This is a genomic window from Streptomyces sp. NPDC046900, from assembly GCF_040644975.1.
GTDB lineage: Bacteria > Actinomycetota > Actinomycetes > Streptomycetales > Streptomycetaceae > Streptomyces.
In genome coordinates this window covers 345,253-395,708 of the sequence record NZ_JBEYXD010000001.1, presented here as the reverse complement: position 1 = coordinate 395,708, position 50,456 = coordinate 345,253, and the positions used below count along the sequence as shown (strand labels likewise).

50 protein-coding genes and 4 pseudogenes (1 of these 54 running past the window's edge) are annotated in these 50,456 nt (G+C 71.4%); 27 read left to right on the top strand and 27 right to left on the bottom strand.

Features of this window, described 5'->3' with window-relative positions:
• Both ABZ904_RS01855 and ABZ904_RS01850 read right to left on the bottom strand, forming a co-directional pair.
• A pseudogene (locus ABZ904_RS01855) lies at window positions 1–282 on the bottom strand (hypothetical protein); the annotation flags it as partial.
• A gap of 140 nt (window positions 283–422) precedes the next feature.
• Window positions 423–1,946: a DUF4331 domain-containing protein gene (locus ABZ904_RS01850; protein ID WP_360994263.1), complete on the bottom strand. Its 1,524-nt coding sequence runs from the start codon at window positions 1,944–1,946 to the stop codon at window positions 423–425.
• Window positions 1,947–2,152: 206 nt separating this feature from the next.
• Between ABZ904_RS01850 and ABZ904_RS01845 the strand changes: the two genes are divergently transcribed.
• The 3 genes from ABZ904_RS01845 to ABZ904_RS01835 all read left to right on the top strand — a co-directional run bounded on the left by ABZ904_RS01845 (window position 2,153) and on the right by ABZ904_RS01835 (window position 3,901).
• Window positions 2,153–2,695: a sigma-70 family RNA polymerase sigma factor gene (locus tag ABZ904_RS01845; protein WP_359391765.1), complete on the top strand. Its 543-nt coding sequence runs from the start codon at window positions 2,153–2,155 to the stop codon at window positions 2,693–2,695.
• A complete protein-coding gene (locus ABZ904_RS01840; protein ID WP_360994266.1) occupies window positions 2,692–3,516 on the top strand; it encodes an anti-sigma factor in 825 nt (274 codons plus the stop codon). The genes ABZ904_RS01845 and ABZ904_RS01840 overlap by 4 nt, the downstream gene beginning before the upstream one ends.
• 115 nt (window positions 3,517–3,631) lie before the next feature.
• A complete protein-coding gene (locus ABZ904_RS01835; RefSeq protein ID WP_359391703.1) occupies window positions 3,632–3,901 on the top strand; it encodes a hypothetical protein in 270 nt (89 codons plus the stop codon).
• A gap of 54 nt (window positions 3,902–3,955) precedes the next feature.
• Here the strand turns inward: ABZ904_RS01835 and ABZ904_RS01830 are convergent, their stop codons facing one another.
• From ABZ904_RS01830 to ABZ904_RS01820, 3 genes are read right to left on the bottom strand one after another with little or no spacing between them, the layout of a single operon-like run.
• A complete protein-coding gene (locus tag ABZ904_RS01830) occupies window positions 3,956–5,164 on the bottom strand; it encodes a CaiB/BaiF CoA-transferase family protein (protein ID WP_359391704.1) in 1,209 nt (402 codons plus the stop codon).
• A 32-nt stretch (window positions 5,165–5,196) separates the two neighbouring features.
• A complete protein-coding gene (locus ABZ904_RS01825; RefSeq protein ID WP_359391705.1) occupies window positions 5,197–6,000 on the bottom strand; it encodes an ABC transporter permease in 804 nt (267 codons plus the stop codon).
• A complete protein-coding gene (locus tag ABZ904_RS01820; protein WP_359391706.1) occupies window positions 5,997–6,953 on the bottom strand; it encodes an ATP-binding cassette domain-containing protein in 957 nt (318 codons plus the stop codon). Before ABZ904_RS01820 ends, ABZ904_RS01825 begins: the two co-directional genes overlap by 4 nt.
• Window positions 6,954–7,016: 63 nt before the next feature.
• On the opposite strand from ABZ904_RS01820, the gene ABZ904_RS01815 reads away from it, so the two are divergent.
• A complete protein-coding gene (locus ABZ904_RS01815) occupies window positions 7,017–7,730 on the top strand; it encodes a TetR/AcrR family transcriptional regulator (protein ID WP_359391707.1) in 714 nt (237 codons plus the stop codon).
• Here ABZ904_RS01815 and ABZ904_RS01810 read toward each other — a convergent pair.
• The 3 genes from ABZ904_RS01810 to hmgA are packed head-to-tail and all read right to left on the bottom strand — an operon-like array spanning window position 7,727 to window position 11,031.
• On the bottom strand, window positions 7,727–8,902 hold the full coding sequence (locus ABZ904_RS01810; RefSeq protein ID WP_360994272.1) for a type ISP restriction/modification enzyme: 1,176 nt from the start codon (window positions 8,900–8,902) through the stop codon (window positions 7,727–7,729). The two genes, ABZ904_RS01815 and ABZ904_RS01810, sit on opposite strands and share 4 nt — an antisense overlap.
• A gap of 12 nt (window positions 8,903–8,914) precedes the next feature.
• Window positions 8,915–9,664, bottom strand: a complete 750-nt coding sequence (locus tag ABZ904_RS01805; protein WP_360994275.1) for a GntR family transcriptional regulator — start codon at window positions 9,662–9,664, stop codon at window positions 8,915–8,917.
• Window positions 9,665–9,690: 26 nt separating this feature from the next.
• Window positions 9,691–11,031 carry a homogentisate 1,2-dioxygenase gene (gene hmgA / locus ABZ904_RS01800; RefSeq protein ID WP_359391710.1) on the bottom strand — a complete coding sequence of 447 codons (1,341 nt, stop codon included), beginning with the start codon at window positions 11,029–11,031 and terminating at the stop codon, window positions 9,691–9,693.
• 200 nt (window positions 11,032–11,231) lie between these two features.
• On the opposite strand from hmgA, the gene ABZ904_RS01795 reads away from it, so the two are divergent.
• The 5 genes from ABZ904_RS01795 to ABZ904_RS01775 all read left to right on the top strand — a co-directional run bounded on the left by ABZ904_RS01795 (window position 11,232) and on the right by ABZ904_RS01775 (window position 17,603).
• Complete coding sequence (locus ABZ904_RS01795) at window positions 11,232–11,813, top strand: hypothetical protein (RefSeq protein WP_360994279.1); 582 nt, start codon at window positions 11,232–11,234, stop codon at window positions 11,811–11,813.
• A gap of 132 nt (window positions 11,814–11,945) precedes the next feature.
• The gene (locus tag ABZ904_RS01790) at window positions 11,946–12,566 is read left to right on the top strand and encodes a TetR/AcrR family transcriptional regulator (RefSeq protein WP_359391712.1); all 621 of its coding nucleotides are present in this window, start codon (window positions 11,946–11,948) and stop codon (window positions 12,564–12,566) included.
• 125 nt (window positions 12,567–12,691) lie between these two features.
• Entirely contained in the window at window positions 12,692–14,932 is a 2,241-nt protein-coding gene (locus ABZ904_RS01785; RefSeq protein ID WP_359391713.1) for a molybdopterin oxidoreductase family protein, read from the top strand.
• A gap of 185 nt (window positions 14,933–15,117) precedes the next feature.
• Window positions 15,118–16,515 (top strand): aldehyde dehydrogenase family protein, encoded by a 1,398-nt coding sequence (locus ABZ904_RS01780; protein WP_360994287.1) that lies wholly within the window; start codon window positions 15,118–15,120, stop codon window positions 16,513–16,515.
• A 5-nt stretch (window positions 16,516–16,520) separates the two neighbouring features.
• Entirely contained in the window at window positions 16,521–17,603 is a 1,083-nt protein-coding gene (locus ABZ904_RS01775; RefSeq protein WP_360994290.1) for a Zn-dependent alcohol dehydrogenase, read from the top strand.
• A 298-nt stretch (window positions 17,604–17,901) separates the two neighbouring features.
• On the opposite strand, the pseudogene ABZ904_RS01770 reads toward ABZ904_RS01775, so the two are convergent.
• From ABZ904_RS01770 to ABZ904_RS01760, 3 genes and pseudogenes are all read right to left on the bottom strand, one after another.
• Window positions 17,902–18,833, bottom strand: a pseudogene (locus tag ABZ904_RS01770) (DMT family transporter).
• Window positions 18,834–18,898: 65 nt separating this feature from the next.
• On the bottom strand, window positions 18,899–19,615 hold the full coding sequence (locus ABZ904_RS01765) for a winged helix-turn-helix domain-containing protein (protein ID WP_359391716.1): 717 nt from the start codon (window positions 19,613–19,615) through the stop codon (window positions 18,899–18,901).
• A 55-nt stretch (window positions 19,616–19,670) separates the two neighbouring features.
• Window positions 19,671–20,312 (bottom strand): TetR/AcrR family transcriptional regulator, encoded by a 642-nt coding sequence (locus ABZ904_RS01760; protein ID WP_361820517.1) that lies wholly within the window; start codon window positions 20,310–20,312, stop codon window positions 19,671–19,673.
• 94 nt (window positions 20,313–20,406) lie between these two features.
• Between ABZ904_RS01760 and ABZ904_RS01755 the strand changes: the two genes are divergently transcribed.
• The 3 genes from ABZ904_RS01755 to ABZ904_RS01745 all read left to right on the top strand — a co-directional run bounded on the left by ABZ904_RS01755 (window position 20,407) and on the right by ABZ904_RS01745 (window position 22,602).
• Entirely contained in the window at window positions 20,407–21,558 is a 1,152-nt protein-coding gene (locus ABZ904_RS01755) for an acyl-CoA dehydrogenase family protein (protein WP_360994296.1), read from the top strand.
• A gap of 60 nt (window positions 21,559–21,618) precedes the next feature.
• Entirely contained in the window at window positions 21,619–21,864 is a 246-nt protein-coding gene (locus ABZ904_RS01750; protein ID WP_360994299.1) for a YiaA/YiaB family inner membrane protein, read from the top strand.
• A gap of 90 nt (window positions 21,865–21,954) precedes the next feature.
• Window positions 21,955–22,602 (top strand): TetR/AcrR family transcriptional regulator, encoded by a 648-nt coding sequence (locus ABZ904_RS01745; RefSeq protein ID WP_359391720.1) that lies wholly within the window; start codon window positions 21,955–21,957, stop codon window positions 22,600–22,602.
• Here ABZ904_RS01745 and ABZ904_RS01740 read toward each other — a convergent pair.
• Entirely contained in the window at window positions 22,593–23,054 is a 462-nt protein-coding gene (locus ABZ904_RS01740) for a MaoC family dehydratase (protein WP_359391721.1), read from the bottom strand. The genes ABZ904_RS01745 and ABZ904_RS01740 overlap by 10 nt on opposite strands.
• A 116-nt stretch (window positions 23,055–23,170) precedes the next feature.
• Here ABZ904_RS01740 and soxR point away from each other — a divergent pair, with 116 nt between their 5' ends.
• Window positions 23,171–23,683, top strand: coding sequence for a redox-sensitive transcriptional activator SoxR (gene soxR, locus ABZ904_RS01735; protein ID WP_360994303.1), 513 nt, complete (start codon window positions 23,171–23,173; stop codon window positions 23,681–23,683).
• Between the two features lie 152 nt (window positions 23,684–23,835).
• On the opposite strand, the gene ABZ904_RS01730 is transcribed toward soxR, so the two are convergent.
• Window positions 23,836–24,438 carry a hypothetical protein gene (locus tag ABZ904_RS01730; protein WP_360994306.1) on the bottom strand — a complete coding sequence of 201 codons (603 nt, stop codon included), beginning with the start codon at window positions 24,436–24,438 and terminating at the stop codon, window positions 23,836–23,838.
• Window positions 24,439–24,453: 15 nt separating this feature from the next.
• Window positions 24,454–24,714, bottom strand: coding sequence for a hypothetical protein (locus ABZ904_RS01725; protein WP_360994309.1), 261 nt, complete (start codon window positions 24,712–24,714; stop codon window positions 24,454–24,456).
• On the opposite strand from ABZ904_RS01725, the gene ABZ904_RS01720 reads away from it, so the two are divergent.
• On the top strand, window positions 24,713–27,493 hold the full coding sequence (locus ABZ904_RS01720; protein ID WP_361820513.1) for a penicillin acylase family protein: 2,781 nt from the start codon (window positions 24,713–24,715) through the stop codon (window positions 27,491–27,493). The genes ABZ904_RS01725 and ABZ904_RS01720 overlap by 2 nt on opposite strands.
• Before the next feature lie 23 nt (window positions 27,494–27,516).
• On the opposite strand, the gene ABZ904_RS01715 is transcribed toward ABZ904_RS01720, so the two are convergent.
• Entirely contained in the window at window positions 27,517–28,881 is a 1,365-nt protein-coding gene (locus ABZ904_RS01715; protein ID WP_360994315.1) for a serine-threonine protein kinase, read from the bottom strand.
• 81 nt (window positions 28,882–28,962) lie between these two features.
• Window positions 28,963–30,198, bottom strand: coding sequence for a DUF1343 domain-containing protein (locus ABZ904_RS01710; RefSeq protein WP_359391726.1), 1,236 nt, complete (start codon window positions 30,196–30,198; stop codon window positions 28,963–28,965).
• A gap of 244 nt (window positions 30,199–30,442) precedes the next feature.
• Between ABZ904_RS01710 and ABZ904_RS01705 the strand changes: the two genes are divergently transcribed.
• The 3 genes from ABZ904_RS01705 to ABZ904_RS01695 are packed head-to-tail and all read left to right on the top strand — an operon-like array spanning window position 30,443 to window position 33,482.
• Window positions 30,443–31,207: an SDR family oxidoreductase gene (locus ABZ904_RS01705; protein WP_360994318.1), complete on the top strand. Its 765-nt coding sequence runs from the start codon at window positions 30,443–30,445 to the stop codon at window positions 31,205–31,207.
• Window positions 31,204–32,862, top strand: a complete 1,659-nt coding sequence (locus ABZ904_RS01700; protein ID WP_360994321.1) for an AMP-binding protein — start codon at window positions 31,204–31,206, stop codon at window positions 32,860–32,862. Before ABZ904_RS01705 ends, ABZ904_RS01700 begins: the two co-directional genes overlap by 4 nt.
• A gap of 26 nt (window positions 32,863–32,888) precedes the next feature.
• Window positions 32,889–33,482: a TetR/AcrR family transcriptional regulator gene (locus ABZ904_RS01695; RefSeq protein ID WP_359391729.1), complete on the top strand. Its 594-nt coding sequence runs from the start codon at window positions 32,889–32,891 to the stop codon at window positions 33,480–33,482.
• A gap of 58 nt (window positions 33,483–33,540) precedes the next feature.
• Here the strand turns inward: ABZ904_RS01695 and ABZ904_RS01690 are convergent, their stop codons facing one another.
• The 7 genes from ABZ904_RS01690 to ABZ904_RS01660 all read right to left on the bottom strand — a co-directional run bounded on the left by ABZ904_RS01690 (window position 33,541) and on the right by ABZ904_RS01660 (window position 38,726).
• Window positions 33,541–34,755, bottom strand: a complete 1,215-nt coding sequence (locus ABZ904_RS01690) for an acyl-CoA dehydrogenase family protein (RefSeq protein ID WP_359391730.1) — start codon at window positions 34,753–34,755, stop codon at window positions 33,541–33,543.
• 7 nt (window positions 34,756–34,762) lie between these two features.
• Window positions 34,763–35,785 (bottom strand): phosphotransferase family protein, encoded by a 1,023-nt coding sequence (locus ABZ904_RS01685; RefSeq protein ID WP_359391731.1) that lies wholly within the window; start codon window positions 35,783–35,785, stop codon window positions 34,763–34,765.
• 269 nt (window positions 35,786–36,054) lie between these two features.
• Window positions 36,055–36,354 carry a hypothetical protein gene (locus ABZ904_RS01680; protein WP_359391732.1) on the bottom strand — a complete coding sequence of 100 codons (300 nt, stop codon included), beginning with the start codon at window positions 36,352–36,354 and terminating at the stop codon, window positions 36,055–36,057.
• Window positions 36,355–36,460: 106 nt separating this feature from the next.
• Complete coding sequence (locus ABZ904_RS01675) at window positions 36,461–36,784, bottom strand: DUF202 domain-containing protein (protein WP_359391733.1); 324 nt, start codon at window positions 36,782–36,784, stop codon at window positions 36,461–36,463.
• On the bottom strand, window positions 36,781–37,173 hold the full coding sequence (locus ABZ904_RS01670) for a DUF202 domain-containing protein (protein ID WP_359391734.1): 393 nt from the start codon (window positions 37,171–37,173) through the stop codon (window positions 36,781–36,783). Before ABZ904_RS01670 ends, ABZ904_RS01675 begins: the two co-directional genes overlap by 4 nt.
• 68 nt (window positions 37,174–37,241) lie before the next feature.
• Window positions 37,242–37,760, bottom strand: coding sequence for an NUDIX domain-containing protein (locus ABZ904_RS01665; protein ID WP_360994327.1), 519 nt, complete (start codon window positions 37,758–37,760; stop codon window positions 37,242–37,244).
• A 72-nt stretch (window positions 37,761–37,832) separates the two neighbouring features.
• A complete protein-coding gene (locus ABZ904_RS01660) occupies window positions 37,833–38,726 on the bottom strand; it encodes a DMT family transporter (RefSeq protein ID WP_361820506.1) in 894 nt (297 codons plus the stop codon).
• Window positions 38,727–38,967: 241 nt separating this feature from the next.
• Between ABZ904_RS01660 and ABZ904_RS01655 the strand changes: the two genes are divergently transcribed.
• The 7 genes and pseudogenes from ABZ904_RS01655 to ABZ904_RS01625 all read left to right on the top strand — a co-directional run bounded on the left by ABZ904_RS01655 (window position 38,968) and on the right by ABZ904_RS01625 (window position 45,489).
• Window positions 38,968–40,623, top strand: coding sequence for an FAD-binding dehydrogenase (locus tag ABZ904_RS01655; RefSeq protein ID WP_361820503.1), 1,656 nt, complete (start codon window positions 38,968–38,970; stop codon window positions 40,621–40,623).
• A gap of 17 nt (window positions 40,624–40,640) precedes the next feature.
• Window positions 40,641–40,823 (top strand): annotated as a pseudogene (locus ABZ904_RS01650) (FAD-binding protein); the annotation flags it as partial.
• Between the two features lie 252 nt (window positions 40,824–41,075).
• A complete protein-coding gene (locus tag ABZ904_RS01645; RefSeq protein ID WP_360994333.1) occupies window positions 41,076–42,035 on the top strand; it encodes a hypothetical protein in 960 nt (319 codons plus the stop codon).
• A 103-nt stretch (window positions 42,036–42,138) separates the two neighbouring features.
• On the top strand, window positions 42,139–43,686 hold the full coding sequence (locus ABZ904_RS01640; protein ID WP_361820500.1) for an APC family permease: 1,548 nt from the start codon (window positions 42,139–42,141) through the stop codon (window positions 43,684–43,686).
• A 105-nt stretch (window positions 43,687–43,791) separates the two neighbouring features.
• On the top strand, window positions 43,792–44,559 hold the full coding sequence (locus tag ABZ904_RS01635) for a molybdopterin-dependent oxidoreductase (protein WP_359391740.1): 768 nt from the start codon (window positions 43,792–43,794) through the stop codon (window positions 44,557–44,559).
• Window positions 44,543–45,166 (top strand): cytochrome b/b6 domain-containing protein, encoded by a 624-nt coding sequence (locus ABZ904_RS01630; protein ID WP_359391741.1) that lies wholly within the window; start codon window positions 44,543–44,545, stop codon window positions 45,164–45,166. The genes ABZ904_RS01635 and ABZ904_RS01630 overlap by 17 nt, the downstream gene beginning before the upstream one ends.
• A 143-nt stretch (window positions 45,167–45,309) precedes the next feature.
• Window positions 45,310–45,489, top strand: a complete 180-nt coding sequence (locus ABZ904_RS01625; RefSeq protein WP_359391742.1) for a hypothetical protein — start codon at window positions 45,310–45,312, stop codon at window positions 45,487–45,489.
• Window positions 45,490–45,545: 56 nt separating this feature from the next.
• Here the strand turns inward: ABZ904_RS01625 and ABZ904_RS01620 are convergent.
• The 3 genes and pseudogenes from ABZ904_RS01620 to ABZ904_RS01610 form a co-directional block, all read right to left on the bottom strand.
• Window positions 45,546–45,776: pseudogene (locus ABZ904_RS01620) on the bottom strand (SDR family NAD(P)-dependent oxidoreductase); the annotation flags it as partial.
• A 34-nt stretch (window positions 45,777–45,810) separates the two neighbouring features.
• Entirely contained in the window at window positions 45,811–47,208 is a 1,398-nt protein-coding gene (locus tag ABZ904_RS01615) for a gluconate:H+ symporter (protein WP_359391743.1), read from the bottom strand.
• A 117-nt stretch (window positions 47,209–47,325) separates the two neighbouring features.
• Window positions 47,326–47,850, bottom strand: coding sequence for a gluconokinase (locus ABZ904_RS01610; protein ID WP_359391744.1), 525 nt, complete (start codon window positions 47,848–47,850; stop codon window positions 47,326–47,328).
• Window positions 47,851–47,977: 127 nt separating this feature from the next.
• On the opposite strand from ABZ904_RS01610, the gene ABZ904_RS01605 reads away from it, so the two are divergent.
• A complete protein-coding gene (locus ABZ904_RS01605) occupies window positions 47,978–48,679 on the top strand; it encodes a FadR/GntR family transcriptional regulator (protein ID WP_359391745.1) in 702 nt (233 codons plus the stop codon).
• A 19-nt stretch (window positions 48,680–48,698) separates the two neighbouring features.
• Here the strand turns inward: ABZ904_RS01605 and ABZ904_RS01600 are convergent, their stop codons facing one another.
• Complete coding sequence (locus ABZ904_RS01600) at window positions 48,699–49,070, bottom strand: YchJ family metal-binding protein (protein ID WP_359391746.1); 372 nt, start codon at window positions 49,068–49,070, stop codon at window positions 48,699–48,701.
• 135 nt (window positions 49,071–49,205) lie between these two features.
• On the opposite strand from ABZ904_RS01600, the gene ABZ904_RS01595 reads away from it, so the two are divergent.
• The gene (locus tag ABZ904_RS01595) at window positions 49,206–49,517 is read left to right on the top strand and encodes a dsRBD fold-containing protein (RefSeq protein ID WP_360994343.1); all 312 of its coding nucleotides are present in this window, start codon (window positions 49,206–49,208) and stop codon (window positions 49,515–49,517) included.
• A gap of 12 nt (window positions 49,518–49,529) precedes the next feature.
• On the top strand, window positions 49,530–50,456 hold the 5' portion of the coding sequence (locus ABZ904_RS01590) for a phosphoribosyltransferase family protein (protein ID WP_359391748.1). Its footprint extends 375 nt past the window's final position; 927 of the gene's 1,302 nt are visible here — the first part of the coding sequence; the start codon lies at window positions 49,530–49,532; its stop codon lies beyond the right edge, outside the window.

The following is a 50,456-nucleotide window of genomic DNA, read 5'->3' as shown; positions in this document are numbered from 1 at the left end:
GGCCGTTGGGCCGGCGTCCTGTCTGATCGCCTTGGGGCTGGGGGCGGATCGGGCGGAGGTCGTGGGTCGAGTGCGTGTGCCGGTCGGCTCCGGGGCGGGGGCCGTTGCGCCAGGTCCCTGGCCGGTCGTCTCCGGGGTCGTGGCCGGGCCGGCCGTCCCGGTGCCCGTGATGCTTCCCTTGGGCCCGGTCTCCGCCGCGCGGAGCGTCGGCCCTGTCGGCTCGGCCTGCGGCCGGTCGCCGTGCCCGCTCTCCGGCGCGCTGTCGTTCGTACGCGGGGACATGCCCTCTCCTCAGTCTTCCGGGCGGAAACGGTCGTTGTCGCGGATGGGGTAGCGCGGCCCGCGCCGTGGGGGATGTGAGGGGTACGGGCCGCGCCGTTCGAGGGGACGGGGACCGGAGGGCCGCCCGTCGGACGGGCGGCTCAGTACGCCCGGTAGCGGGTGCGCCGGCGCCACCACATCACGGCGGTGCCGATCAGCAGCACGCCCGCCACACCCGCCGCCGCGGAGCTCGCGATCAGCGCGGTGTCCGGGCCGCTGGAGCCGGTCGCCAACAGCCCGTCACCCAGCTGGTTGCGCACGCTGTTGCCGGTGCCCTTCGCCAGGGGACCGCGCGAACCCGAGGTCGGCTCGGCCAGATACGGGAAGGAGTGCCCGAACTTCTTGTCGTTCGCGTCGACCGCGTCGCCCAGGTCGTTCTTGGCGCCGACCAGTTCGCCCTCCACCACCTGGAGCGCCTCGTCGATCACGTCGTCGGTGAGCCTGCGCCCGTTGGGGAAGCCGGCGTTGTCGCCGTCGAGCACACCGAGCCGCTTCGGGCTCGCGGCGGGCTTGATCGAGGTGTTGAGCCGCAACTCCTCGGCCGCTCGGACGTACGGCGGCTGGTTGAGGCCCTTGACGCCCTTCAGGAAGACGTCCACCAGGTCGTTGCGCGGCTCGGCCGGCGCCTTGATCTTGTAGTTCGCCTCGATGAGCTTCGGCAGCTCCGGGTTGGTCACGTTCTTCAGGAACTGCCCGTCGTTCCAGGGCGCGGACGCGTTGAACTTGTCCTTGTCCTTCTGCGGGTTGACGACCTCGTTGACGAGCGGGTTGCCGAGCCGCGAGACCTGCGTCCAGTCGCCGTGCGCGTCCTTGCGCTGGACCGTCGACCAGATGCCGACGATCGGCTGCTTCGCCGACTCGCGGATGTAGTCGTTCGGCACCTGCAGCGCCAGGGAGTTGACGTTGTAGCCCTTGAGCGTGTCGTTGCCGACCTCGGAGAGGTTCCCGCCGTACAGCAGGTCGAAGACGCGGAGGTCCGCGAAGAACGGGTCGTCCGCCTGCCCGGCGAACGTCGTCGCGCCGCTGGTGAGTTTGTGCACGGCCTGGTCGCGCAGCGTGCCGTAGTCCGGCATCGACGCCTTGCCCACGTCGGACGGCGCGACCGGCACATCGTCCGCGATCTTGGTGCGTGAGACCAGCTTCTGGTTGTGCAGCTTGAGCAGGTCGATGTCGTAGGTCTGGGTGACGTTCAGGTCGGGGTCGTCCAGGCCGGTGACCGGACCGGTGTTGTACAGGAAGGTGTTCTTGTTCTTCGTACGGGTCTTGAACGTGTAGCGGAAGAGCAGTTCGCCTTGGGCGTCACCGTTGTTGTCGATGTGGATGTCGTACTGGGCGTCGTCCGCGAAGGTGTAGAAGTTGGGTCCGCCCGCCGGCTCCTCGAACGGGACGAAGTTCGCGACGATGGTCGTCGTGTCCGGCTTGTCGGGGCTCACGAACGCGTACAGATCCGTGTTGTCGTACTTCGGTTGCCCCGAGATCAGCGGGGCCTCCCGGTGGGAGGAGGCGGAGGCCGCCCCCGGTTCCAGCGCGGTCACGCCGGCGGCTGCGAGCCCCCCGGCGGCCAGCGCACCACAGATGAGGGTCGCGACGCTCCTGCGCCCCGCGCTCCTGGAGATAGGTGTCATGCCGTCCGTCCTCAGTGCCAACTTGCCTGACGCACCGGGATTCGGAGCTGCCGCCGAGGCGGATTGGTCGATCCTGAAGAATCTTTTCGTGCCTGCTCGACCCGCGTTTTCCCCCTGCTGATCCGTATCCCATCCGAAGGCGTGAGCGCAGCGAATGTCACAGTGGAGTGAGCATGCCGGGCACGGCGGCGGTGAGGGGGGTACGGGTGGAGGCGGACGAGCTTCTGGTGCTGGTGGCCGGAGGTGACCAGAAGGCGTTCGAGGACCTGTACGGACTGGTGTCGGGGCCGGTGTTCGGCCTGGTGCGCCGGGTCGTACGGGACCCGGCGCAGTCGGAGGAGGTGGCCCAGGAGGTGCTGCTCGAACTGTGGCGCTCCGCCCCGCGGTTCGACCCCGGCCGGGGCAGCGCCCTGTCGTGGATACTCACCCTCGCGCACCGCCGCGCCGTCGACCGGGTGCGCAGCGCCCGCGCGGCCGGTGAACGCGAGCAGCGCGAGGCCCGGCGCGCCCACCATCCGGCCTTCGACCAGGTCGCCGAGGAGGTGGAGGCGGGCCTGGAGCGCGAGTGGGTGCGCCGCTGCCTGGACCGGCTCACCGCCCTGCAACGCCAGTCGGTGACGCTCGCCTACTACGACGGTTACACCTACCGTGAAGTGGCCGAGCGGCTCTCGCTGCCGCTCGGCACGGTCAAGACGCGGATGCGCGACGGACTCACCCGGCTGCGCGAGTGCCTGGGAGGAGTCGCATGAGCATCCTCGGCCGACTGTTCGCACGCGAGGACCTGCATTCCCTGGCGGCCCCCTACGCCCTGGACGCTCTCGAACCCGCGGAGCGCGTGAGGTTCGAGAAGCACCTCCAGGGCTGCGAGCGCTGCGCCGCCGAGGTGCGGTCCCTGTCCGAGGACGCCGTCCGCCTCGCCTGGTCGACGGCGGCCCTGGCCCCACCCGGACTGCGCGACCGTGTCCTCACCGCCGTGCGGAACACCCCCCAGGACCCCTCGCCGGTGGCGGACGTGCCCCGTGCCCGCGCGCCGCATCTGCCGCCGCACGTCTGGGGGACCGCGCCGCCGCCCGCACGCATCCGTGCGCCCCGGCTGCGCCCCCTGTTCGCCCCGCTCGCCACCGCGACGGCCGCGGCGGCCCTCGTCGTCGCCGCGCTCTTCGCCGTCCAGGCCACCCAGACGCAGCACAAACTCGACGCGGAGCGCGCCCAGGCGCGTGAGATCGCCCACGTTCTCGCCGCTCCTGACGCCCGTGCGACCAGCGACCGGGACGCCCAGGGCCGAGGGATCGGAGTGATTGCTTCCGCGTCCGAGGGGCGCGCCGTCGTCACCCTGCGCGGACTCGGTGCACCGCCCGGCGGGCGTGTGCATCAACTGTGGCTGATGCGCCCCCATGAGCAACCACGCTCCCTGGGGCTGTTCGACGGCGACACGCCCTTGGTCGCGAGCGGTCTGAACAGGTCGGCGACGTCACTCGCCGTCACCGTCGAGCCCGACGGAGGCTCACCGCAGCCCACCAGCCAGCCAATTGTCCAACTCGCCCTGCAATCCATCGGATTCGGACAGTAGTCGTCAACCCCCTTATGGGGAAGGTGAATCCTGTGACCGCGATACACGAGTGCCACCTGGGAGCGATAGGGTTACTCTGCCCGGGCCGGGTGGACTCGTACGGGTGGGGAGTGACATGGATCAGATAACAGTGCGCAGCAGGGCGAGGGTCCCTGCCATCACGTGCGGGAGCAGCGCGACCAGTTCGCGCCTCGACCGTCATCTCTCGGTGCTGGCCGGCCCCGCCGTCCCGCAGCGTGAGACGGCCGAGGCCACCTCGCTGATGCGCGAACTGACCTCGCGTGAGCCTGCGCAGGACCGTACCGGCAGGGGTGCGCGGGTGAGCAAGGTCTCGCTGTTCGCGCCGCTGCGCCGGCTGCGTCGTTCGCTCTTCGGCGGGCGCTGAGCACCGGCGTCCCGTACGGCGCCCGCGACGCGGGCGCCCGGCAAGGGCCCGCGCTCAGGCGGCCACACCGTCCCGGCACAGTGCTGCGATCTCGTCGTCCGTCATCCCCACGGCACGCAGCAGGGCCTCGGTGTGCTCCCCGAGCGCGGGCACATTCCCCATTCGTGCCTCGTTCCCGCCCGGCAGCGTGATCGGTGGCAGCAGTGCTTTCAGCGGCCCGACCGGCGTCCCCACCTCCCGCCACCGCTCCCGGGCCGCCAGCTGCGGATGGTCCGCGACGTCCCACAGGTCCCTGAGGCGTGCGCACGCGATGCCGGCGGACTCCAGCCGGGCCACGGCCTCGTCCGCCCCGAGCGGGGCCAGCGCCTTGCCGACCAGCGCGTCCGTGGCCTCCCTGTGGGCGACCCGCGCCGCGTTCGTCGCGTACGCGGGATCTGTCCCGAGCTCCGGCCGCTCGAGGACCTGCTCGGCCAGCCGCCGCCACTCCCGGTCGTTCTGCACGGACAGCAGCACCCGCCCGCCGTCCGCCGTGGGATAGGCGTCGTACGGGGCGATGACGGCGTGCGCCAGCCCCGTGCGCGCCGGGGGAGTGCCGCCGTGCATCGCATGGTGCAGTGGATGTCCCATCCACTCGGCGAGCGCCTCCAGCATGGAGATCTCCACCGGCCCGCCGCGCCCGGTCGTGCCCCGGCGGACGAGCGCCGCGAGGATCCCCGAGAACGCGTACATGGCGGCCGCGATGTCGGCCGCCGGGATGCCTGCCTTGACCGGCTGCTCCGGTGTGCCGGTGACCGACACCAGACCGGCCTCGCACTGGACGAGCATGTCGTACGCACGCTTGTCCGCGTACGGCCCCGACGCCCCGTAGCCCGAGATGTCCACGGCGACCAGCCGCGGGTGTGCCGCGCACAGGGTGGCCGCGTCCAGGCCGAGCCGGGCCGCGGCCCCGTGGGCGAGGTTCTGCACGAAGACGTCCGCGCCCGCGATCAGCCTCCGTACCGCGGCAAGGCCCCGCGGATCCTTCAGATCCAGGGCGATCGACTCCTTGCCGCGGTTGCACCACACGAAGTGCGAGGCGAGCCCCCGGGCGGCGGTGTCGTAGTCGCGTGCGAAGTCGCCTCCGTCGACCCGCTCGACCTTGATCACCCGGGCACCCAGATCGGCGAGCTGCCGGGTGGCGAAGGGCGCGGCCACGGCCTGTTCGACGGCGACGACGGTGATGCCCTCCAGGGGCAGCGGAAGTGGATCCATGCCGGGGATCATGTCCCGTGACCGCCGCCTTTGTCAGCAGGCGGTCAGCGCTCCTGACGTGTGTACCGGCGGACAGCCAGCGGCCAGAAGACCGCGGTCAGCACCGCGCACCAGGCAAGGGACCCGGCCACCGGGTGGGCCACCGGCCAGGCGCTTCCGTCCGGGACGGCCGCGACGTGGGCACCTGCCTGCCCACCGGAGAACAGCTCCCGCAGGGCGGTGGTCACCGCGCTGATCGGGTTCCACTCGGCGAGCGTGCGCAGCCAGCCGGGCAGGTTCCCGGTGGGGATGTAGGCGTTGGACAGCAGCGGCAGCACGAAGGTGACGCCGCCGAGCTGCCCGGCGGCCTCCTCGCTCCGGCTGAGCAGCCCCAGGTGGATCCCGATCCAGGTGCACGCGAACCGGAACAGCAGCAACAGGCCGACGGCACCCAGCGCCTGGGGCACGGATCCCTCGATCCGCCAGCCCACCGCGAGGCCGACCAGGAGCAACGGGACCGTCCCCGCGGCGGTGACCAAGAGGTCGGCCACCGCCTGGCCGAGCGGTACGGCCGCCCGGCTGATCGGCAGCGTTCGGAAGCGGTCCATCACGCCGCGGTGCGAGTCCTGGGCGGCCTGGAACATGCCGGTCATGATGCCGCCCGCCGCCGTGGCCGCCAGCAGCCCCGGCACCAGGAAGCTGCGGTACTCCCGGCCGGGCATCGCGACCGCGCTGCCGAACACGTACCCGAAGAACAGCAGCATGGTGATCGGCATGGTCTGAGTGAGGATCGCGAGCCCCGGATTGTTGCGGATCCGCCGGAGCTGACGGCCGAGCAGCGCCGTGCCGTCGTACGCCCATGTCGTCATGCCGCGAGCTCCTCACTGTTCGCAGAGGCGCTGGTCAGGCGCAGGAAGACCTCGTCGAGGGTCGGGGGGCGCAGGCTCGCGTCGAGCAAGGGCACGCCGGCCGCGTCCAGTTCGCGTACGAGGCGGGGAAGGGTGAGCGTGGGGTCGGTGGTGACCGCGCCGACGGCGTTTCGGTCGTGATCGAAGGTCGGTTCGGCGCCGGTGAGCCGGTCGAGCACGCCGGCCGCCTTCACCAACGCGTCCGCCTGGGCGACGACGACCTCCGCGTGCGAGCCGATGAGCGCCTTGAGGTGGGACGGCGATCCCGTGTGGGCGACCCGGCCCCGGTCGACGACGGCGATGTCGTCGGCGAGCCGGTCGGCTTCCTCCAGGTACTGCGTGGTCAGCAGCACCGTGGTGCCCTGCTGTTTGAGGGCGTGCACGGCCTCCCAGATCCGGTTGCGGCTCGCCGGGTCGAGCCCGGTGGTGGGCTCGTCCAGGAACAGCACCTCGGGTCGGCGGATCAGGCTCGCCGCGAGGTCCAGACGGCGCCGCATGCCGCCCGAGTAGATGGACACGGGCCGGTCCGCGGCCTCGGCCAGACCGAAGCGGTCCAGAAGCTCACCCGCGCGTCCCGCCGGGTCCCGGACCCTGTGCAGCCGTGCGAACAGCCGCAGGTTCTGGCGCCCGGTCAGGTCGCCGTCGACCGATGCGTACTGCCCGGTGACACCGATCCCGCGGCGCACGGCCTCGGGCTCGCGCACCAGATCGTGGCCCGCGATCCGCGCCGAGCCGGCGTCCGGCCGCAGCAGCGTGGTGAGCAGCCGTACGGCCGTGGTCTTGCCCGCGCCGTTCGGCCCGAGCAGCCCGCAGACCGTGCCCCGAGCCACCGCCAGATCCAGTCCCCGGACGGCATGGACGGTCCCGAACCGCTTCTCCAGACCCTCACTAAGTACAGCGTACGTAGTAGTCATGGCAGGACCATAGCGCACTACGTACGGTGTACGTAACTAGGATGGGAGCCGAGGTGATGAGCGATGGCGGGCCGAGCGGCCGAACCCGAAGTGATCTGGTCGCGTCCCGAGCGTGCGGGCCGGGGGCCGAGACCGGCCTACCGCCGAGCCGACATCGCGGCGGCCGCGGTGCGGATCGCCGACGCCGGGGGGCTGGACGCGGTCTCGATGCGGCATGTGGCGGCCGAGCTGGGCTGCGGCACCATGTCGCTGTACAACTACGTTCCCCGCAAGGAGGATCTGTACGAGCTGATGGTCGACGCCGTCAGCGGTGAACACGAACTGTGGGAGCCCTCCGGTGACTGGCGTGCCGACATGCTCCGGGTCGCCCACCAGACCCGCGACCTCATGCGCCGCCACCCCTGGCTGCCGCGCCTGATGTCGGGGATCTACGGTTTCAGTCCGAACGTCCTGCGCTACGTCGAGCACTGCCTGGCCTGCCTCGACCCGCTGGAGGCGCCCGCCGGCACGAAGATGGAGCTCATCGCGATGCTCAACAGCGTGGTGACCATGTACGTCGCCAACGAACTGGCCACTGCTGAGCGTGCCCGGTCCCTGCCCTGGTCGGAGGAGCAGGAGAACGCGGCGCGGACGGCCTACCTCGGGAGCCGGATCGCCACGGGCGCCTACCCGCGAATCGCCGCCGCCTTCTCCGAGGCGCCGGGCCCGGTCGATCTGGAGGCGGCCTTCGAGCGCTCACTCGGTCGGATGCTGGAGGGGTTCGCGCCCAAGGGCTAGATCAGCGCGAACTGACCCTCGGGGCCTTCCTCGTGGTGGTCGAGCACCGAGGCCGGGCGCCGTGCCGCCGCTGTCACCGGCAGTACCCCCGCCGTGCGGAGTTCGGCTGCCGTGAGGGCGGCGGTCACCTCCAACTCCGCCCACTGCGGACGCAGTTCCGCGAGGAGCGCCAGGACCGTGATCAGCTCCAGGAGCTCCGACGTCCAGGTCTGGGGCCACGTCGCCGGGCGGATCGCCTCCAGGGTGCCGGGTACGGCCCCCGCGGTCCTCGCGGTGAACCACTGCTCCAGGACGCGGACTCCGCTCACCTCGAAGTCCCAGGCCTCCGGGGGCAGCGGGGAGATGCGGCCCTCGTCGAGATGGAGGGTCTCCTCGTCACGGTCGTAGTGGAGCGCGAGGGGGCGTGCGGGCAGCGGTGCCCGGACGTAGGGGCGGCGCCCGCCGGGGAGTTTGGGGCGTTCGCCGTCGCGCCGCATCAGCCAGAGCATGCGGTGGCCCAGTTCGACGCCGTGGGTCCAGAGCGCGGGGTCCTCGGTGAGCGGGACGGTCAGGCCGTCGGGCCCCGGGCGTACCGCCGCCATGCTCCAGGCGAGGACGTCGACGGGCGCGGGGGACAGGCCCAGCCGGGCGGTCAGATGCCCCAGCAGGCCCGGCGCCAGATTGGGTTCGGCACCGCCGGGGCGGCGGTAGAGCGGGCGGATGCGTCCGGCGCGCAGTACGGGAAGCAGCGAGGAGGCCAGCAGCAGCGGGCCGGGGGAGTCGGGCGCCGGGGCCGTCTCCACCGTGAAGACCTGCTGCTCGTCCGCGACGCGCCACAACTCCGGCCGCGCCACGTCGATCAGCCGGTGGTCGGGGATCAGCCACTGCTCGTCGAACGGGGCGCACAGCACGCGTACCGGCTCCGGGCAGGGGCCCGAGGCGCGCACCAGCTTCTCCGTGCCGCCGGAGCGGCCCGGAAGCTGTCCGACAGCGGAGTACAGCGTGCGTGAGCGTGTCGGCTCGAACAGCGTCTCCCGGTCGGGCCCTTCGGCCTTCGTGAAGGCGTCCCAGCGTGCCTTGAGCGAGGCCGCGTCGGGTGCCGCAGGCCAGGCGCGGCCCGGCCGCAGGGGTGCGACGGACCACGGCATGAGGTCCGCGAGCAGCGGAGCGTCGTCGTGCGTCACGCTGGGCATCGTACGACGTGCTCAGGTGGCCTCGAGGGTGACCGTGAAGGAGAAGCGGTCGCCCCGGTAGTGGATCACCGCCACATCGAGCGGCCGTCCCCCGGCGTCGTACGTGACGCCCGTGTAGTGCAGGATCGGGCTGAGCAGCGGCACTTCGAGCAGCCGGGCCGTCTCCGGGTCGGCCAGCCGTGCCTCCACGGTGTCCGTGATGCGACTGATGTCCGCGCCGACCACGTCCCGCAGCACCTTGGTCATCGGCCACCGCACCAGGTCCGCGTGGTCGATGCGCTCGGCCAGTTCGGGGCGGACGTAGTTGCGGGCGTGGTTGGTCGGCTCACCGCTCTTCTCGTCGCTGCGCAGCCGGTGGTACGTCGCCACCTCGGCGAGATCCGGGAAGTGCTCGGCGAGTTCCGCGGGCACCGGCTTTCTGCCGTGGTCCAGCAGCTCGGTCGTCATACCGGACTGCTGGGCCACGATCGCGTCCACCGAGCCCAGCAGCCGCACCGGGGCACCCCGTTGCGCGCTCGGCTCGATGAACGTGCCGCGTCGGCGGTGGCGGGTGATCAGCCCCTCGACCTCCAGCTCCTTGAGCGCCTGGCGCATGGTCAGCACGCTCACCCCGTAGTGCCCCGCCAACTGCTCCTCGGTGGGCAGGCGCAGCGGATCCTGCGCCGAGCGGCCGAGTATCGAGGCGCGCAACGACTGCGACACCTGGTACCAGAGCGGCAGCTTGCGGTTCAGGACGATCGAATCCGGGGCGAAGGAGGTCACGGGCTATCCGTACCGGTCGTCGGCGCTCAGTGCAACGGGCGGAAGTGGCGCTGGAGGCCCTGCCACACCCCGTCGTAGCCGCGCTGCAGGTGTTCGGCGTGTGCTGCGTGCGGCGTCAGGGTCAGCGGCCAGCGGGTCTCGAACATGAACGCCAGCCCGTCGTCGATCTTCTGGGGCGCCAGCTCGGCCGCACTGGCCCGGTCGAACGTCTCCCGGTCGGGGCCGTGCGCCGACATCATGTTGTGCAGCGAGCCACCACCCGGCACGAAGCCCTCCGCCTTGGCGTCGTAGGCACCTTCGACGAGGCCCATGTACTCGCTCATCACGTTCCGGTGGAAGTACGGCGGCCGGAAGGTGTCCTCGCCCACCAGCCAGCGCGGCGCGAAGACCACGAAGTCGACACCCGCGAGTCCCGGGGTGTCGCTCGGCGAGGTGAGCACCGTGAAGATCGACGGATCCGGGTGGTCGTAGCTGATGGTGCCGATCACATTGAAACGCCGAAGGTCATAGACGTACGGCACATGATTCCCGTGCCAGGCGACGACGTCGAGCGGCGAGTGGTCGTACGTCGCCGTCCAGAGGTTGCCGCAGAACTTGTTCACGACCTCGACGGGACCCTCGACGTCCTCGTACGCGGCGACCGGCGCCCGGAAGTCCCGGGCGTTCGCCAGCCCGTTGGCGCCGATCGGGCCGAGATCGGGGAGGCGGAAGGGGGCGCCGTAGTTCTCGCAGACGTAACCGCGTACGGCCGGGCTCTGCCCGCCGTCGGGCGCGACGTCCAGCAGTTCCACGCGGAAGCGGACACCGCGCGGGACGAGTGCCACCTCCGCGGGTTCCACGCGGAGCATGCCGAACTCCGTGTGCAGCAGCAGGCCGCCACGCTCCGGGACGATCAGCAGCTCGCCGTCCGCATTGCTGAAGACACGGTCCATGGAGGCGTTGGCGTGGTACAGGTGCACGGCCATGCCGGTGCGCTGGGTGGCGTCGCCGTTGCCGCCCAGGGTCCACAGCCCCTGAAGGAAGTCGGTCCCGGCCGGGGGTTCGGGCAGCGGATTCCAGCGCAGCCGGTTGGGGTCGGGCACCGTCTCGGTGAAGGGGGCCGACCGGATCGCGCCGTTGTCGGTGCGGGTGAAGGTGGGGTGGGCGGCCGAAGGGCGGATGCGATACAGCCACGAGCGCCGGTTGTGGGCCCTCGGCTCGGTGAACGCGGTACCGCTCAGCTGCTCCGCGTACAGCCCCAGTGGCGCGCGCTGCGGCGAGTTGTGGCCCTCGGGCAGCGCACCCGGGAGCGCCTCCGAGCTGTGCTCGTTGCCGAAACCGGAGAGATAGGTCAGTCCCTCCGCGATCTTCCTCGCGTCCCCGTTCATCACGGCTCCCTTGTCGCTGATTCCTATGTATCACCGTAGGATTCGGGTCCGTGGTACGCAAGAGGGAGTTGAGGTCGGCCCCCCGGCCTTGCGGTCTCCAGAGCGGCCCTTCTCCAGCCCCGGACCGGCGGCGCGGAAAGCCGGGAGAACCAGCCTTGAGGGGGATCCGGCCGTCCTGCGCGTGCAATACGCTCCCGGCCATGTCGTGGACGCGCGGAGTGCTCGCCGCGCTCGCGGTGGGCGCCCTGCTCGGCGGTTCGGCCGGCTGCGGCTCCGGCGACGCGCACGAGCGGAAGGGCGAGGTGGCGGCCTCGCCGGTGGGCAAGGTGCTGGACGGCACGGACGAGGAAGGGCGGCACTACCGTGAAGTCGACATGAAGGACGCACCGCAGATCGCGCTCGAGGTGCAGCCGGACTCCGGTGACGACTGGGACGTGCGGCTGACCGTCCGCAACTTCCGCTTCTCGCCCGTCGATGCGCACCCGGTGGCGGTGGCCGGGCACGGCGTCGCGCGGCTCTACCTGGACGGCCACCCGCTCACCCGGCTGCGGTCTCCTGACTACCACCTCAGCGGCGCACTGGTCCCGCGCGGTACGCATCACGTCACGGCCCGCCTGTACGCGGACGACCAGACCGTGTGGGCGGTGCACGGAAAGCCCGTGGAGAGCACCGCGGACATCACGGCGTCGGAAGCCGTATCGGGTACGAGCCCGGACGGCAACGCGGGTACGAACCCGGACGGCAAGGCGGGTACGAGCCCGGACGGCAAGGCGGGAACGTGAGGAGCGGGGAGTCAGGTTGGAGTGGCGGGCCCGAAGGACCCGAGGTGAGCGCCGCGGGAAGTCGATGAGTGCTCCGGCCATCGTTTTCCGTACTGACGGGCGAGGTTCACCGGCCCTCGGCGGAAAGGCATTATGAAGCCCGTGCCCCAAGCGAGATCGCTGCGCCGCGCGCCCGTCCAGCGCCGTAGCGCCGAACGACTGACCAGGATCCTCGACGCCTGTGCCGACCTTCTCGACGAGGTCGGCTACGACGACCTGAGCACCCGTGCCGTGGCCCTGCGCGCCGGCGTGCCCATCGGCTCCGTGTACCGATTCTTCGGCAACAAGCGGGCGATGGCCGACGCCCTCGCGGAGCGCAACCTGGAGCGCTACACCGAGCGCGTCACCCGCCGCCTCGCGGCCTCGGGGGACGAGGGCGGCTGGCGCGGGGCGATGGACGCGGTGCTGGACGAGTACCTGGACATGAAGCGCACGGCGCCCGGCTTCTCCCTCGTCGACTTCGGCAACCAGATACCGGTCGGCGCCCGCTACGGCGAGCCCAATCACCGTGTCGCCGACCGTCTGACGGACCTGCTGTCGGCCTACCTCGACCGCGAACCGGACGAGGACCTGCGCCGCACGTTCCTGATAGCCGTGGAGACCGCCGACACCTTGGTCCACCTGGCGTTCCGGATGTCCCCCGAGGGCGACGACAGAATCATCGAGGAGACGCGGGGACTGCTGCGGGCCTATCTGGAGAAGGCGCTCGACTAGCCCGCCCCTGCGTGCCGCGCACGAGTGGGACGTGTGCCCGCCGGCCCCTCCCCTCCGTTCATACCGGTCGGTATGCTCGGCTCCGTTCGTGCGCCACCGCTGCCGCCGTCCCTCCGGGAGGACCCGTGTCCCGAACCGCCCTGCGTATCTGTCCCCTGTGCGAGGCCACCTGCGGGCTGACGCTGACCATCGAGGGCACCCGTGTCACCGGTGCCCGCGGAGACCGGGACGATGTGTTCAGCAAGGGGTTCGTCTGTCCGAAGGGCGCCTCCTTCGGTGCCGCCGACTCCGATCCCGACCGGCTGCGCACCCCCCTCGTGCGCCGGGACGGCGAACTGCGCGAGGCCACCTGGGACGAGGCGTTCGACGCCGTCGCCGCCGGACTGCGGCCCGTCGTGGAGCAGTACGGGCCGCACGCCGTCGGCGTCGTGCTCGGCAACCCCAACGTGCACACCATGGCCGGCGCGCTCTACCCGACGGTCCTGCTCGCCGGTCTGCGCACCCACAGCCTCTTCACGGCCTCCACGCTGGACCAGATGCCCAAGCACGTCTCCAGCGGGCTCCTCTACGGGGACGCGAACGCCATTCCCGTACCCGACCTCGACCGTACGGACCATCTGCTGCTGATCGGCGCCAACCCCCTGGAGTCGAACGGGAGTCTGTGCACCGCCGCGGACTTCCCCGGCAAGCTCAAGGCCCTCAAGAGCCGCGGCGGCACCCTGACCGTGATCGACCCGCGCCGCACCCGCACCGCCCGGCTCGCCGACCGGCACGTCGCCGTCCGCCCCGGCACCGACGCCCTGCTCCTTGCGGCGATGGCCAACGTCCTCTTCGAGGAGGACCTGGTGGACCTGGGCGACCTCGCGCCGTATGTCACCGGCCTCGACGAAGTGGCCGCCGCCGTCGCGGACTTCCCGCCCGAAGCCGCCGCCGGGGCGTGCGACGTCGAGGCGGACATCATCCGCGCCCTCGCCCGCGAGCTCGCGGCCGCGCCCACCGCCGCGGTCTACGGCCGCATCGGCAGCTGTACCGTCCCGCACGGCACCCTCGCCAGCTGGCTTGTCGACGTGCTCAACATCCTCACCGGCAACCTCGACCGGCCCGGCGGCGCGCTCTTCCCGCTGTCGGCGACCGACAGGACGCCCCGGCCCGCCGGGCCCGGCCGCGGCTTCGCGCTCGGGCGCTGGCACTCGAGGGTGAGCCGGTACCCCGAGGCCAAGGGCGAGTTGCCCATCTCCGCGCTCGCCGAGGAGATCGACACCGCCACCGACGAGGGCAGCCCCGTCCGCGCCGTCATCGCCGTCGCCGCCAACCCCGTGCTCTCCGCCCCGGACGGAGACCGGCTCGACAAGGCATTCGGCTCGCTCGACTTCATGGTCAGCGTCGACCCGTACCTCAACGAGACCTCACGCCACGCGCATGTCGTCCTGCCGCCGCCCCCGCCGTCCCAGGCGCCGCACTTCGACTTCGCCTTCAACACCCTCGCCGTGCGCAACCAGGTCCGCTACACCCCTGCCGCCGTGCCTCTGGAGGCGGGCCGTATGGCGGAGACCGAGATCCTCGCGCGGCTCGTCCTGGCCGCCACCGGCATGCACGGCGCCGACCCGGACGCCGTGGACACCCTGGTCATCGAGCAGACCCTCGGCAAGGCGGTGACCGAGCCCCACTCACCCGTCCACGGCCGCGACCCGCGCGAACTGGCCGGGCAGCTCACCGGGGAGAGCGGCCCCGAGCGGCGGCTGGACATGATGCTGCGCCTCGGCCCGTACGGCGACGGCTTCGGCGCCCGGCCCGACGGACTCAGCCTGCGCACACTGCTCGCCCGTCCGCACGGGATCGACCTCGGACCGCTCGAACCCCGGCTGCCGCAGCCGCTGAAGACCCCGAGCGGCACGGTGGAACTGCTGCCGGAGCCCATCGCGGCCGACCTGCCCCGCCTGCGGCAGGCCCTGAGCGAGCGCGCCGGCTCGCTCGTGCTGGTCGGCCGGCGCCATCTGCGGTCCAACAACAGCTGGCTGCACAACGTGCCCGCCCTCACCGGCGGTTCCAACCGCTGCACCCTGCACATCCACCCGGAGGACGCCGAGCGGCTCGGGCTCGCGGACGGCGCACAGGTACGGGTCAAGGGCGCGGGAGGAGCGGTGACCGCGCCCGTCGAGGTCACCGACGGCATCCGGCGCGGAGTCGTCAGCCTTCCGCACGGCTGGGGCCACGACCGGCCCGGAACCCGGATGAGCCACGCCACGCTGGACCCCGGTGTCAACGTCAACCAGCTTCTCGACGGCAGCCTGCTCGACCCGCTGTCGGGCAACGCGGTGCTCAACGGCGTCCCCGTCGAACTCGCGCCGCTCCCCGCACCACGCTGACCCGGAACGTGCGCCCATGCCCGCCGTGGGGCGCGGGCGCGCCGACCGTCGGACGCCGCCCGGGTGGGAGACCGACCGGCCGCGAGCGAGTTCCGCGCCGAGCGCCCCGGAGCCCCCTGGCGCAGCAAAACTAACAGCGCTAGTTTGGGGCCGCGGACGACGCACCCCGGCCAGGGAGGAAGACGATGAAGGCACATGACGGCATGTACATCGACGGCGACTGGCGCCCTGCCGTCGGAACCGACGCCATCGCGGTCGTCAACCCGGTCGACGAGCAGGTCATCGGGCACGTACCCGCAGGCACCGCCGAGGACGTCGACGCCGCCGTACGCGCCGCCCGGGCCGCCCTCCCCGCCTGGGCCGCCACCGCGCCCGCCGACCGCGCCGCCCGGCTCGCGGCCCTGCGGGACGTCCTCGTGGCCCGCAAGGACGAGATCGCCGGGACCGTCACGGCCGAGCTCGGCTCGCCGCTGCCGTTCTCGCAGAGCGTCCATGTGGGCCTGCCCATCGCGGTCGCCGGCTCCTTCGCCGAGATCGCCGCGACGCACTCCTTCGAGGAGAAGGTCGGCAACTCCACCGTCCATCACGAGCCGGTCGGGGTCGTGGGTGCGATCACGCCCTGGAACTACCCGCTCCACCAGATCGTCGCCAAGGTTGCCCCGGCCCTGGCGGCGGGCTGCACGGTCGTCCTCAAGCCGGCCGAGGACACCCCGCTGACCGCCCAGCTGTTCGCGGAGGCGGTGCACGAGGCGGACGTACCGGCCGGGGTGTTCAACCTTGTCACCGGCCTCGGCCCGGTGGCCGGCCAGGCGCTCGCCGCGCACGAGGGCGTCGACCTGGTCTCCTTCACCGGATCCACGGCCGTGGGCCGGCAGATCGGCGCGACGGCGGGAGCGGCCGTCAAGAAGGTCGCCCTCGAGCTGGGCGGCAAGTCCGCGAACGTCATCCTGCCGAGCGCGGACCTCGCCAGGGCCGTCAACGTCGGCGTCGCCAACGTCATGTCCAACTCCGGGCAGACGTGCAGCGCGTGGACGCGGATGCTGGTCCACCGGGAGCAGTACGAGGAGGCGGTGGAACTCGCCGCCGCGGCCGCGGCCAAGTACGGCGACCGCATCGGCCCGCTCGTGAACGCCAAGCAGCAGACGCGGGTGCGGGGTTACATCGACAAGGGCGTGGCCGAGGGCGCGCGTCTGGTCGCGGGCGGCACCGGGTCTCCGCACGAACGCGGCTACTTCGTACCGCCCACCGTCTTCGCCGATGTCAGCCCGGACATGGTGATCGCGCAGGAGGAGATCTTCGGCCCGGTGCTCTCGATCCTGCGCTACGAGGACGAGGAGGACGCCCTGCGCATCGCCAACGGCACGGTCTACGGACTGGCCGGAGCCGTCTGGGCGGGCGACGACGCGGAGGCCGCCGCCTTCGCCCGCGGGCTGGAGACCGGACAGGTCGACATCAACGGCGGACGCTTCAACCCCCTTGCCCCCTTCGGCGGTTACAAGCAGTCCGGGGTGGGCCGCGAGCTGGGCGCGCACGGGCTCGCCGAGTACCTCCAGACCAAGTCCCTCCAGTTCCAGGAGCGCTGAGCCAGATGGTCCGAGCCGCTGTCCTGCCCGCAGTCGGTGCCCCGCTGGAGGTCACCGAGATCGAGCTTCCGGAGCCCGGTCCCGGCCGGGTCCGCGTCCGGCTGGCCGCCGCCGGCGTCTGCCATTCCGATCTGTCCCTGTCCAACGGCACCATGCGGGTGCCGGTGCCCGCCGTGCTCGGCCACGAGGGCGCGGGAACGGTGGTCTCCGTGGGCGAGGGCGTCACCCATGTCGCGCCGGGCGACGACGTCGTCCTCAACTGGGCACCGTCCTGCGGTGCCTGCCCCGCCTGCGCCCTGGGGGAGGTGTGGCTGTGCGCGAACGCGCTGACCGGCTCGGGCGACGTCCACGCCCGCCGCCGGGACGACGCCACGGACCTGCATCCCGGTCTGAACGTGGCCGCGTTCGCCCAGGAGACGGTGGTGGCGGCGTCCTGTGTGCTGCCGCTGCCCGGCGGGGTGCCGCTGATCGACGCGGCCCTGCTGGGCTGCGCCGTGCTCACGGGCTATGGCGCCGTGCACCACGCGGCGAAGGTTCGTCCGGGGGAGACCGTGGCGGTGTTCGGCGCCGGAGGAGTGGGCCTCGCGACCCTCCAGTCGGCACGGATCGCGGGCGCGGCACGGATCATCGCGGTGGACGTCTCTCCCGAGAAGGAGCACCTGGCACGGCAGGCGGGCGCGACCGACTTCCTGCTCGCCTCCGACACCACGCCCCGCGAGATCCGCGGTCTGACGGACAAGCAGGGCGTCGACGTGGCCGTGGAATGCGTGGGCCGCGCGGTCAGCATTCGCGCGGCCTGGGACTCCACGCGCCGCGGCGGCCGTACGACGGTCGTCGGCATCGGGGGCAAGGACCAGCAGGTCACCTTCAACGCCCTGGAGATCTTCCACTGGGGCCGCACGCTGTCGGGTTGCGTCTACGGCAACTCGAACCCGGCCGAGGACCTGCCGGTCCTGGCGGAACACGTACGGGCCGGACGCCTGGACCTGGGCGCGCTGGTGACGGAACGGATCGGCCTGGAGGACATCCCGGGCGCCTTCGAGAACATGGTGGGCGGCCGGGGGGGACGGGCACTGGTGGTGTTCTGATCGGTGCGTGATTGGCGGGGCGCAGGGTGGTCTTTTGACTGGTGTGTGCCTGGCGGGGTCGGCCGGGTGGTGTTCTGACCCGGTGTGTCCTTGGCGGGGTCGGCCGGGTGGTGTTCTGACCCGGTGTGTCCTTGGCGGGGTCGGCCGGGTGGTGTTCTGCCCGGTGCGTCCTTGGCGGGGTGCCGGGTGATGTTCTGTCGGTGTGTCCTTGGCGGGGCCCACCGGCGTAGGAGACCGTCCGGGTGTCGAGGCGAGGCAGTCGGCGATCGGCGGTCCCGGGCGGCGGACCCCCGGGCGGTCAGTCCAGCGTGGGCTCACGCCGGGGCGCGGACGGCACGACGGGCCCGCCCGGGGGCGAGACGCGCGGACGCGACCGCGAGACCGCCACGCCGGCCAGGCACAGCACGCCACCCCCGAGCGTCAGCAGTCCCGGCACCTCGCCGAGGAACAGCCAGGACATCAGAACGACCAGCGCGGGAACGGCGTACGTCGTCGCGCCCATACGGCTCGCCGTCGTACGGGCCAGGGCGTACGCCCAGGTCGTGAAGGCGAGCGCGGTCGGAAAGACGCCCAGGTAGACCATGTTGAGGGTCGCGGAGAGCGGGGCGTCGGCCGCGTCGTGGACCAGTTGCCCGGCGAACGGCAGACAGGCCACCGCTCCGACCAGGCACCCGAACGTCGTCACCTGCAGCGGGCTCGCCGCGCCAGCGCCGGCTTCTGCGAGACGACCCCGGCGGCGTACGCGATCGCCGCGAGCACACACAGCACCACCCCGAGCACCGAGGAACCGCCTTCCCCCGACATGGAAAGGCCCACGGTCACCGCACCCGCGAAGGACACCGCCATCCCCGCCAGCAGCCGCGGCGGCATGACGTCGCCGAGCAGCCGCGCACTCAGCAGCGCGATCAGGATCGGTCCGATGTTGACGACCAGCGCCGCGGTGCCGGCGTCCACCTGCCGCTCGCCCCAGTTGAGGGCGACCATGTAGAACCCGAACCACAGCAGGCCGGATATCGCGATGCCACGCCAGGCGGCACGCGGCGGCAGCCCCTCCCGTCGTACGGCGCACATGATCCCGAGCGTGAGCGCCCCGGCGAGCAGCCGCCCGAGTGCCAGGGCACCCGGTGCGTAGACGGCACCCGCGCTGCGGATCGAGACGAAGGCGGAGGCCCAGAGCACGACGCTGACCGTCGCAGCTCCGGCGGCCAGACGGGCGGGGGAGATGTTCATCATGCTCCAGAGGCTAGGAGGGCAGGGACGGCATTACTCGCGGATTTTGGACGGCACGTCGGCGCTCAGCTCAGCGCCGCGGCCTCGATCCCCAGCAGTTCCGAAAGCGCCCGCTCACCCGTCTCCGTCACCTTCACGGCCCGCTCCGACCCGATGCGCACGCACCAGCCGGCGGCCAGGGCGTGCCGGCACAGGGCCGCGCCCGCGACACCCGCGAGATGGGGGCGGCGCTCGGTCCAGTCGAGACAGGCACGGGCCAGCGGCCGGCGGCCCCGGCGGTCGAGGACGATCCCGGCGGCATCGAACCACCGCAGCCCCGCGTCCGTGAGCACGAACCCCGCGTCCTGGCGGAGCAGCCCGCGCTCGGTCAGTGCGTCGGTGACGGCGATGCCCAGCCGCCCGGCCAGATGGTCGTAGCAGGTACGGCCCCTGGCCATCGCGGAACCGGCGCCCGCCTCACCCAGCGTGCGGGTACGCCGGGCCCCGGAGTCCGGCGAGACCTGGGCCGTCAGGTCCTCGACCAGCTGGGCGATCCGGGCATCGGCGAGCCGGACGTACCGGTGCCGGCCCTGCCGCTCCTCGGCGAGCAGTCCGCCCGCGACGAGCTTGCCCAGATGCTCACTGAGTGTGGACGGCGCGACACCTGTGTGCCGTGCCAGTGCACCGGCGGTCCACGCCCGTCCGTCGAGCAGCGCGAGCAGGCAGCCGGCCCGCGTCTCGTCGGCGATCAGCCCGGCGAGTCGGGCCAGGCCCGCCGCCCCCGCTTCCTTCCGGCTCGTCATGACTCCAGCATGGGGTACGGACACTTCGGCGCCCGCCGAAGGATGCCGGACCGTCCTACGCGGGGCGTCCCACCTGCTCGTACTGCCGCTCCAGCCCGTCCAGCAGCGCCGTGAGCCCGGTCTCGAAGGCCCGGTCGTCGATCTTCTCCTGCTTTTCGGCGAGGAGGTGGGCCTGGCCGAGGTGGGGGTAGTCGGCCGGGTCGTACGCCGACTCGTCGTCGACGAAGCCGCCCGCGAACGAGCCGAGCGCGGAGCCCATGACGAAGTAGCGCATGACCGCGCCGATGGACGTGGCCTGCGGGGGCGGCCAGCCCGCGTCGACCATCGCACCGTAGACGGCGTCGGCGAGACGCAGCGCGGCCGGGCGGCGGCCCGGCCCGCCGGCCAGCACCGGAACGATGTTGGGGTGGTCGTGCAGGGCCTCCCGGTAGGAGACGGCCCAGTCGTGCAGCGCGGTCCGCCAGTCCCGGCCGTCCTCGAACATCGACAGGTCGACCTGTGCGCTCACCGAGTCGGCCACCGCCTCGAGGATCTGGTCCTTGGTGCGGAAGTGGTTGTAGAGGGAGGGCCCGCTGACCCCGAGTTCGGCGGCGAGCCGGCGCGTGGAGACGGCGGGGAGGCCCTCCGCGTCCACCAGGGCCCGTGCCGCGTCGACGATGCGGTCGGTGCTGAGGAGGGGCTTGTGCGGTCGGGCCATGGCGCTCATAGTAGGGCTGCGGACGTAAACTAGCAGTGCTAATTTAAATGTGCGGATTTCAAAGACCTTCCCGACTTCCCTGGGGTGACGCGTCGTGAACCTGGAGCTCAGCGAGGAGCAGGTCGCCGTCCGGCGGCTGGCCGAGGACTTCGTGGACCGTGAGATCACCCCGCACGTCGTCGACTGGGACCGGGCCGAGGAGGTCGACCGGTCGATCGTCAAGAAGCTGGGCGAGGTCGGGTTCCTCGGGCTGACCATCGACGAGGAGTACGGCGGTTCGGGCGGCGACCACCTCGCCTACTGCCTGGTGACCGAGGAGCTGGGCCGCGGCGACTCCTCCGTGCGCGGGATCGTGTCCGTCTCGCTGGGGCTCGTCGCCAAGACCATTGCCGCCTGGGGGAGCGAGGAGCAGAAGCGGCGCTGGCTGCCGGGGCTCACCTCCGGCGAGTACGTCGGCTGCTTCGGGCTCACCGAGCCGGGCACCGGTTCCGACGCGGGCAACCTCACCACCCGGGCCGTCCGCGACGGCGACGACTACGTGATCAACGGCACCAAGATGTTCATCACGAACGGCACCTGGGCCGATGTCGTGCTCCTGTTCGCCCGCTCCACGGACGCCCCGGGCCACAAGGGCGTCTCCGCCTTCCTGGTGCCCACGGACGCTCCGGGCTTCAGCCGCCGCACCATCCACGGCAAGCTCGGCCTGCGCGGTCAGGCCACCGCCGAGCTGGTCCTCGAGGACGTCCGCGTGCCGGCCTCGGCGATGCTGGGTGCCGAGGGCAAGGGCTTCTCCGTCGCCATGTCGGCCCTCGCGAAGGGGCGCATGTCGGTCGCGGCGGGCTGCGTCGGCATAGCCAGGGCCGCCCTGGAGGTGGCGGTCCGGTACTCCACCGAGCGAGAGCAGTTCGGCAGGACCATCGCCCATCACCAACTCGTCCAGGAACTGATCAGCGACATCGCCGTCGATGTGGACGCCGCGCGGCTGCTGACCTGGCGGGTCGCCGATCTGATCGACCGCGGCCGGCCTTTCGCCGTCGAGTCCTCCAAGGCCAAGCTCTTCGCCTCCGAGGCGGCGGTACGCGCCGCGAACAACGCGCTCCAGGTCTTCGGGGGGTACGGATACATCGACGAGTACCCGGCGGGCAAACTCCTGCGCGACGCCCGTGTGATGACCCTCTACGAAGGCACGAGCCAGATCCAGAAGCTGGTCATCGGGCGGGCGCTGACGGGAGTTTCGGCGTTCTGAGTACCTGTCTGAGCATTCCGCCGGATGTGGCACCGGCCACATCCGGCCACCCTGGGGCGCATGAGTGACATACCGGTCAAGCCACTGAGCACAGCCGCCTTCTACGGCCAGGCGGTGGCGTCGTTCGCCGTCGCCATGGTCGCCACCGCCATCGGGATCTACCAGCTGCACGCCGACGCCTGGGTCCGGGCATTCCTCGGTGTAGCGGTGCTCTATCTCGTGACCTCCGCCTTCACCCTGGCCAAGGTGATCCGTGACCGGCAGGAGACGGCCCACAGGGTGTACAACCCCTTCGAGAAACTCTGAGGGATGTTTCCCACGCCGTGAGCGGGCACGCTAAGCGCCCGCTCACCTTCGGCGGTATGGTGTTCGTCCTGCCAGTGGAAGGGGCGAGCGATGACTACGGCGGAGGAGACGGCCGGCGGCGAGATGGAGCCGTGGGTCGAGGTGACCCCCGACGCGGCCCGGCGGCTGCTGGTCGCCGCGGTCGAGGCCTTCGCCGAGCGCGGCTATCACGCCACCACGACGCGCGACATCGCGGGCCGCGCCGGTATGAGCCCGGCCGCGCTCTACATCCACTACAAGACCAAGGAAGAGCTGCTGCACCGCATCAGCAGGATCGGTCACGAGAAGGCGCTCGAGATCCTGCGTACGGCGGCCCGGCGTGAAGGCAGCGCCGCGGAGCGGCTCGCCGACGCCGTGAGCTCCTTCGTGCGCTGGCACGCCGGGCGGCGCACCACCGCGCGGGTCGTGCAGTACGAACTGGACGCCCTCGGACCAGATGCCCGGGCCGAGATCGTCGCCCTGCGCCGGCAGTGCGACGCCGAGGTGCGGGGCATCATCGAGGACGGGGTGGCGGCCGGCGAGTTCGACGTGCTGGACGTATGGGCCACCACCCTCGCCGTGCTTTCCCTGTGCATCGACGTGGCCCGCTGGTTCAACATCGACGGCCCCCGCACCCCCGACGAGGTCGGCGCGCTCTACGCCGACCTCGTCCTGCGGATGGTGGGTGCGGGGAAACAGCCCCTAGGGGCTCAGAAGTAGTAGCGCACGACCGACTCGGCCACGCACACGGGCTTGTCGCCGCCCTCGCGCTCCACGGTGAAGGCGACGGCCGTCTGGACCCCGCCCTGCACGTCCTCCACTCCGCTGATCGTCGCGGTCGCGCGCAGGCGTGAGCCGACGGGGACCGGCGCGGGGAAACGGACCTTGTTGGTCCCGTAGTTGACGCCCATCTTCACGCCCTCGACCATGATCAGCTGCGGTCCGAAGAGCGGGAGCAGCGACAGCGTGAGGTAGCCGTGCGCAATGGTGGTCCCGAAGGGGCCGGCGGCCGCCTTCTCCGGGTCCACATGGATCCACTGGTGGTCGCCCGTGGCGTCCGCGAACAGGTCGATCCGCTTCTGGTCGATCTCCACCCAGTCGGTGTATCCCAGTTGCTCGCCCACCGCCGCCTTCAGGTCGTCGGCGGACGTGAAGGTCCTCGGCTCTGCCATGTTCCCGGCCTTTCGCGTCACTAAGTCACCCTTGCCTAAGCAACTGCTTAGCATGGTCCCGTCCGGGTTCCCTGTCAACGGACCGGTCAGATGACGCGGTGGGTAGGCTCTGCGGGGTGCCCCAGATCCCCGAGACCATCCACGAGCTCACCGTAGGCCAGTTGTCCGCGCGCAGCGGCGCCGCCGTCTCCGCCCTGCACTTCTACGAGTCCAAGGGTCTGATCAGCAGCCGCCGCACAGCGGGCAACCAGCGCCGCTACCAGCGCGACACACTGCGCCGGGTCGCCTTCGTACGTGCCGCCCAGCGCGTCGGCATCCCGCTGGCCGCCATCCGTGAGGCGCTCGCCGAACTGCCCGAGGAGCGGACTCCGACCCGTGCGGACTGGGCCCGGCTCTCCGAGGCCTGGCGTGCCGAACTGGACGAGCGCATCCGCCAGCTGAGCCGGCTCCGTGACCATCTCACGGACTGCATCGGCTGCGGCTGCCTGTCGCTGGAGACGTGTGTGCTGTCCAATCCGGACGACATCATCGGTGAACGGCAGTCGGGGTCGCGGCTGATGGTGGAACGGGGATCCAGGCGGGCGCCACGCACGCCGGAGCAGAGGGAAGCGGCCGACAACTGCTGCTGAACGACCCCGTCCTCCTACGGGCGGGGCAGCGCCGGGACGCCTGTACTGAACCAGGCCCTCCGGACGCGGACCAGGTCACCGACGGTGCCGGACTCCACTGACAACGGGGGGTGCGGCAGCACCGGCGCACCCCCGCGCCCCGAGGGCTGTGCTCACGCCGACACCAGCAGGCGCACGCGCCTGGTCGCCGTCAGCGTCTCGGGTGTCAGAACGGGAGCCGGAACGACGATGCCGCAGTCCGTGCAGACCGGGCCCGACGAGGGCTCGTGGGCCAGGCCGTACATCCAGACGAGGCGCTCGCCGGTGCACACCGGGCAGACCGAGTCCGGCTCGTGCTCCAGTGCGGAGATGATCCGGCGCAGCACCTCGGCCAGCGGCTCATGGGGGTGGACCTTCGGGTCGTCGCACCAGGCGACCCCGAAGCCGCCCCAGGTAAGCCGGTGCCAGTCGTCCACACTGCCCGGCCTGCGCAGTCCGTCGTGCTTCTCCCGCCTGCGGCGCTCGGTGAACCCGGCCTCGTAGGCGAGCCAGACGGAACGGGCCTCCTCCAGCTCCTCCAGTGCGGCCACGAGCCGCACTGGGTCGGGGGAGCGGTCCTCGGGACCGAACCCGGCCCGGGAGCACAGATGTTCCCAGGTCGCCCGATGCCCGTACGGGGCGAACTTCTCAAGGCACTTGCGCAGCGAGTAGCGGCGTAGCGCCAGATCGCACCGCTGGTCGCGCACCTGTCTCGCCAGACTCCGGAAACCGGCCATCGCCCTGCACCTCCGTCACACCTGCAGCTGTACTTCGGTCACTTCGGCGACGTCCGCACGGACGCCGCCGAATAGACGTATCGACAAGCGATTCGGCTCCATCCGTTTTCCGATGACCTCCATCGGCCACGGTTCTCGGTTGTCCCTCATGCCGTCGGTCGCCGTCGAGAGCTCCACTTGACCCTTGTCATTCCGAAAAGTTGACGCATGTTCATATTCACTCCCGGGGATACCGGCGGTAACGTCCCGCTCACCAACGTCGGGAGGAGCTGCCATGCCACGGCGCACCCCACGCACCACCCTCGACAGACTGAGAACTCCTCGCAGGCTCCCCAAGTTCCTCAAGACCGCGTCGATATGCGTGCTCATCGCCGGTCTGTTGTCGCCGGTCGCCGCGGGTACGGCCGAAGCGGCCGCCTCCAACGACTACTGCGGCGGTCAGTGTTCGGACATCCTTCCACCGGGCGAGAACGGCAATGCCACCCTCGCCCAGATCCTCCTCAACCAGGCCTTCGGCACCCAGCCGAGCCACGCCGAGGACCAGCTCGGCCCGTACGCCAACCTGGCCACGGGCTACTCCACGCTCACCGACGCGAAGATCAACAACTTTTTCAACGACGCGTCGTTCGGCGTCCCGTCCGATCAGGTCGCCTCCTCCGAGAAACCCGCGGGCCGCAGCGACGTGACGATCGTCCGCGACAAGAAGTCCGGTGTGCCGCACATCACCGGCACCACTCGCTACGGCACCGAGTTCGGCGCCGGATACGCGGCGGCCGAGGACCGGTTGTGGCTGATGGACGTCTTCCGTCACGTCGGACGCGGCCAGCTGACCTCCTTCGCCGGCGGCGCGGCCGCCAACCAGGGCCTTGAGCAGGAGTTCTGGCGCAATGCGCCGTACACCGAGGCCGATCTCCAGGCCCAGATCGACCGCGCGGTGGCCGGCGCCGGCGACCGCGGCAAGCAGGCTCTCGACGACGTCAACGCCTACCTCGCCGGAGTCAACGCCTACATCGACGCCTCCGACAGCGGCCGCTACTTCCCCGGCGAGTACGTCCTGACCGGCCACAAGGACGCCATCACCAACGCCGGCACCATCGAGCACTTCAAGGTCACCGACATGGTCGCGCTGGCCTCCGTCATCGGCGCGCTGTTCGGCTCCGGCGGCGGCGGCGAGGTCAACAACGCCATCTCGCTGCTCGCCGCCCAGTCCAAGTTCGGCGTGGAGCAGGGCACCGCGGTCTGGGAGTCCTTCCGCGAGCGCAACGACCCCGAGGCCGTCCTCACCGTCCACAACGGCGAGAGCTTCCCGTACGCCTCGAAGCCCGACAGCCCGCAGGGCGCGGCACTGCCCGACGCCGGTTCGGTCACCCAGGAGCCGCTCGTCTACGACCGCACCGGCAGCGCGGCCGGCGCGAGCGCCGCCCGTGCCTCCAAGACGGCCGCCACCACCGCTCTGACCTCCGCGAAGCGGGGGATGTCCAACGCCCTCGTGGTGAGCGGCAAGTACACGGCGAGTGGTCACCCGGTCGCCGTCTTCGGACCGCAGACCGGCTACTTCGCGCCCCAGCTGCTCATGCTCCAGGAGATCCAGGGCCCCGGCATCAGCGCTCGCGGTGCCTCGTTCGCGGGCCTGGGCATGTACGTCGAACTGGGCCGCGGGCAGGACTACTCGTGGAGTGCCACGACCTCGGGCCAGGACATCATCGACACCTACGCGGTCGAGCTGTGCCAGGACGACCACCACTACCTGTACCACGGCACCTGCACCGCCATGGACAAGATCGAGCAGAAGAACGCCTGGTCCCCGACCGTCGCCGACGGAACCGCGGCCGGGTCCTACACGATGCGGGTCTGGCGGACGAAGTACGGCCCGGTCGAGTACCGCGCCACCGTCGGCGGCAAGAAGGTCGCCTACACCACCCTGCGCTCGTCCTTCCAGCACGAGGCCGACTCGATCATCGGGTTCCAGATGCTGAACGACCCCGGCTATATCAAGGGCCCGCAGGACTTCCAGAGTGCCGTGCAGCACATCAACTACACGTTCAACTGGTTCTACGCCGACTCCCAGCACACCGCGTACTACAACAGCGGCGACAACCCGGTGCGCGCGAGCGGTGTCGACGCCGAGTTCCCGGTGTGGGCCCAGACCGCGTACGAGTGGCGGAACTGGGACCCGGCGACGAACACGGCGGACTACACACCGCCGTCCCAGCACCCCAACTCCATCGACCAGGACTACTACATCTCCTGGAACAACAAGCAGGCCAAGGACTACACGGCCGCTCCCTGGGGCGAGGGCCCGGTCCACCGCGGCAATCTGCTGGAGGACCGGGTGAAGAAGCTGGTGGCGGCCGGCGGGGTGACCCGCGCCTCGCTGACGAAGGCGATGGCGGACGCGGCGCTCGCCGATCTGCGGGCCGAGGATGTGCTGCCGAAGCTGCTGGCGGTCCTCAACAGCTCCACCGTCACGGACCCGGCGGCCGCGGCGGCGGTGAGCAAGCTGTCCGCGTGGGTGTCGGCGGGCGCACGGCGCACGGAGACCTCGGCGGGCTCGAAGACGTACGCCGACGCCGATGCCATCCGCATCCTGGACGCCTGGTGGCCGTTGCTGGTGAAGGCCGAGTTCGAGCCGGGGCTCGGCAGCGACCTGTACGCGGCCATCACCGCCAACCTGCCGGTCGACGAGTCCCCCTCGGCGGCGCACGGCCCGACCGGATCGCACGCCGGCAGCTCCTTCCAGTACGGCTGGTGGAGTTATGTCGACAAGGACATCCGGGCGGTGCTGGGCCGGCCGGTGCAGGGCCCGCTGGCGCAGAAGTACTGCGGCGGCGGCAGCCTCAGCGCCTGCCGTGACGCCCTGATCAGCACCCTCAAGCAGGCCGCCGGCATGACCGCGTCCCAGGTGTACCCGGGCGACGACCAGTGCTCGGCGGGCGACCAGTGGTGCGCCGACTCGATCGCTCAGCGCGCCCTCGGCGGTGTCAAGCACGGCAGGATCAGCTGGCAGAACCGGCCGACGTTCCAGCAGGTGGTGGAGTACACGTCGCACCGGTAGGCCATCCCGGGCGGCGGGCCGGGTCAGCTCACCCGGCCCGCCGCCAGCACCACCTGGGCCAGTTCCCGGTGGACGATGTCGCTGTGCGCGCCCGACGGCGGGCCGCCGCGGCAGACCACCGAGGACGCGTCGACGTTCACGCAGCCCGACGTCGGCAGGCTCCTCGTCAGCGCGTCGGCGAGCGTGAAGTTCCGTGTGCCGTCGACCGCTTGCACCCCGTCGTGGCCCATCGCCCCCCACTGGGGCCCGAGGAGGCGGCCGATGTCGAAGCCCTCCGCAGGGCCGGGGAACTCGCCGGCCGCCGACCGGTCGTCGCCCGCCATCCGCGACGCCATCGGATACAGCGTGCCGAGCGCCGAGTCGAAGCGGGAGTAGCAGCACACCAGCGGACCGTCGATGCGGTTGTGCCGCCCGTTCAGCGCGCCGCTCGCATGTGGGTCCTGGGGCAGCCGGGCGGCGAACGCGTAGTGCGAGAAGGCGCCTTGGAGCAGTGTCACCGACTTCACCGACCGCACGCCGTCGGGCAGCCCGCGCAGCGCGAACGACACCAGCCGCCCGCCGAAGCTGTGTCCGACCAGATGGACGCGCACGTCCGGCGCCGTCCGGGCCAGTTGCCCGATCAGCGGTCCGAGGCCGTGCTCCCCGACCGTGCCCGCGCGCCGTTTCATCGCGTAGTACGTCGCCTGGCGCAGCAGTTCGTGCGCCCCGTCCCACACACCCTTCGGCGTGAACGCGAACCCCGCGGCCCCCGAAGCCTCTCCGTCGCCCGACTCCACCCGCTCCAGCGCCCGCGCGAACTCATGGCACACCCGTGTCGTGTCGCCCAGCAGCATCAGCGGATCGCCCCCGGCCGCCTGCTCCGACAGCGTGTCCGCGGCGCACCCGGCCTGCGGCCCTCCGGCTCGTACCTCCACCAACAGCCGTACCAGACGCCCGAACTCCTCCAGCGAGGCGTCGTCGTCCGGGTGCTGTTCCAGCAGCCGGGCGATCTGCTCCACCACGGTGGCTCGGCCGGGGAACATCTCCAGGAGGGCATGGCGGCTGCCCTTGTCCAGCTGCGGACGCGGGGGAGTGGGGGCAGCGGCCACCGCCGTGGGCGGGAAGTCCGGGATCGGTTCGTCCGTGAACATCATCGACGGCCAGATCACCCCCACATACCCGAGGCGCGCCCCCGGTGCCAGGGAGGGCACCGGCGCGAAGAACCGGCCGTAGAGCCGTCTCGCGCCGGAGCGCTCGTTGTTCCAGCCGTGCGCGAAGACCAGCAGGTCACGCACCCCTTGCCGGCTCACCTCCGCGAGCAGCCGGTCCCTCTCCGGCCCGTCCACGTCGCCGTCCGCGTCGAAGGTCAGCTCCCAGTAGGGACTCACGCTCATTGCCGGTACCGCCATGACGGACTCCCTTGTCCCGAGGCCCAGTGCGCTGTGGGCGCATCGTCCTGCCGCCGGGGAGGGTTGGCCATACGTCACGACTCATCCGTACAGGAGATACTCCCTGCGGACACGCCGGAAAGCGGCCAGCTCGTCCTGCCAGGCGGCCACGACCTGGTCGGCCGTCGCTCCCGCGTCGATCATCGTGCGGACCCGCGTGGATCCCGTGAGCTTGTCGATCCAGTCGTCGGACCGCCAGGCGAATCCGCTCCAGACCTTCTTCGCGGTGACGAGCAGCGCGATCCCGGTGCGCACGGGGTCGTACGCGGCCCGGTCGTGCACATGGATCTGCACACCGCCCACGGTCTTGCCCTGGAACTTCGAGAAGGTGGGCGCGAAGTACGCCTCCCGGAAGTGCACGCCGGGCAGCCCCAGCCGCTCCGCTTCGGCGGCCCACCGCCCGTCGATCCCTTCGGCGCCGAGGAGTTCGAAGGGGCGGGTGGTGCCGCGCCCCTCCGACAGGTTCGTGCCCTCGAAGAGACAGGTCCCCGAGTAGACGAGCGCGGTGTCGGGGGTCGGCATGTTCGGGCTCGGCAGCACCCAGGGCAGGCCGGAGGCGTCGAAGAAGTCGGATCGCTTCCAGCCGGTCATCAGGACGGTCTCCAGCGCGACCGGCTTGGCGAGGAACTCCGCGTTGAACAGCCGCGCCAGCTCGGCCACCGTCATCCCGTGCGCCTGGGAGATCGGCTGCCGTCCCACGAAGGACGCGAACTCCTCGTGCAGCACCGGTCCTTGGGCGGACCGCCCGGTCACGGGGTTCGGCCGGTCCAGGACCATGAACCGCTTGCCCGCGAGCTGTGCCGCCTCCATGCAGTCGTACATCGTCCATATGTAGGTGTAGAAGCGCGCTCCGACGTCCTGGATGTCGAAGACGACCGTGTCGACGCCGGACACCGTGAAGACGTCCGCCAGCGGCTGACCGCTCTTGAGGTACGTGTCGTAGACGGGCAGGCCGGTCGCCGGGTCGTCGTAGCGGCCCTCCGAGCCGCCCGCCTGAGCGGTGCCCCGGAAGCCGTGCTCGGGGCCGAAGACGGCGACCAGGTTCACCCGGGGGTCGGCGTGCATCACGTCGACGATGTGCCGTACGTCCCTGGTGACCCCCGTCGGATTGGTCACGATGCCGACGCGTTGCCCGGCCAGCGGCGCGTAGCCGCCGGCCGCGAGCCGTTCGAAGCCGGTGCGCAGCCGCCGGCCGCCCGCAGCGGCGGACGCCACGGGTGCGGGGAGCGACACGGCCGCCGTGGCCGCGGCCAGCAGCCCTCGTCTGGACAGCCTCATGGGGTGACCTCCGTGATCGACGGAACTGTCATGACCACGCACGCTAGTGCGGCCCCCGGCGCTGTGGAAGGAACCATACGTTCCCGGCACACGACCCGGCACATGCGGCTTCCTCGTTCCGTGCACCATGGGCCGCCTCTTCCCTCGTCACATACCGACTGGTTAGTCTGACGTCCGCAGCAGAGCCGGCTCCAGGCAGAGCCGACTGCGACAGAGCCGATTCGCGTCGTGCCGAAGGAGGCCGATGGTGGAAGCCGTGCGGGATGCGGGAGTCGTCGTCACCGGAGCGGGAGGCGGCATCGGTGCGGCGCTGGCCCGCCGCTTCGCCGCCGAGGGGGCCCGGGTCGTCGTCAACGACCTGGACGCCGGCCGGGCGAAGGCCGTGGCCGACGAGATCGGCGGCATCGCGGTCCCGGGCGACGCCTCCGCGATCGTGGCCGAGGCGCGGGAAGCTCTCGGCGGCAGGGTCGACGTCTACTGCGCCAACGCGGGCCTCGGCTCCGGCGGCACCGAGGCCGCCGACGAGGAGGTGTGGGCCCAGGCCTGGGACGTCAACGTCATGGCGCATGTACGCGCCGCCCGCGCCCTCCTGCCCGACTGGCTGGAGCGCGGCGCGGGCCGCTTCGTTTCCACCGTCTCGGCCGCCGGACTGCTCACCATGATCGGCGCCGCCCCGTACAGCGTCACCAAGCACGGGGCCTACGCCTTCGCCGAGTGGCTGTCGCTGACGTACCGGCACCGCGGCCTCAAGGTCCACGCGATCTGTCCCCAGGGCGTGCGCACCGACATGCTGACCGCCTCCGGCAGCGCCGGCGAACTGGTGCTCGTACCGACCGCGATCGACCCCGAGGAGGTCGCCGACGCGCTCCTCGAGGGCATCGAGGAGGACCGGTTCCTGATCCTGCCGCACCCCGAGGTCGCCGCCTACTACCAGGCGCGCGCCACCGAGCCGGACCGCTGGCTGACCAGCATGAACCACCTCCAGCAGAAGTGGGAGGCCGCCCAGTGAGCGCTTCCCGGTATGCCGCCAAGCCCTGGCTCGCGCTTCTCGACGACGCCCAGCGCTCCCCGGTCAGCCCTGCCGACTCCCTGGTGCACGCCCTGCGCGGGGCCCCCGCCGACGGCACCGCCCTCGCCTACTTCGACGGCCGGATGAGCTACGCGGAACTGGACGCGCTGACCGACTCCGTCGCCGGGTACCTGGTCGGCCGCGGTCTGGAGCGCGGCGACCGCGTCGCGATCCTGCTCCAGAACTCCCCGCACTTCGTGCTCGCCCTGCTCGGCGCCTGGAAGGCGGGCGCGACCGTCGTGCCGGTCAACCCGATGTACAAGTCGGGCGAGGTCACCCATGTCCTGAAGGACGCGGAGGTGACCGCCCTGGTGTGCTCCGACCGCGCCTGGGAGTCGTATCTGCGCGAGACGGCCGCCGGATCGCCCGTGCGGATCGTGCTCACCGCCTGCGAGCTGGACCTCCAGACCCGCGGCGACGCACGGGTGCTGACCTTCGAGCGGCTCGAGCAGGCGGCCGACGCCGACGACCTGCTCGCCGCCGCCCGACAGGGCCACAAGGCGCCCGAGGGCCGCGACCCCGCCCCGTCCGACATCGCGCTGATCAGCTACACCTCGGGCACCAGCGGCACCCCGAAGGGCGCCACCAACACGCACGGCAACATCATGTACAACGCCGAGCGGCAGCGGACAGGTCTCGGCCTGCCCGAGCAGCCCGTCTACTTCGCGCTGGCACCCCTGTTCCACATCACCGGGATGGTGTGCGAACTGGTGGCGTGCCTCAACAGCCGGGGCACGCTGGTCCTCGCCTACCGCTTCGAGCCGGGCGTCGTCCTGGACGCGTTCGCCGAGCACCGGCCCCACTACACCGTGGGCCCCTCGACGGCCTTCATGGCCCTGGCGGCCCAGCCGTCCGTCACCCCCGGCCACTTCTCCTCCTTCCGGGTCATCTCCTCCGGCGGGGCCCCGCTGCCGCCCGCCCTGGTGGAGAAGTTCCGGGCCGGCTTCGGACCGTACGTCCGCAACGGCTACGGACTCACCGAGTGCACCGCCCCCTGCGCCGCCGTGCCGCCCGGCCGTGAGGCACCGGTGGACCCGGAGTCCGGGACGCTGGCCGTCGGCGTGCCGGGCCCCGACACGGTCGTGCGCATCGTCGACGACCAGGGCGAGGAGATGCCGTTCGGCCGGCAGGGTGAGATCGTCGTACGGGGTCCGCAGGTGGTGCCCGGCTACTGGCGGCGTCCCGAGGCCACCGCCGAGACCTTCCCGGACGGCGAGCTGCGCACCGGCGACATCGGCTTCATGGACGAGCAGGGCTGGCTGTACGTCGTCGACCGGAAGAAGGACATGATCAACGCGTCCGGCTTCAAGGTGTGGCCGCGCGAGGTCGAGGACGTCCTGTACACGCATCCCGCGGTCCGTGAGGCGGCCGTCGTCGGGGTGCCGGACGGGTACCGCGGGGAGACCGTGAAGGCGTACATCAGCCTGCGTCCGGGCGCCGTGGCGGACCCGGACGCGCTGGCGGCCTACTGCAAGGAGAGACTGGCGGCGTACAAATACCCGCGTCAGGTGGAGATCCTCCCCGACCTGCCGAAGACGGCGAGTGGGAAGATCCTCCGTCGGGAACTGCGTTCCCGTCCGCAGGCGACCCAGTAGACATGACGGAAAGGCCGGTGGCGTCAGTGCCCAGAACGACGGACGGGGACGGCGCACCCGTCCCGCAGCGGCTGCTGGCCGCCGCCACCCGGCTCTTCGCGGACCAGGGCTACGACCGTACGTCCGTGCAGGAGATCGTCGAGGCGGCCGGCGTCACCAAGGGGGCGCTGTACCACTACTTCGGGTCCAAGGACGATCTGCTGCACGAGGTGTACGCGCGCGTGCTGCGGGTCCAGCAGGAGCGTCTGGACGCCTTCGCTGACGCCGACGAGCCGGTGGAGAAGCGGCTGCGGGCCGCGGCAGCGGACGTCGTCGTCACCACGATCGAGAACCTCGACGACGCGATGATCTTCTTCCGGTCCATGCACCATCTGAGCCCGGAGAAGAACAAGCAGGTCCGCGCCGAGCGGCGCCGCTACCACGAGCGGTTCCGCGCCCTGATCGAGGAGGGCCAGAAGGAGGGCGTGTTCTCCACCGCCACGCCCGCCGACCTGGTCGTGGACTACCACTTCGGCTCGGTGCACCACCTGTCGACGTGGTACCGGCCCAACGGCCCGCTCAGCCCCCAGCAGGTCGCCGACCACCTGGCGGACCTGCTGCTGCGGGCGCTGCGCCCGTAACCGGCCCGTGCGCAGGGGTGAGGGGCGGACGCGTGTGCGTCCGCCCCTCACCCCTGTGTCACACGTACTTCTTCAGCTCGCGTCGTGCCAGCGACCGCTGGTGCACCTCGTCCGGGCCGTCCGCGAGCCGCAGGGTCCGCGCGGCCGCCCACAGCTCGGCCAGCGGGAAGTCCTGGCTCACGCCGCCCGCGCCGTGCAGCTGGACCGCCTTGTCGATGATGTCGACGACCGTGCGCGGGGTGGCGATCTTGATCGCCTGGATCTCGGTGTGGGCGCCCTTGTTGCCGACCGTGTCCATCATCCACGCGGTCTTCAGGACCAGCAGCCGCAGCTGTTCGACCGCCACGCGCGCATCGGCGATCCAGTTGTGCACGACGCCCTGCTGGGCCAGCGCCTTGCCGAACGCCGTCCGTTCCACAGCCCGCCTGCACATCAGCTCGATCGCCCGCTCCGCCATGCCGATCAGCCGCATGCAGTGGTGGATACGGCCGGGACCGAGCCGGGCCTGGGCGATGGCGAAGCCGCCGCCCTCCTCACCGATCAGGTTCGCCACTGGTACGCGCGCGTGGTCGAAGACCACCTCGGCGTGGCCGCCGTGGTAGTGGTCCTCGTAGCCGTAGACCTGCATGGCGCGCTTGACGTGGACGCCGGGCGTGTCACGCGGGACCAGCACCATGGACTGCTGACGGCGGATGTCGGACCCGTCCGGATCCGTCTTGCCCATCACGATGAAGATCTTGCAGTCCGGGTTCATCGCCCCGGAGATGTACCACTTGCGGCCCGTGATGACGTAGTCACCGCCGTCGCGCTCGATGCGCGTGGTGATGTTCGTCGCGTCCGAGGAGGCCACCTCGGGCTCGGTCATCGCGAACGCCGAGCGGATCTCCCCGGCGAGCAGCGGCTCCAGCCACTGCTTCTTCTGCTGGTCGTCACCGAACTGCGCCAGCACCTCCATGTTGCCCGTGTCCGGTGCCGCGCAGTTCAGCGCGGTGGGCGCCAGCTGCGGGGAGCGGCCGGTGATCTCGGCGAGCGGCGCGTACTGCAGGTTGGTGAGCCCGGCGCCGTACTCGGAGTCCGGCAGGAAGAGGTTCCACAGGCCCTGCCTGCGGGCCTCGGCCTTCAGCTCCTCGACGATCGCGGGGGTGTCCCAGGGCGAGGCGAGCCGCTCGCGCTGCTCGTCCGCGACGGCTTCCGCCGGGTAGACGTACTCGTCCATGAAGGCGAGCAGCTTGGCGCGCAGCTCTTCGGTGCGCGCGTCGAATGCGAAGTCCATTGGCGGATCAGCCCTCCTGAAGAGTGGTCAGGCCGTGCTCGATGAAGACGGGCACCAGCCCGCCGATGCGGTCGAAGCCCGGTCCGACCGTCTGGCCGAGCGTGTAGCGGTAGTGGATGCCCTCGAGGATCACCGCGAGCTTGAACCAGGCGAACGCCGTGTACCAGGAGACGGCGGTGAGGTCACGGCCCGAGCGGGCGGCGTACCGCTCGATCAGCTCCGCCGGATCCGGGTGTCCGGGTGCCTGGGCGGTGGTGGAGACGGGGGAGTCGGGCGTGCCGAGGGGCACGCTGTACATCACCAGCAGGCCCACGTCGGTGAGCGGGTCGCCGAGGGTGGACATCTCCCAGTCGAGGACGGCGGTTATGCGGTCGTCGTCGCCCAGCAGCACGTTGTCCAGGCGGTAGTCGCCGTGGATCACGGTCGGAGCGGGCGAGACGGGCAGTGCCCGGCCCAGTGCGGCGTGCAGCTCGTCTATGCCGGGCAGGTCGCGGTTGCGGGAGGCGTCCAGTTGCTTGCCCCAGCGGCGCAGCTGGCGGTCCAGGAATCCCTCGGGGCGGCCGAAGTCGTCGAGGCCCACCGCGGCCGGGTCCACCGCGTGCAGCTCGACCAGGGTGTCCACCAGGCCGAGGACCGCGTCCCGCGTACGCTGCGGGCCGAGCGGGGCCAGCTGTTCGGCGGTGCGGTACGGCGTGCCCTGGACGAAGTCCATCACGTAGAAGGGCGCCCCGAGGACGGAGTCGTCCTCGCACAGCAGTACCGGGCGCGGGACCGGGACGGATGTCGGATGCAGCGCGCTGATCACCCGGTGCTCGCGCTTCATGTCATGTGCGGTGGCGAGCACATGCCCGAGCGGGGGGCGCCGTACGACCCAGTCGGATGCCCCGTCCGAGACCGCGTAGGTGAGGTTCGACCGCCCGCCCTCGATCAGCCGTCCGGTCAGGGGTCCGGTGACCAGGCCGGGCCGCTCGGTGTCGAGCAGGCCGCGCAGCCGGTCGAGATCGAGACCTGGCGGGTGGTCTGGGCTCATCGTTGCTCCTCCAGCGCGGTGACAGGACCTGCATCATGATGCCGACCGGTCGGTATGTAGTCCAGAGCGCGGAGCGAACGTGATCGGCGCCACGGTGTCATGGTGGCGCCGATGGCCGGGGCTGTCACGGCGGCATGGCACCGCCGTGCGCTCGTACGGGGCCGGCTGTCGCGCGCGGTGCGCGTCCGGCGTCAGGAGTTTCGGGTGTGGTCGGCGCCGCGTCCGTCAGCGGTCGTCGCCCGGCCCGTCCGCGGCCGATGCCGCGTGCGTCAGTGGTCGTCCCAGTGGTCTTCGTGCGCGGCGTGGCGATGGCCGTCGTGCAGATAGTCGATATGGTCGCCGTGCTGGACCTGGCGGTGGCCGCAGCCCTCGCCGTGCCGGTGCTCGTGGCCTCCCTCATGGCTGACATGGCCGCCGGCCTCGCACTCGTCCCAGTGGTCTTCGTGCTCGCGGTGCAGATGACCGTCGTGCGCGTAGTCGACGTGGTCCCCGTGGGGTACCGCGTCGTGGCCGCAGGCCGGGCCGTGGCTGTGGTCGTGCGCGGTGTGTTCCCGGTGGACGGTGCTCATGGCGCTCACCTTCGAAGGCGCGTGCAGTGACGGTTCAGGCTAACGAGATAAAACGCCTCTTTCGCCGTCATCCGGGATGCGCGCCGTCCGGATGCCCCGACCGTGTTCAGAACACCAGCGCCACGGCGCACACGGCAAGGGCGATCGTGCACAGGGCCGCGGCGGCGGCGTAGCGGGGGGTGAGGCGAGGCGGCCGGCCGGGTTCCGCCATGGCGAGGGCCCGGATACGCCCATGGGCGAGGGCCAGGAAGGCGAGCCAGAGCAGGCAGCACACGGAGGCGATACCCAAGCCGGCCGCCGTGCCGCTGTGCAGCGCCGACTTCGCGGCGAGCACCGCGGCGACGGTGCCGGACAAAGTCGTACGCCGCCAGGCGAGCCGGGTGCGCTCCGGCTGGAGCCCCGGGTCGCGCCCGGAGGCCGGGGCGCTCATCCTTCCCAGCCGGTGATCACGACCACGACCATGGCGATCGCCACCACGGCGACGACGATGCTCAGCAGGGCCGGGAACCGGGAAGCGGGCAGGTCGTCGCCCCGCCGCATCGCCCGTTCGCAGCGCACCCAGTGGTTGATGGCGCGCAGCGAGCACAGGACCCCGGCGGCGAGCAGCCCGAGGGCGAGCCCGACGCGCCAGGCCCAGCGCAGGTCCGGCAGGAACTGGTCCACGGCGAAGCCGCCGCCGATCAGCGCCAGCGCGGTACGCAGCCAGGCCAGAAAGGTCCGCTCGTTGGCCAGCGAGAAGCGATAGTCGGGCGTACGGCCTTCCTCCCGGATGTCCTGGGGCGCGAACCACAGCCGGACGTTCCGTACGAATTCGATCACGTGCAGGACCCTACCGGCCCCGGGGCAGAGACCGGGGCCGGGCTCCTGGAGAGGGTGGAGACAGGCGGTCAGCCGGTGGAGCGGAGGTGGGCCTCGAGCCGTTCGTAGGCGGCGAGGCCGTCCGGGACCCAGGCCCAGTCGGACAGCCGGCGTTCCACCTCCTCCTCCGGCAGGAAGTCGTGCCAGGCGACCTCCTCGGCCTGGGGGCTGACGGGCAGGTCGCAGCGGACCCGGTAGACGGACGACCACCAGCTCTGCCCGGCGCCGTCGTCGTACAGGAACTTGAACAGCGGCTCGGGCCGGGGCAGCCCGCTGACACCGAGTTCCTCCTCGGCCTCGCGCAGGGCGGCGTCGTCGTACGTCTCGCCCGCACCGACCACGCCGCCGACGAACATGTCGTACAGGGAGGGGAAGACCAGCTTGGTGGGGGTGCGGCGGTGGACGAAGACCCGGCCCTCGGCGTCCCGCGCCTGGATGAAGACGCACCGGTGGCGCAGCCCCCGCGCGTACGCCTCACCGCGAGGCGACTGCCCGATGACCCTGTCGTTCTCGTCCACGATGTCGAGGAGTTCGTCAGCGGCACTCATGGAACCATCCAAGCAGTGCGGGCCCCTTGGGCCATCGGTGGCCCCGGAGGCGCGGCAGCGTCCCGCGGTCCGTCACCGCGGCTGCAGATCCCTCTCCCGCTCCGGCTCGCCCAGCCCCCGTGGCATGGCCGGGTGCAGCCCGAGGAGCACGATGCCGAAGACGATCGCCGCCAGCCCGGCGGCCTGCCAGGCCAGCGCGCCGGTGTCGGTGCGCAGCTGGTCGCCGAGGAATCCGACCCCGCAGAGGATCCCGGCCAGCGGCTGGGCCGCGGTCAGCGCGGGCAGGGACATCCGCAGCGGTGCCGTCTCGAAGGCGCTCTGCACCAGGATCAGCCCCGTCACCCCGAGGACCAGCACGCCGTACGGCTGCCAGCCCGTGACGAACTCCGTCCAGCCGCCCGCCGTCAGCCGCTGCCCGCTGACCCGGGTGAGTGCGTCCTGCACCCCGTACAGCAGCCCCGCGGCGAGCCCCAGCAGTACCGGGCCGATGATCAGCCGGGACTTCTTGGCATACGTCGTCAGCAGCAGCGCGAGGCCGACCACCACGCCGATGATCAGCCAGTGCCGTACGGGATCGGTGACCGCGTTGCCCCCTTTGGGCTGACCCGCCACGATGAACGCGCTGACGCCTCCGGCGAGCAGGAGGAGGCCGCCCCACCCCTGACGGCCCAGGGGCTGTTTGGTCTGCCGGCGGGACTCGGCCAGCGCGAACAGCAGGTTCGTGGCGACCAGCGGCTCGACCAGGGAGATCTCCCCGTGGGCCAGCGCGATGGCACTGAGGATCATGCCGGCGACCATCAGGCCGAGGCCGCCGAGCCAGCGCGGCATCTTGACCAGGTCCAGCAGCAGCCGCGGGGAGAGGAAGTCGCTCAGCGGCGCCTGCTGGGCGGCGTTCTGCTGCAGCACGAACCCGGTGCCCAGGCAGAAGGCCGCGCTCACGGCGAGAGCCAGAACCAGTACTGACACGCTGTACCTCGATGATTCAGCGGAGTCACGGGATGCGTATCACGCCGACTGTAGTGCCAGCCGCTGTGGCCCGCCCGCCCTTGAGCGCTTCCCGGCAGGGCCTCGCCCCGCCGAACGGAAGTCTCCCGGCGGTATCGGGTACCCGCTGACAGGCGGTTGACTCGGTCACTCTTCTGCCCAAGGATCTGACCGGTCGGTAACAAGGCGGGCCGACCCGTAGTCACCGTGAGAGGACGGGCGCATGGCCTACGACGCTGATGTCATCGTGATCGGGGCAGGCCTCGCCGGGCTCACGGCGACCGCGGAACTGGTCGACGCCGGCCGGAAGGTGATCCTCCTCGACCAGGAGCCGGAGCAGTCGATGGGCGGCCAGGCGTTCTGGTCCTTCGGCGGTCTCTTCTTCGTCGACTCTCCGGAGCAGCGCCGGCTGCGGATCAAGGACAGCCATGGCCTCGCCCTCCAGGACTGGATGGGTACGGCGGCCTTCGACCGCCCCGAGGACCACTGGCCGCGCCAGTGGGCCGAGGCCTACGTCGACTTCGCGGCCGGTGAGAAGCGTGCCTGGCTGCACGGGCAGGGCATGCGCTTCTTCCCGGTCGTCGGCTGGGCCGAGCGCGGCGGCTACGACGCCACCGGGCACGGAAACTCCGTGCCCCGCTTCCACATCACCTGGGGCACCGGCCCGGGAGTGATCGCCCCGTTCGTGCGGCGGGTGCAGGCCGGGGTGGCGGGTGGTCTCGTCCAACTGAAGTTCCGTCATCGCGTCACGGGTCTCTCGCGCAGCGCGGGCGACGTCGACACCGTCACCGGTGAGGTCCTGGAGCCGTCGGACGTACAGCGGGGCAAGGCCAGCAGCCGTGTGGTCGCCGGCGCCTTCGAGTTCAGGGCGCAGACGGTGATCGTCACCAGCGGCGGTATCGGCGGCAACCACGAACTGGTGCGGGCCAACTGGCCGGAACGCCTCGGCACCCCGCCCGAGCGGATGGTCTCCGGTGTGCCGGCGCACGTCGACGGCAGGATGCTGGGCATCGCCGAGGGCGCGGGCGCCCGGCTGATCAACGGCGACCGCATGTGGCACTACACCGAGGGCCTGCACAACTGGGACCCCATCTGGGACAACCACGGCATCCGCATCCTGCCGGGCCCCTCCTCCCTGTGGCTGGACGCCCGTGGCCGGCGGCTGCCCGTGCCGCTCTTCCCCGGCTTCGACACCCTCGGCACGCTCGAGCACATCATGAGGACCGGGTACGACTACACGTGGTTCGTGCTCGACCAGAGGATCATCGGCAAGGAGTTCGCGCTCTCCGGCTCCGAGCAGAACCCGGACCTCACCGGCAAGTCGGTCAAGGACGTGATCGGGCGGGCCCGCGCGGACGTGCCGGGACCGGTCAAGGCGTTCATGGACCACGGCGTCGACTTCGTCGTCGAGAAGGACCTGGGCGCGCTGGTGCGCGGCATGAACGCGCTCACCGAGGAGCCGCTGATCGACGAGGCCGACCTGCGCCGCGAGATCGTCGCACGCGACCGGGAGATCCCGAACCCCTTCACCAAGGACCTCCAGGTGACGGCGATACGGGGTGCCCGTCGCTACCTCGGGGACCGGCTGATCCGGACCGCCGCCCCGCACCGCATCCTCGACCCCAAGGCGGGCCCGCTGATCGCGGTGCGCCTGAACATCCTGACCCGCAAGTCGCTCGGCGGTCTGGAGACCGACCTGTCCTCGCGGGTGCTGACCGAGGGCGGCGACCCGCTCGCGGGGGTGTACGCGGCCGGGGAGGCGGCGGGCTTCGGCGGCGGCGGTGTGCACGGCTACCGCTCGCTGGAGGGCACCTTCCTCGGCGGCTGCCTGTTCTCGGGCCGTGCCGCGGGGCGGGCGGCGGCGAAGGCGGTCGGATAGCCGGCCGCGCGGGCAGGTCCGCCCGGGTGCTGACCGAGGGCGGCGACCCGCTCGCGGGGGTGTACGCGGCCGGGGAGGCGGCGGGCTTCGGCGGCGGCGGCGGTGTGCACGGCTACCGCTCGCTGGAGGGCACCTTCCTCGGCGGCTGCCTGTTCTCGGGCCGCGCCGCGGGACGGGCGGCGGCGAACGCGGTCGGATAGCCGGCCGCGCGGGCAGGTCCGGTCCGGCGAGCTCCGAAGGGCGGCGGCACGCGCGGCGCCGCCTGCCGGCCGGTTCGGCGGGCGACCGAGGAGGGCCGGCCGTGCAAGACTGTCCCAGGCCCAACCAGCATGGAGCCAAAGGCAGTTGACACGTGTCGTGGTGCTCGTCCGCTCTTGACTCGAACCGTTGGTGCGGGGTTTGCTGTGCGTGACCAAAACTTGACGAGCCGCGTTCTGTAAGGAAGCCCCGCGGTGCCACCCCCACCCCCACCCCCGCCGTCCTTCGGCCGCGGCCGCAAACGTGCTGCCCAGGGATTCGACGCCGCGCTGGACGACGCCGAACTCGTCGCCGCACGGGCCTCACTCTCCCGGGGGCGATGGACCGCCGTCCGGTCCCTGCTCGCGTCCGACGCCGACGACTGGGACCGCCGAGGGCACCGGGTCACCGTTCTCGCGCAGGAGACCGCCGCCCTCGTCTGGGCGCAGGACTGGCTGCTCGCCGAACCGGACTCCCCCTGCGCCTCCGTCCTCGTCGCCCATGCCATCGTCCACCGCGCTCTGCAGGGCAAGGAGCGCCCGGAGGCGGCCCGCGAGGCCTGCCGGGCGGCGGCCGCGCAGGCCCCCGAGGACCCGACGCCCTGGCTCGGCCTGCTGATCCTGGAGCGTTCGCTCGGCACCGAGGAGGACGTGGTCCGGCTGTTCGACGAGGTCCGCGCCCGCTACCCGGACCATCACCATGCGCACCACCTGGTGATCGCCAGGCTCGCCGAGCGCCGCGCCGACGCCGGCCAGGACCCGCTGCACGAGGTCTACGACTTCGCCAACTGGGCCGCCGAGCAGGCGCCCGCCGACTCACCGCTCGCCATCCTCCCCGTCGTCGCGCACGCCGAGCGCTACCGCGTGCTGGCCACCGCCGGAACCGAGTCCCCTGACCCCGTCGCCTCCGGGCACTGGGTCGGCCGACGGGCCCGCCAGGTGATGAAGGCCGCGTTCGACTGGTGGCTGGAATGGGAGCGCGACGATCATCCGCGCCGTCATGTCGACCTCAACTTCCTGGCCCACGCCAAGCACTGCGAGGGCCGGGACGCCGAGGCCGCCGCCCTGTTCCTGCGCATCGGACCGCATGTGACCCCGGCGCCGTGGTCGTACCCGGACCGCGACCCGTACGAGGCCTTCCACGCCGCGCGCGAAAGGGCCCTAGGTACGACGTGACGGCTCGCCGCAAAGATCCGGAGGACCTCGTCCAGAAAGTCCTCGTCCAGAAAGCCCCGTCCGCACAGTCCCCGTTCACCCGTCCCGAAAGGACAACCGCGCGATGACGACCGGCAGTTCGAGCACGAGCAGACCCGCCGCCGACGGCGGCGCCATCAGCACCTTCAAAGGACAGGAGCGCGCGCTCCGCGCCAACCGCCTGGGCACGGCCGGACTGCTGCTGTCCGTGCTCGCCGCGACCGCCCCGCTCATGGTGGTCGCGGGTGTCATGCCCACTGCATTCGCGGTGATGGGCATCGTCGGCCAGCCGCTGCTCTTCGTCATCCTCGGGTGCGTACTGGCCCTGTTCTCCGTCGGGTACGCGGAGATGAGCCGTCACGTCCACAACGCGGGCGCGTTCTACGCCTACATCTCCCGCGGCCTCGGCGGAACGGCGGGAGCGGGCGCGGCCGTGGTCGCCCTCGTCGCGTACAGCGCGCTGCAGTTCGGGATCTACGGCATCTTCGGCTTCGAGGTCTCCAGCCTGTGCGCCACCCACCTGGACCTCCAGGTCGCCTGGTGGATACCGGCGCTGGTGGCCGTGGCCGTCGTCGGGGCGCTCGGCTGGCTGAAGATCGACGTCAACGCGCGCGTGCTCGGCGTGCTGCTGCTGATCGAGGTCGCGCTCGTCGTCATCTTCGATGTCGCGGCGGTGGGCAACCCCGCCAAGGAAGGCCTGTCGCTGCACGCCTTCAACCCGGACACGCTCACCGGGGCGGGCGTCGGCACCGCGCTGTGCTTCTGCATCGCCGCCTTCACCGGCTTCGAACAGGCGCCCGTCTACGCCGAGGAGACCAGCCGCCCGCACGTCCTGGTGCCGCGCGTGATGTTCCTGGCGATCGGTTTCGTCTCCGTCTTCTTCGCCATCAGCTCCTGGACGCTGACGATCGCCGCGGGGCCCTCCGCCATCGTCCCGGCCGCGCAGAAGCAGAGCGCGGGTCTGCTGTTCTGGCTGACCGAGTCCATCCTCGGCCACGCCTTCAGTAACGTGATGCAGGTGCTGTTCGTGACCGGCATGTTCGCCGCGCTGCTGAGCTTCCACAACGTCGTCGCCCGTTACGCCTTCGCCATGGGCCGCGAGGGACTGCTGCCCGCCGCCTTCGGCCGTACGACGGGTACCAACGGCGCCCCCGGCACGGGCTCGCTGCTGCAGAGCGCGGTGTCCGCGGTGATCGTGATCGTCTTCGCCGTGGCCGACGACAAGCCGACCGGCGACCCGGCCGCGCCCGTACTGCACCTGTTCACCTGGTTCGGCAGCGTCGGCGCGCTCGGTGTCACCCTGCTGATGGTGGGAGCCTCCGCCTCGGTGATCGTCTTCTTCGCCCGCCGTGGCTCCGCCCGTGCGCAGGCCTGGCGGCTCGTCACCTCCGCGGTGGCCGGTCTCGCGCTGCTGGTGATCGTCGGCTACACGGTCAAGGACTTCGACGTCCTCGTCGGCACCGGCCCGGACTCCGCGCTCGCCTGGCTGCTTCCGGCGATCATCGGTGTGGCCCTGCTGCTCGGCCTGGTCCAGGGGCTGCTGATGCGCTCCCGCAATCCCCAGGCGCATGCCCGCATCGGCCTCGGCAACGAGGCGTTCCAACTGGAGAAGGTGGCCGAATCGGCGTCGTGACCCCGTGATCCACTTCCTGAGAACCCGGTGAGAAGTGGTTACGGAATTCTGACGAGCATCCGGCACCCCTGGCCTCGAAGGGGTGTCGGGTGCTCGAATCGTGGTGTGAACCCTGAACGACGCGAGGAGCGGGACGCACCGCAGCCCGCCGACCGCGAGACGCCGGAGGCCACCGGCACCCCGATCGGCCGCCGGGTCCTGCTGGGCACCCTCGGACTCGGCGCTCTCGGCGTCGTCGCCGCGCCCACGCTCCAGCGCGGCCTGGAGGGCTTCCTGGGCAGTGTCTCCGGCAAGGACCCGACGGGCCTGACCGGTCTGCTGCCCAACGGCGGCGGCTTCCGCTACTACTCGGTGACGGCGTCCGTTCCGCACCTGGGCGAGAAGGACTACCGCCTCACCGTGAACGGCCTGGTGGACCACCCGAAGTCGTACTCGCTGGCCGACCTGCGCGCGCTGCCGCAGACCCGGCTCGTGCACGACGTCCAGTGCGTCACCGGATGGCGGGTGCCGAAGACGCCGTTCGAGGGGGTACGGCTCGCCACGCTGCTGGACGCCGCGGGTGTGCGCTCCTCGGCCGGCGCGGTCCGCTTCACCTGTTTCGACGGGGCCTACACCGAGAGCCTCACCCTCGACCAGGCGCGCCGCAGCGACGTGCTCGTCGCCCTGAAGATGCAGGACAAACCGGTGAGCTACGACCACGGCGGCCCGGTCCGCCTCTATGTCGCGCCCATGTACTTCTACAAGTCGGCGAAGTGGCTCTCCGGCATCACCGTCACCCAAGGCGTACGCCCCGGGTACTGGGAGGAGCGTGGGTACGACGTGGACGCATGGGTCGGCAAGTCGAACGGGCGGGACGATGCACCCACCAATTGAGGCCCCGACCCGGTCCACGCACGTGCGTCGCTTCAGCCGGGGCGAGAAGTGGGTGCACCGCGGCACGGCCGTGCTGATGGGCCTGTGCGTGGCGACGGCCGCCTGCCTGTACATCCCGACGTTCGCGGAGCTGGTGGGCCGCCGTGAACTCGTGGTGAGGATCCACGAGTGGGCGGGACTTCTGCTCCCGGTCCCGGTGCTGGCGGGCCTCGCCTCCCGGGCCTTCCGCGCGGACCTCGGCCACCTCAACCGCTGGGGGCCGCACGACCGGGTCTGGCTGCGCGCGGCCCTGCGCCGTGACCACCGCCGAGCCTTCCGGCCCGCGGGCAAGTTCAACGCCGGGCAGAAGACGTACGCCGCCTGGATCGCGGGCGCCACTTTGGTGATGCTCGGCACGGGACTGCTGATGTGGTTCACCCACCTCGCCCCGCTGGTGTGGCGCACCTCGGCGACCTTCGTCCACGACTGGCTCGCGCTGACCATCGGCGTGGTCCTGGCCGGCCACATCGGGATGGCCCTCGGCGACTCGGAGGCACGCCGGGGCCTGCGGACGGGACGGGTCAGCCGGCGGTGGGCGGAAGAGGAACATCCGCTGTGGCGGCCATAGCCGCCACGAGACGGGCGGCCGTCCGTCCTGACCGTGCCCGCCGACCGGGCCTCGACGTCGGGCCGTGCGCCGTCCGCGTCACGGGTATGGACCCGCCGACCTGGCTCTTGGTCGGCACGTCTGCGTGTTCATCGAGCTCACCAGTGTCTGAGTGGAAGACGCCCAGGCAGACTTGCGTCCGGATCTGGGACAACCGAGGACGTCGATGGTGGGGGGATCTCTACGAGTTGTGCCCTGACGGTCTGGTGGCCGAGCTGAACGGTCAGGCGGACCACGTACGGATCACTGCATTGATGAAGCGCTACAGGGCGCAGAAGCGGTAGGTGCCGCCAGAGCGGGGATGACGAGGGTGCGCACCACTGCCGCACCAGGCGGCCGGCGGGCCCACCCGCTCCTCGACGTCCGCGACCCCGGCGGCGACCGAGGGGCAGTCGGTCACATCGAACGCGGCGGTGTGCACGTCCCCGGAGAGCTCCGCCGCCACCGATCTGAGGCGGTCGGCGTCGCGTCCGTTGAGGACCACCGTGCAGCCGGCCTCCGGCAGACCGCGGGCGAGTGCCGGTCCGATGCCCCGGCCGGAGCCGGTGACCAGGGCCGTGCGGCCGCTGATGTCGAAGAGGGGGTGAGCCGTCGTCGCCGTACTCCTAGATCACCAGGGACAACAGCAGGACCAGGGCGCCCGCGACCACCGAGATGATCGTCTCCATGACGGACCAGGTCTTGATGGTCTGTCCGACGCTCAGTCCGAAGTACTCCTTCACCAGCCAGAAACCGGCGTCGTTGACATGGCTGAAGAAGAGGGAGCCGGCGCCGATCGCCAGTACCAGCAGGGCGGCGTGGGTGGTCGACATATCGGCCGCGAGCGGCGCGACCAGACCGGCGGCGGACACGGTCGCCACCGTCGCCGAACCCGTCGCCAGACGGATCGCCACCGCGATCAGCCAGGCCAGCAGCAGCGCGGGGATCGACCAGTCCTTCGATATGTCCAGGATCATCTGGCCCACGCCGCAGTCGATCAGCGTCTGCTTGAAGCCGCCGCCGGCACCGACGATGAGCAGGATGCCCGCGATGGGCATGAGCCCCTTCTCGACGGTGTGCGAGATCCGCTCCTTGCTGAACCCGGCCGGGCGGCCCAGCGTGAAGATGCCCACGACGACCGCCGCGAGCAGGGCGATCAGCGGAGAGCCGATCACGTCGAAGACACGCTGGACCATCTTCGCCGGGTCGTCGACGACGATGTCGACCAGTGCCTTGGACAGCATCAGGACGACCGGCAGCAGCACCGTGGCCAGCGTGGCGCCGAAGCCGGGGCGCGTCTCCAGTTCCTCGGAGGGCCGCGGCTGGATCATGCGCTCCGGGACCGGGACGTCCACCCAGCGGGCGGCGACCTTCGAGAACAGCGGGCCCGCGATGATCACCGTGGGGATGGCCACCAGCACACCGAGCGCCAGCGTCACGCCGAGGTTGGCCTTGACGGCGTCGATGGCGACCAGCGGGCCGGGGTGCGGCGGGATCAGGCCGTGCATCACGGACAGACCGGCGAGCGCCGGGATACCGATGCGCATCAGTGAGTAGTTGCCGCGCTTGGCGACCATCAGCACGACCGGGATCAGCAGCACGATGCCGACCTCGAAGAACAGCGGCAGACCGATCACCGAGGCGATCAGCACCATCGCCCACGGCATGGCACGCCCCTTCGCCTTGGCGAGGATCGTGTCGACGATCTGGTCCGCGCCGCCCGAGTCGGCGAGCAGCTTGCCGAGGATCGCGCCCAGGGCGATGAGGACGCCCACGCCTGCGACGGTGGAGCCGAGGCCGGTGGTGAAGCTGGTGATCGCCTTGTCGAGCGGCGCCCCGGCGAACGCGCCGAGCGCGAGCGAGCCGATGGTCAGGGCGAGGAAGGCGTGGAGTTTGAACTGGGTGATGAGCAGGACGATGACGGCGATGCCCGCCGCCGCCGCGATGCCCAGTTGAGCGTGGCCCGCCGACGTGATCGGCTCGACGGTGTCCGCTGCCAGCATCTCGACGCTGAGTCTGGTCACGGGTGTCCCTTGGGTAAGGAGAGGAACTCTCGGTTTCGGGTGAGGGGGGCCTCGGCACCGCGGGCCGTCCTGGGAGGGCCGGCCGGCTGCGGGGCCGGGGGTACTGCGGGGGCGGAACTATTGAGCGGTGGAGGACCGCTCGAGTTCCTGCAGGGCGTTCACGGCGCGGTCGGTGATCTCCTCGGGGCTTCCCGAGACGCTCACCGCGACCCCTGCCTCGTCCGGCTCCAACGGCTGGAGCGTGGCGAACTGGGAGTCCAGCAGTGCGGTGGGCATGAAGTGCCCCTGCCGGTGCGCCATCCGGTCCTCGATGAGCGAGCGGTCGCCCGTGAGGTGCACGAAGACGACGCCGGGAGCCGCGGCCCGCAGCCGGTCGCGGTACGCCCGCTTCAGCGCCGAGCTGCTGACCACCCCGCCGAACCCCGCCCGCTCGTGCGCCCAGGCACCGATGGCGTCCAGCCAGGGCCAGCGGTCGGCGTCATCGAGCGGGATTCCGGCCGACATCTTGGCGATGTTGGCCGGGGGGTGGAAGTCGTCGCCCTCGGCGTACGGAACGCCGAGCCGGGCCGCGAGCAGGGGGCCGATCGTGGTCTTGCCCGTGCCCGCGACGCCCATGATCACGACGACGTGGGGGGTACTCATCGCTTCCTCGCTGTCTTCGTCGACTGGTGTCGACGCCACTGAAACCGATTAGGTACGACGAATTCAAGAGTCTGTGACATATAAGTCTGACTTTTTCTTCATCGAGCCCGCCTCGTACTCTGACTTCATGACCACACCGGGCCGGGGGCTCCACGGCCGCGTACTCGACACCCTCGGCCCCGCGATCACCGCGGGTGAGTACCCTGCGGGCAGTGTCCTGCGCACCGACGAACTCGCCCAGCATTTCGAGGTGTCACGCTCGGTGATGCGCGAAGCGGTGCGCGTCCTGGAGTCGATGCACCTGGTGGAGTCCCGCCGCCGGGTGGGCGTCACGGTCCGTCCCGAGTCCGAGTGGAACGTCTACGATCCCCAGGTCATCCGGTGGCGGCTGGCCGGCGCCGACCGTCCGCGGCAGCTGCGCTCACTGACCGTGCTGCGTTCGGCGATCGAGCCGGTCGCCGCGGGTCTTGCCGCGCGCAACGCCACCGCCGAGCAGTGCGCCGAACTCACCGAGTGCGCCCTGGGCATGGTCGCCAACTCACGCGGCCACCGGCTGAAGGCCTACCTGTTCCACGACGTGGCCTTCCACCGCGTGATCCTGCGCGCGTCGGGCAACGAGATGTTCGCCCGCCTCGGCGATGTCGTCGCCGAGGTCCTGTCCGGGCGCACCCACCACGACGTCATGTTCGAAGACCCGGACCCGGCCGCGGTCACCCTGCACGTCCAGCTCGCCGAGGCGGTGCGGGAGGGCGACGCCGACCGCGCGGAGCAGCTGACCCGCGAGATCACGGTCGGCGCCCTGCACGAACTGGACATCCTGGCGCCCTAGCGGCAGGTCCTCGTCCGCGTCAGTCGAGGAAGTCCCCGTCGACGTAGGCCCAGGCGCCGTCGACCCGCTCGAACCTGCTGCGCTCGTGCAGAGTGCCGCCCCGGTAGGAGGCGCGGAAGGTCACGGTCCCCGCGGAGTGGAACGCGGTGCCGTCCGTCGTCTCCAGGACCTCGAGCCCGGTCCAGCGCATCCCGGGATCGAGGTCGAGCCGCGCCGGACGGGTGCGCGGATGCCAGGTCCGCAGCAGATAGCCCGCGTCCCGCTGCACGAAGGCGCTGTACCGCGACCGCATCAGCGCCTCCGCGGTCGGCGCGGCGGCACCCGCGTGGAACCGGCCGCAGCACTTCTCGTACGCCTCGGGCAGCCCGCACGGGCAGGAACGCGTGGTCATGCCCGCCATTGTGCCCGCCGCCGAAAGATGCCCCCGCGGGCACCATGCGGCAGGCGTCCATCGGAGTCACAGTGGAGGGGAAGAGAGCCGCGCACCCCTGCCGCGTCGCCTCGCACCGCGTGAGGAGGACGGAAGATGACACGAGCCGCCGGCATCCGGCCACCGTCCGCCAAGGAGTGGAGGCTGCACCTCTACCTGTCCGAACACGACCCCGCCACCAAGGCCAGGATCGTCCTGGACACCGGTGACAGCGTGCTGGAAAGCCATGCCGAAGCCCACCGGAACCCGTTCGACTCGGCAGTGCCCGAGATCGGCGACGAACTCGCCGCCGGGCGGGCCCTGATCTCGCTGGGCCGGCAACTGCTCCGTGCCGCCGCGGGTGACATCACCGCGGCCGGGGCGCCGGACGAGGCCCCGCCCGCTCCGCTTTGGAGCCCGCGGGAGTGAGGAGGCTGCATCGTGGTCTTCATGGATCGTCTCGAAGCCGGCCGGCGGCTGGGCGAACGCCTACGGCACCTCAGAGGCGAGGACACGGTGGTCCTGGGACTGCCCAGGGGCGGAGTTCCCGTTGCCGCCGTGGTCGCCGAGGCACTGGGCGCACCGCTCGACGTCTGCCTGGTCCGGAAGCTGGGCGTGCCCTTCCAGCCCGAACTGGGGATGGGCGCGATCGGCGAGGACGGAGTGCGGGTGATCAACGACGCGGTGGTACGGGAGGCGCGCGTGACGCGCGCGGAACTGGCGGAGGTCGAGGAGGACGAACGCGAGGTGCTGGAACGGCGGGGGAGCCGCTACCGGGGTGGGCGTGCACCCGTCGGCATCGAGGGCCGGACGGTCGTCGTGATCGACGACGGCGTGGCCACCGGCTCGACCGCGCGGGCCGCCTGCCGGATCGCCCGCGCCCGCGGAGCCGGCCGGATCGTACTGGCGGTGCCCGTCGCGCCGCAGGACTGGATCGAGCGGCTGGGCGGTGAGGCCGACGAACTGGTCGCCCTGGAGACACCACGGGACTTCTTCGCGGTCGGCCAGTTCTACGTCGACTTCGCCCAGGTCGAGGACGAGGAGGTCGCCGCCTGCCTCGAGCGGACGCAGAGCCGGCCCCAGACGCACGGTGCCCGGCCCTTTGACCAGGAGGTCGAGGCCGAGGCCGGAGCCGTCCGGCTGCGGGGCCGGCTGACCGTCCCCGAGGACGCGACCGGAATCGTGGTCTTCGCGCACGGCAGCGGCAGCAGCCGGCACAGCCCCCGCAACCGGTTCGTCGCCGCCGGACTGAACCGGGCCGGGCTCGGCACGCTGCTGTTCGACCTGCTCACCGAGGAGGAGGAGCAGGACCGGGCCAATGTGTTCGACACCGGCCTGCTCGCCGGCCGGCTGGCCGACACCACCACC

What these genes read in the sequence shown, in the direction of transcription:
- ABZ904_RS01850 (WP_360994263.1), bottom strand. Translation starts at nt 1,946, where the DNA reads ATGACACCTATCTCCAGGAGCGCGGGGCGCAGGAGCGTCGCGACCCTC.
- ABZ904_RS01840 (WP_360994266.1), top strand. Translation starts at nt 2,692, where the DNA reads ATGAGCATCCTCGGCCGACTGTTCGCACGCGAGGACCTGCATTCCCTG.
- ABZ904_RS01835 (WP_359391703.1), top strand. Translation starts at nt 3,632, where the DNA reads ATGGATCAGATAACAGTGCGCAGCAGGGCGAGGGTCCCTGCCATCACG.
- ABZ904_RS01830 (WP_359391704.1), bottom strand. Translation starts at nt 5,164, where the DNA reads ATGATCCCCGGCATGGATCCACTTCCGCTGCCCCTGGAGGGCATCACC.
- ABZ904_RS01825 (WP_359391705.1), bottom strand. Translation starts at nt 6,000, where the DNA reads ATGACGACATGGGCGTACGACGGCACGGCGCTGCTCGGCCGTCAGCTC.
- ABZ904_RS01820 (WP_359391706.1), bottom strand. Translation starts at nt 6,953, where the DNA reads ATGACTACTACGTACGCTGTACTTAGTGAGGGTCTGGAGAAGCGGTTC.
- ABZ904_RS01815 (WP_359391707.1), top strand. Translation starts at nt 7,017, where the DNA reads ATGGCGGGCCGAGCGGCCGAACCCGAAGTGATCTGGTCGCGTCCCGAG.
- ABZ904_RS01810 (WP_360994272.1), bottom strand. Translation starts at nt 8,902, where the DNA reads ATGCCCAGCGTGACGCACGACGACGCTCCGCTGCTCGCGGACCTCATG.
- hmgA (WP_359391710.1), bottom strand. Translation starts at nt 11,031, where the DNA reads ATGAACGGGGACGCGAGGAAGATCGCGGAGGGACTGACCTATCTCTCC.
- ABZ904_RS01795 (WP_360994279.1), top strand. Translation starts at nt 11,232, where the DNA reads ATGTCGTGGACGCGCGGAGTGCTCGCCGCGCTCGCGGTGGGCGCCCTG.
- ABZ904_RS01790 (WP_359391712.1), top strand. Translation starts at nt 11,946, where the DNA reads ATGAAGCCCGTGCCCCAAGCGAGATCGCTGCGCCGCGCGCCCGTCCAG.
- ABZ904_RS01780 (WP_360994287.1), top strand. Translation starts at nt 15,118, where the DNA reads ATGAAGGCACATGACGGCATGTACATCGACGGCGACTGGCGCCCTGCC.
- ABZ904_RS01775 (WP_360994290.1), top strand. Translation starts at nt 16,521, where the DNA reads ATGGTCCGAGCCGCTGTCCTGCCCGCAGTCGGTGCCCCGCTGGAGGTC.
- ABZ904_RS01765 (WP_359391716.1), bottom strand. Translation starts at nt 19,615, where the DNA reads ATGACGAGCCGGAAGGAAGCGGGGGCGGCGGGCCTGGCCCGACTCGCC.
- ABZ904_RS01760 (WP_361820517.1), bottom strand. Translation starts at nt 20,312, where the DNA reads ATGGCCCGACCGCACAAGCCCCTCCTCAGCACCGACCGCATCGTCGAC.
- ABZ904_RS01750 (WP_360994299.1), top strand. Translation starts at nt 21,619, where the DNA reads ATGAGTGACATACCGGTCAAGCCACTGAGCACAGCCGCCTTCTACGGC.
- ABZ904_RS01745 (WP_359391720.1), top strand. Translation starts at nt 21,955, where the DNA reads ATGACTACGGCGGAGGAGACGGCCGGCGGCGAGATGGAGCCGTGGGTC.
- ABZ904_RS01740 (WP_359391721.1), bottom strand. Translation starts at nt 23,054, where the DNA reads ATGGCAGAGCCGAGGACCTTCACGTCCGCCGACGACCTGAAGGCGGCG.
- ABZ904_RS01730 (WP_360994306.1), bottom strand. Translation starts at nt 24,438, where the DNA reads ATGGCCGGTTTCCGGAGTCTGGCGAGACAGGTGCGCGACCAGCGGTGC.
- ABZ904_RS01720 (WP_361820513.1), top strand. Translation starts at nt 24,713, where the DNA reads ATGCCACGGCGCACCCCACGCACCACCCTCGACAGACTGAGAACTCCT.
- ABZ904_RS01725 (WP_360994309.1), bottom strand. Translation starts at nt 24,714, where the DNA reads ATGGCAGCTCCTCCCGACGTTGGTGAGCGGGACGTTACCGCCGGTATC.
- ABZ904_RS01715 (WP_360994315.1), bottom strand. Translation starts at nt 28,881, where the DNA reads ATGGCGGTACCGGCAATGAGCGTGAGTCCCTACTGGGAGCTGACCTTC.
- ABZ904_RS01710 (WP_359391726.1), bottom strand. Translation starts at nt 30,198, where the DNA reads ATGAGGCTGTCCAGACGAGGGCTGCTGGCCGCGGCCACGGCGGCCGTG.
- ABZ904_RS01705 (WP_360994318.1), top strand. Translation starts at nt 30,443, where the DNA reads ATGGTGGAAGCCGTGCGGGATGCGGGAGTCGTCGTCACCGGAGCGGGA.
- ABZ904_RS01690 (WP_359391730.1), bottom strand. Translation starts at nt 34,755, where the DNA reads ATGGACTTCGCATTCGACGCGCGCACCGAAGAGCTGCGCGCCAAGCTG.
- ABZ904_RS01685 (WP_359391731.1), bottom strand. Translation starts at nt 35,785, where the DNA reads ATGAGCCCAGACCACCCGCCAGGTCTCGATCTCGACCGGCTGCGCGGC.
- ABZ904_RS01680 (WP_359391732.1), bottom strand. Translation starts at nt 36,354, where the DNA reads ATGAGCACCGTCCACCGGGAACACACCGCGCACGACCACAGCCACGGC.
- ABZ904_RS01675 (WP_359391733.1), bottom strand. Translation starts at nt 36,784, where the DNA reads ATGAGCGCCCCGGCCTCCGGGCGCGACCCGGGGCTCCAGCCGGAGCGC.
- ABZ904_RS01665 (WP_360994327.1), bottom strand. Translation starts at nt 37,760, where the DNA reads ATGAGTGCCGCTGACGAACTCCTCGACATCGTGGACGAGAACGACAGG.
- ABZ904_RS01655 (WP_361820503.1), top strand. Translation starts at nt 38,968, where the DNA reads ATGGCCTACGACGCTGATGTCATCGTGATCGGGGCAGGCCTCGCCGGG.
- ABZ904_RS01640 (WP_361820500.1), top strand. Translation starts at nt 42,139, where the DNA reads ATGACGACCGGCAGTTCGAGCACGAGCAGACCCGCCGCCGACGGCGGC.
- ABZ904_RS01630 (WP_359391741.1), top strand. Translation starts at nt 44,543, where the DNA reads ATGCACCCACCAATTGAGGCCCCGACCCGGTCCACGCACGTGCGTCGC.
- ABZ904_RS01610 (WP_359391744.1), bottom strand. Translation starts at nt 47,850, where the DNA reads ATGAGTACCCCCCACGTCGTCGTGATCATGGGCGTCGCGGGCACGGGC.
- ABZ904_RS01605 (WP_359391745.1), top strand. Translation starts at nt 47,978, where the DNA reads ATGACCACACCGGGCCGGGGGCTCCACGGCCGCGTACTCGACACCCTC.
- ABZ904_RS01600 (WP_359391746.1), bottom strand. Translation starts at nt 49,070, where the DNA reads ATGACCACGCGTTCCTGCCCGTGCGGGCTGCCCGAGGCGTACGAGAAG.
- ABZ904_RS01595 (WP_360994343.1), top strand. Translation starts at nt 49,206, where the DNA reads ATGACACGAGCCGCCGGCATCCGGCCACCGTCCGCCAAGGAGTGGAGG.